At 63.6% G+C, this 57,539-nt stretch carries 52 protein-coding genes, 1 tRNA gene and 1 pseudogene (1 of these 54 running past the window's edge); 17 read left to right on the forward strand and 37 right to left on the reverse strand.

Features of this window, described 5'->3' with window-relative positions:
* From G3N95_RS36175 to aceE, 3 genes are all read right to left on the reverse strand, one after another.
* The coding region (locus G3N95_RS36175; RefSeq protein ID WP_346778437.1) for a biotin/lipoyl-containing protein at positions 1-550 on the reverse strand (550 nt) is incomplete at its 3' end.
* A 273-nt stretch (positions 551-823) separates the two neighbouring features.
* A complete protein-coding gene (gene aceF / locus G3N95_RS36180; RefSeq protein ID WP_205974883.1) occupies positions 824-2,470 on the reverse strand; it encodes a dihydrolipoyllysine-residue acetyltransferase in 1,647 nt (548 codons plus the stop codon).
* 83 nt (positions 2,471-2,553) lie between these two features.
* Positions 2,554-5,253 carry a pyruvate dehydrogenase (acetyl-transferring), homodimeric type gene (aceE, locus tag G3N95_RS36185; protein ID WP_205974884.1) on the reverse strand — a complete coding sequence of 900 codons (2,700 nt, stop codon included), beginning with the start codon at positions 5,251-5,253 and terminating at the stop codon, positions 2,554-2,556.
* Positions 5,254-5,528: 275 nt separating this feature from the next.
* On the opposite strand from aceE, the gene fixL reads away from it, so the two are divergent.
* The 6 genes from fixL to G3N95_RS36215 all read left to right on the forward strand — a co-directional run bounded on the left by fixL (position 5,529) and on the right by G3N95_RS36215 (position 15,138).
* Entirely contained in the window at positions 5,529-8,045 is a 2,517-nt protein-coding gene (gene fixL, locus G3N95_RS36190) for an oxygen sensor histidine kinase FixL (RefSeq protein WP_041763425.1), read from the forward strand.
* Positions 8,042-8,686 (forward strand): oxygen response regulator transcription factor FixJ, encoded by a 645-nt coding sequence (gene fixJ / locus G3N95_RS36195; RefSeq protein WP_012400866.1) that lies wholly within the window; start codon positions 8,042-8,044, stop codon positions 8,684-8,686. The genes fixL and fixJ overlap by 4 nt, the downstream gene beginning before the upstream one ends.
* Before the next feature lie 390 nt (positions 8,687-9,076).
* Complete coding sequence (locus G3N95_RS36200; protein ID WP_346778438.1) at positions 9,077-10,399, forward strand: DUF3300 domain-containing protein; 1,323 nt, start codon at positions 9,077-9,079, stop codon at positions 10,397-10,399.
* Between the two features lie 90 nt (positions 10,400-10,489).
* On the forward strand, positions 10,490-11,404 hold the full coding sequence (locus G3N95_RS36205) for a DUF2950 domain-containing protein (protein ID WP_205974886.1): 915 nt from the start codon (positions 10,490-10,492) through the stop codon (positions 11,402-11,404).
* 351 nt (positions 11,405-11,755) lie between these two features.
* Positions 11,756-12,613, forward strand: a complete 858-nt coding sequence (gene folD / locus G3N95_RS36210) for a bifunctional methylenetetrahydrofolate dehydrogenase/methenyltetrahydrofolate cyclohydrolase FolD (protein ID WP_205974887.1) — start codon at positions 11,756-11,758, stop codon at positions 12,611-12,613.
* Between the two features lie 410 nt (positions 12,614-13,023).
* Entirely contained in the window at positions 13,024-15,138 is a 2,115-nt protein-coding gene (locus G3N95_RS36215) for a M3 family metallopeptidase (RefSeq protein ID WP_205974888.1), read from the forward strand.
* 115 nt (positions 15,139-15,253) lie between these two features.
* Here G3N95_RS36215 and G3N95_RS36220 read toward each other — a convergent pair whose 3' ends face one another.
* On the reverse strand, positions 15,254-16,543 hold the full coding sequence (locus G3N95_RS36220; protein WP_205974889.1) for an amidohydrolase family protein: 1,290 nt from the start codon (positions 16,541-16,543) through the stop codon (positions 15,254-15,256).
* Positions 16,544-16,729: 186 nt separating this feature from the next.
* Between G3N95_RS36220 and G3N95_RS36225 the strand changes: the two genes are divergently transcribed.
* Positions 16,730-16,806 (forward strand) — tRNA-Met (locus G3N95_RS36225).
* Positions 16,807-17,077: 271 nt separating this feature from the next.
* Complete coding sequence (locus G3N95_RS36230; protein WP_205974890.1) at positions 17,078-17,635, forward strand: hypothetical protein; 558 nt, start codon at positions 17,078-17,080, stop codon at positions 17,633-17,635.
* Positions 17,636-17,658: 23 nt separating this feature from the next.
* On the opposite strand, the gene G3N95_RS36235 is transcribed toward G3N95_RS36230, so the two are convergent.
* The 3 genes from G3N95_RS36235 to G3N95_RS36245 all read right to left on the reverse strand — a co-directional run bounded on the left by G3N95_RS36235 (position 17,659) and on the right by G3N95_RS36245 (position 19,357).
* Entirely contained in the window at positions 17,659-18,234 is a 576-nt protein-coding gene (locus G3N95_RS36235; protein ID WP_205974891.1) for a hypothetical protein, read from the reverse strand.
* Positions 18,235-18,240: 6 nt separating this feature from the next.
* Positions 18,241-18,729: a hypothetical protein gene (locus tag G3N95_RS36240; RefSeq protein WP_205974892.1), complete on the reverse strand. Its 489-nt coding sequence runs from the start codon at positions 18,727-18,729 to the stop codon at positions 18,241-18,243.
* 208 nt (positions 18,730-18,937) lie between these two features.
* On the reverse strand, positions 18,938-19,357 hold the full coding sequence (locus G3N95_RS36245) for a hypothetical protein (protein ID WP_205974893.1): 420 nt from the start codon (positions 19,355-19,357) through the stop codon (positions 18,938-18,940).
* Between the two features lie 65 nt (positions 19,358-19,422).
* Here G3N95_RS36245 and G3N95_RS36250 point away from each other — a divergent pair, with 65 nt between their 5' ends.
* On the forward strand, positions 19,423-19,815 hold the full coding sequence (locus tag G3N95_RS36250) for a hypothetical protein (protein ID WP_205974894.1): 393 nt from the start codon (positions 19,423-19,425) through the stop codon (positions 19,813-19,815).
* A 307-nt stretch (positions 19,816-20,122) separates the two neighbouring features.
* Here the strand turns inward: G3N95_RS36250 and G3N95_RS36255 are convergent, their stop codons facing one another.
* From G3N95_RS36255 to G3N95_RS36305, 11 genes are all read right to left on the reverse strand, one after another.
* Entirely contained in the window at positions 20,123-20,356 is a 234-nt protein-coding gene (locus tag G3N95_RS36255; protein WP_205974895.1) for a hypothetical protein, read from the reverse strand.
* 12 nt (positions 20,357-20,368) lie between these two features.
* A complete protein-coding gene (locus tag G3N95_RS36260; protein ID WP_205974896.1) occupies positions 20,369-20,674 on the reverse strand; it encodes a hypothetical protein in 306 nt (101 codons plus the stop codon).
* Between the two features lie 12 nt (positions 20,675-20,686).
* A complete protein-coding gene (locus G3N95_RS36265; RefSeq protein ID WP_205974897.1) occupies positions 20,687-21,022 on the reverse strand; it encodes a hypothetical protein in 336 nt (111 codons plus the stop codon).
* Positions 21,019-22,011, reverse strand: coding sequence for a phage major capsid protein (locus G3N95_RS36270; RefSeq protein WP_205974898.1), 993 nt, complete (start codon positions 22,009-22,011; stop codon positions 21,019-21,021). The genes G3N95_RS36265 and G3N95_RS36270 overlap by 4 nt, the downstream gene beginning before the upstream one ends.
* Positions 22,012-22,065: 54 nt before the next feature.
* Positions 22,066-22,374, reverse strand: a complete 309-nt coding sequence (locus G3N95_RS36275; RefSeq protein ID WP_205974899.1) for a hypothetical protein — start codon at positions 22,372-22,374, stop codon at positions 22,066-22,068.
* A complete protein-coding gene (locus G3N95_RS36280) occupies positions 22,371-23,741 on the reverse strand; it encodes a hypothetical protein (RefSeq protein ID WP_205974900.1) in 1,371 nt (456 codons plus the stop codon). Before G3N95_RS36280 ends, G3N95_RS36275 begins: the two co-directional genes overlap by 4 nt.
* A complete protein-coding gene (locus tag G3N95_RS36285; protein WP_205974901.1) occupies positions 23,738-24,124 on the reverse strand; it encodes a hypothetical protein in 387 nt (128 codons plus the stop codon). Before G3N95_RS36285 ends, G3N95_RS36280 begins: the two co-directional genes overlap by 4 nt.
* 289 nt (positions 24,125-24,413) lie before the next feature.
* Positions 24,414-24,929, reverse strand: a complete 516-nt coding sequence (locus G3N95_RS36290; RefSeq protein ID WP_205974902.1) for a hypothetical protein — start codon at positions 24,927-24,929, stop codon at positions 24,414-24,416.
* Positions 24,930-25,020: 91 nt separating this feature from the next.
* A complete protein-coding gene (locus G3N95_RS36295) occupies positions 25,021-25,254 on the reverse strand; it encodes a helix-turn-helix domain-containing protein (protein ID WP_205974903.1) in 234 nt (77 codons plus the stop codon).
* 90 nt (positions 25,255-25,344) lie between these two features.
* Complete coding sequence (locus tag G3N95_RS36300) at positions 25,345-25,791, reverse strand: hypothetical protein (protein ID WP_205974904.1); 447 nt, start codon at positions 25,789-25,791, stop codon at positions 25,345-25,347.
* The gene (locus G3N95_RS36305) at positions 25,788-27,146 is read right to left on the reverse strand and encodes a tyrosine-type recombinase/integrase (RefSeq protein WP_346778440.1); all 1,359 of its coding nucleotides are present in this window, start codon (positions 27,144-27,146) and stop codon (positions 25,788-25,790) included. Before G3N95_RS36305 ends, G3N95_RS36300 begins: the two co-directional genes overlap by 4 nt.
* A 345-nt stretch (positions 27,147-27,491) precedes the next feature.
* Here G3N95_RS36305 and xth point away from each other — a divergent pair, with 345 nt between their 5' ends.
* Positions 27,492-28,268: an exodeoxyribonuclease III gene (gene xth / locus G3N95_RS36310; RefSeq protein WP_205974906.1), complete on the forward strand. Its 777-nt coding sequence runs from the start codon at positions 27,492-27,494 to the stop codon at positions 28,266-28,268.
* Positions 28,269-28,368: 100 nt separating this feature from the next.
* On the opposite strand, the gene ntrC is transcribed toward xth, so the two are convergent.
* From ntrC to G3N95_RS36330, 4 genes are all read right to left on the reverse strand, one after another.
* Entirely contained in the window at positions 28,369-29,883 is a 1,515-nt protein-coding gene (ntrC, locus tag G3N95_RS36315; RefSeq protein WP_205974907.1) for a nitrogen regulation protein NR(I), read from the reverse strand.
* A gap of 46 nt (positions 29,884-29,929) precedes the next feature.
* Entirely contained in the window at positions 29,930-31,072 is a 1,143-nt protein-coding gene (gene glnL / locus G3N95_RS36320; RefSeq protein ID WP_205974908.1) for a nitrogen regulation protein NR(II), read from the reverse strand.
* Between the two features lie 149 nt (positions 31,073-31,221).
* Positions 31,222-32,637, reverse strand: coding sequence for a type I glutamate--ammonia ligase (glnA, locus tag G3N95_RS36325; protein WP_028365844.1), 1,416 nt, complete (start codon positions 32,635-32,637; stop codon positions 31,222-31,224).
* Positions 32,630-33,094: a hypothetical protein gene (locus tag G3N95_RS36330; protein ID WP_205974909.1), complete on the reverse strand. Its 465-nt coding sequence runs from the start codon at positions 33,092-33,094 to the stop codon at positions 32,630-32,632. The genes glnA and G3N95_RS36330 overlap by 8 nt, the downstream gene beginning before the upstream one ends.
* Here G3N95_RS36330 and G3N95_RS36335 point away from each other — a divergent pair.
* Positions 33,093-33,557, forward strand: a complete 465-nt coding sequence (locus tag G3N95_RS36335) for a rhodanese-like domain-containing protein (protein ID WP_205974910.1) — start codon at positions 33,093-33,095, stop codon at positions 33,555-33,557. The genes G3N95_RS36330 and G3N95_RS36335 overlap by 2 nt on opposite strands.
* 148 nt (positions 33,558-33,705) lie before the next feature.
* On the opposite strand, the gene G3N95_RS36340 is transcribed toward G3N95_RS36335, so the two are convergent.
* The 4 genes from G3N95_RS36340 to G3N95_RS36355 form a co-directional block, all read right to left on the reverse strand.
* Positions 33,706-34,542: a molybdopterin-binding protein gene (locus G3N95_RS36340; RefSeq protein ID WP_205974911.1), complete on the reverse strand. Its 837-nt coding sequence runs from the start codon at positions 34,540-34,542 to the stop codon at positions 33,706-33,708.
* Between the two features lie 12 nt (positions 34,543-34,554).
* Positions 34,555-35,424 carry an EI24 domain-containing protein gene (locus G3N95_RS36345; protein ID WP_205974912.1) on the reverse strand — a complete coding sequence of 290 codons (870 nt, stop codon included), beginning with the start codon at positions 35,422-35,424 and terminating at the stop codon, positions 34,555-34,557.
* A gap of 220 nt (positions 35,425-35,644) precedes the next feature.
* Complete coding sequence (locus tag G3N95_RS36350; RefSeq protein ID WP_205974913.1) at positions 35,645-36,628, reverse strand: sterol desaturase family protein; 984 nt, start codon at positions 36,626-36,628, stop codon at positions 35,645-35,647.
* 74 nt (positions 36,629-36,702) lie between these two features.
* Complete coding sequence (locus G3N95_RS36355; RefSeq protein WP_205974914.1) at positions 36,703-37,716, reverse strand: beta-propeller fold lactonase family protein; 1,014 nt, start codon at positions 37,714-37,716, stop codon at positions 36,703-36,705.
* A gap of 630 nt (positions 37,717-38,346) precedes the next feature.
* On the opposite strand from G3N95_RS36355, the gene G3N95_RS36360 reads away from it, so the two are divergent.
* Positions 38,347-39,666, forward strand: coding sequence for a YadA-like family protein (locus G3N95_RS36360; RefSeq protein WP_346778439.1), 1,320 nt, complete (start codon positions 38,347-38,349; stop codon positions 39,664-39,666).
* Positions 39,667-39,763: 97 nt separating this feature from the next.
* On the opposite strand, the gene hrpA is transcribed toward G3N95_RS36360, so the two are convergent.
* Positions 39,764-44,131, reverse strand: coding sequence for an ATP-dependent RNA helicase HrpA (gene hrpA, locus G3N95_RS36365; protein ID WP_205974916.1), 4,368 nt, complete (start codon positions 44,129-44,131; stop codon positions 39,764-39,766).
* A gap of 23 nt (positions 44,132-44,154) precedes the next feature.
* On the opposite strand from hrpA, the gene argA reads away from it, so the two are divergent.
* The 3 genes from argA (at position 44,155) to proP (ending at position 48,094) form a co-directional block, all read left to right on the forward strand.
* Entirely contained in the window at positions 44,155-45,534 is a 1,380-nt protein-coding gene (argA, locus tag G3N95_RS36370; protein ID WP_205974917.1) for an amino-acid N-acetyltransferase, read from the forward strand.
* 71 nt (positions 45,535-45,605) lie between these two features.
* Positions 45,606-45,881, forward strand: a complete 276-nt coding sequence (locus G3N95_RS36375) for an oxidative damage protection protein (protein ID WP_054924826.1) — start codon at positions 45,606-45,608, stop codon at positions 45,879-45,881.
* 743 nt (positions 45,882-46,624) lie between these two features.
* Positions 46,625-48,094, forward strand: coding sequence for a glycine betaine/L-proline transporter ProP (gene proP / locus G3N95_RS36380; protein ID WP_205974918.1), 1,470 nt, complete (start codon positions 46,625-46,627; stop codon positions 48,092-48,094).
* A gap of 56 nt (positions 48,095-48,150) precedes the next feature.
* Here the strand turns inward: proP and G3N95_RS36385 are convergent, their stop codons facing one another.
* From G3N95_RS36385 to G3N95_RS36415, 7 genes are all read right to left on the reverse strand, one after another.
* Positions 48,151-48,633, reverse strand: a complete 483-nt coding sequence (locus G3N95_RS36385) for a metallophosphoesterase family protein (RefSeq protein ID WP_205974919.1) — start codon at positions 48,631-48,633, stop codon at positions 48,151-48,153.
* Positions 48,634-48,652: 19 nt separating this feature from the next.
* Positions 48,653-49,441: a hypothetical protein gene (locus G3N95_RS36390; protein ID WP_205974920.1), complete on the reverse strand. Its 789-nt coding sequence runs from the start codon at positions 49,439-49,441 to the stop codon at positions 48,653-48,655.
* A 3-nt stretch (positions 49,442-49,444) separates the two neighbouring features.
* Positions 49,445-50,020 (reverse strand): TMEM175 family protein, encoded by a 576-nt coding sequence (locus G3N95_RS36395; RefSeq protein WP_205974921.1) that lies wholly within the window; start codon positions 50,018-50,020, stop codon positions 49,445-49,447.
* Between the two features lie 114 nt (positions 50,021-50,134).
* Positions 50,135-50,467 carry a cupin domain-containing protein gene (locus G3N95_RS36400; protein WP_205974922.1) on the reverse strand — a complete coding sequence of 111 codons (333 nt, stop codon included), beginning with the start codon at positions 50,465-50,467 and terminating at the stop codon, positions 50,135-50,137.
* Positions 50,468-50,488: 21 nt separating this feature from the next.
* Positions 50,489-51,892: an FAD-containing oxidoreductase gene (locus G3N95_RS36405; RefSeq protein ID WP_205974923.1), complete on the reverse strand. Its 1,404-nt coding sequence runs from the start codon at positions 51,890-51,892 to the stop codon at positions 50,489-50,491.
* A 127-nt stretch (positions 51,893-52,019) separates the two neighbouring features.
* On the reverse strand, positions 52,020-52,211 hold the full coding sequence (locus tag G3N95_RS36410; RefSeq protein ID WP_007585578.1) for a hypothetical protein: 192 nt from the start codon (positions 52,209-52,211) through the stop codon (positions 52,020-52,022).
* 271 nt (positions 52,212-52,482) lie between these two features.
* Positions 52,483-53,103 (reverse strand): glutathione S-transferase, encoded by a 621-nt coding sequence (locus G3N95_RS36415; protein ID WP_205974924.1) that lies wholly within the window; start codon positions 53,101-53,103, stop codon positions 52,483-52,485.
* A 472-nt stretch (positions 53,104-53,575) separates the two neighbouring features.
* Between G3N95_RS36415 and G3N95_RS36420 the strand changes: the two genes are divergently transcribed.
* Complete coding sequence (locus G3N95_RS36420; protein ID WP_205974925.1) at positions 53,576-54,466, forward strand: methyltransferase domain-containing protein; 891 nt, start codon at positions 53,576-53,578, stop codon at positions 54,464-54,466.
* A 357-nt stretch (positions 54,467-54,823) separates the two neighbouring features.
* On the opposite strand, the gene G3N95_RS36425 is transcribed toward G3N95_RS36420, so the two are convergent.
* The 3 genes and pseudogenes from G3N95_RS36425 to G3N95_RS36435 all read right to left on the reverse strand — a co-directional run.
* Positions 54,824-55,198, reverse strand: coding sequence for a hypothetical protein (locus G3N95_RS36425; protein ID WP_205974926.1), 375 nt, complete (start codon positions 55,196-55,198; stop codon positions 54,824-54,826).
* Positions 55,199-55,206: 8 nt separating this feature from the next.
* Positions 55,207-56,187 (reverse strand): hypothetical protein, encoded by a 981-nt coding sequence (locus G3N95_RS36430; RefSeq protein WP_205974927.1) that lies wholly within the window; start codon positions 56,185-56,187, stop codon positions 55,207-55,209.
* A 91-nt stretch (positions 56,188-56,278) separates the two neighbouring features.
* Positions 56,279-56,509: pseudogene (locus tag G3N95_RS36435) on the reverse strand (integrase arm-type DNA-binding domain-containing protein); the annotation flags it as partial.
* Between the two features lie 644 nt (positions 56,510-57,153).
* Here G3N95_RS36435 and G3N95_RS36440 point away from each other — a divergent pair.
* Positions 57,154-57,539, forward strand: the beginning of a protein-coding gene (locus G3N95_RS36440) for a LacI family DNA-binding transcriptional regulator (protein WP_205974928.1). 697 nt of this gene lie beyond the right edge of the window; only the first 386 of its 1,083 coding nucleotides appear in the window; the start codon lies at positions 57,154-57,156; its stop codon lies off the right edge, out of view.

Consider the following 57,539-nt stretch of genomic DNA (forward strand, 5'->3'; position numbering starts at 1 on the left):
GGTCTGCGCCTTCGAGCAGCAGCAGCACGCTGCCTTCCGACACGTTGTCGCCGACCTTGACCTTCAGTTCCTTGACGACGCCGGCGGCCGGGCTCGGCACGTCCATCGTCGCCTTGTCGGATTCGAGCGTGACGAGCGACTGCTCTTTCTCGACACGGTCGCCGACCTTCACCGCGACTTCGATCACGGGCACATCTTTATAGTCGCCGATATCCGGCACTTTGATTTCCTGCACGCCACCGCCGCTTGCAGCCGGGGCCGCAGCGGGAGCAGGCGCAGCTTTCTCAGGTTCTTTCGCAGCCTTGGCTTCGCCCGACGTTTCCACGACGGCGATCACGGTGCCCTGCGAGACTTTTTCGCCTGCCTTGATGCGGACTTCCTTGACTGTGCCGGCCGTATCGCTCGGCACTTCCATCGACGCCTTGTCCGATTCGAGCGTCAGCAGCGACTGCTCTTTCTCGATCGTGTCGCCGGGTTTGATATTGACTTCGATGACATCGACGTCCTTGAAATCGCCGATGTCCGGCACCTTCACTTCGACGAGACTCATAGTGTCCCCTTCTCTTATTGACCGTGTTGAAAGATGAGTCGCGAAACGTTGAACAGAAGACCAGTCAGTCCCAGACGACAAAACCGGAGGCTCAATGCCGTCCGCTAAGGACGCGGCTTTCTTTTGCCTACTTTTCTTTGCAAGACAAAGAAAAGTAGGTGCCGCCCCGCACAGGGGCGACGCGTGAAGCGAGACGACAAAGCAGGTTCAACGAAAGCGCCTGATGGTCGAATCAAACATGATCACCAGGCGCCAGCGGCACAACATCAACCATCAAAGAATCACACGCCGGAAATCGGCAAGAATCGCCCCGAGATACGCATTGAAACGCGCCGCCTCGGCGCCATCGATCACGCGATGGTCATACGACAGCGACAGCGGCAGCGTCAGGCGCGGCACGAATTGCTTGCCGTCCCACACCGGCTTCATCGCGCTGCGCGACAGGCCGAGAATCGCGACTTCAGGCGCGTTGATGATCGGCGTGAAAGTCGTGCCGCCGATGCCGCCCAGCGACGAGATCGAGAAGCAGCCGCCTTGCATCTGGTCCGGCTTCAGCTTGCCGTCGCGCGCGAGCTTCGACAGCTCGGTCATTTCCTTCGCGATATCGACGAGACCCTTCTTGTCCGCATCGCGGATCACGGGCACCACGAGACCATTCGGCGTGTCGGCGGCAAAACCAACGTGGTAGTACTGCTTGAACACCAGGTTGTCGCCGTCGAGGCTCGCATTGAACGTCGGGAACTTCTTCAGCGCCGCGACCACCGCCTTGATCACGAAAGCGAGCATCGTGAACTTCACGCCCGACTTCTCGTTTTCCTTGTTCAGTTGCACGCGCAACGCTTCGAGGTCGGTGATGTCCGCTTCGTCGTTGTTCGTGACGTGCGGGATCATGACCCAGTTGCGATGCAGGTTCGCGCCGGAAATCTTCTTGATGCGCGACAGCGGCTTCGGATCGATCGGACCGAACTTCGTGAAGTCGATCTTCGGCCACGGCAGCAGACCCAGCTCGCCACCGCCTGCGGCAGCAGGTGCAGCAGCAACCGGTGCGCCGCGCTGACCCGTCATCACGCCCTTGACGAACGCGGTGACGTCGTCCTGCGTAATGCGGCCCTTCGGACCCGTGCCTTGCACGCGCGACACGTCGACGCCCAGTTCGCGCGCGAACTTGCGCACCGACGGCGACGCGTGGCTTGCGCGATGCGCGCCGCCTTCGCCTGCCTGGATCACGGGCGCCTGCGCGAGCGCGGACGGCTGTGCGGGAGCCGGCGACGGCGCAGCGGGCGCGTCCGACGGCTTTTCTTCGTGCTTCGCGGCAGCCGGTGCCGGTGCGGGCGCAGCGGCACCGCCGCCCTCGCCTTCGAGCAGCACGATCAGCGTGCCTTCCGACACGTTGTCACCGACCTTGACCTTCACTTCCTTGACGATGCCGGCCGCGGGGCTCGGCACATCCATCGTCGCCTTGTCCGATTCGAGCGTGACGAGCGACTGCTCCTTCTCGACGCGGTCGCCGACCTTCACGGCCACTTCGATGACGGGCACATCCTTATAGTCGCCGATGTCCGGCACCTTCACTTCCTGCACGCCGCCCGACTTCGCAGCGGGTGCGGGCGCCGGCGCAGCAGCCGGTGCGGGAGCCGGAGCTGCCGCGCCATTGCCTTGCGCGGGCTTCGCAGCGCCGCCTTCGCCGTCGAGCAGCACGATCAGCGTGCCTTCCGACACCGTGTCGCCAAGCTTGACCTTCACTTCCTTGACCGTGCCCGACGCGGGGCTCGGCACATCCATCGTCGCCTTGTCGGATTCCAGCGTGACGAGCGACTGCTCTTTCGTGACGGTATCACCCGCCTTCACCAGCACCTCGATTACAGGAATGTCCTTGTAATCGCCGATGTCCGGCACCTTGACTTCGATCGCTTGGCTCATTGTTTTCTGTCTCCAGGGCCGCGCGCGCCTCGCCCGCCCGCTTCGGGCGGCGAGGTGCGCATTGGGGCTCGCGGGTCGATGCCTTAGACGGTCATCGGGTTGGGTTTGGACGCATCGAGGTTGTACTTCTTCAGCGCGTCGGCCACGACCTTGCGCTCGATCGTACCCTCATCGGCCAGCGCATTCAGCGCAGCAACCGTGGTCCAGTAGCGGTCGACTTCGAAGAAGTGACGCAGCTTTTCGCGCGTGTCCGAGCGGCCGAAGCCGTCGGTGCCCAGCACGACGAAGCGTTGCGGCACGAACGCACGGATCTGGTCGACCAGCGCGCGGACGTAGTCGGTCGACGCGATCACGGGGCCCTTCGCGTCCTTCAGCAGCGTCTCGACGTGCGAGAGCTTCTTCTCGGCGAGCGGGTTCAGCAGGTTCTGACGCTGCACTTCGTGACCTTCGCGGGCCAGTTCCGTGAAGCTCGGCACGCTCCACAGATCGGCTTCGACGCCCCAGTCGTTCTTCAGCAGGTCGGCGGCAGCGATCACTTCGTTGAAGATCGTGCCCGCGCCCATCAGCTGCACGCGCGGCGCCTTCGCGTTGTCGGCGCCCTTGCGGAACGCGTACATGCCCTTGATGATGTCCTTCGCCACGTGCTCGCCCTGCGGGATCGCCGGGTGCTCGTAGTTCTCGTTCATCACCGTGATGTAATAGAACACGTCTTCCTGGTCCTGCACCATGCGGCGCAGACCGTCCTGCATGATGACGGCGAGTTCGTAGCCGAACGTCGGGTCATAGCTCAGGCAGTTCGGCACCGATGCCGCCCACAGCAGCGAGTGGCCGTCTTCGTGCTGCAGACCTTCGCCGTTGAGCGTCGTACGGCCAGCCGTGCCGCCCAGCAGGAAGCCGCGCGAACGCATGTCGCCCGCGGCCCACACCAGATCGCCGATGCGCTGCATGCCGAACATCGAGTAGAAGATGTAGAACGGGATCATGGTCTCGCCGTGCGTCGAGTACGACGTCGCCGCTGCGATCCAGTCCGACATGCCGCCTGCTTCGTTGATGCCTTCCTGCAGGATCTGCCCGGTTTCCGATTCACGGTAGAACATCAGCTGGTCGGAATCTTCCGGCACGTACTTCTGGCCGTCCTGATTCCAGATGCCGATCTGACGGAACAGGCCTTCCATGCCGAAGGTGCGCGACTCGTCCGGCACGATGGGCACGACACGCTTGCCGATCGCCTTGTCCTTCAACACGATGTTGAGGATCCGCACGAACGCCATCGTCGTCGAAATCTCGCGCCCTTCGCCCGTGCCCTTCAGCAGCGGTTCGAATGCGTCGATTCCCGGGACGGGCAGCGATTCCGCCTTCTGGCGGCGCGCCGGCAGATAGCCGCCCAGTTCCTGACGGCGGGCGCGCATGTATTCGAGTTCCTTCGAGCCTTCCTCGAACTTCAGATACGGCACGTGCGCGATCTCGTCGTCCGAGATGGGCAGGCGGAACTGGTCGCGGAAATGCTTGAGCGCTTCCACCTGCATCTTCTTCTGCTGGTGGGTGATGTTCATCGCCTGGCCGGCTTCGCCCATGCCGTAGCCCTTGATCGTCTTCGCGAGGATCACGGTCGGCTGGCCCTTCGCCTGCGTCGCCTGCTTGAACGCCGCGTAGATCTTGTGCGGGTCGTGGCCGCCGCGATTCAGGTTCCACACGTCGTCATCGGACCAGTCGGCGACCAGCGCCTTCAGTTCCGGCGTGTTGAAGAAGTGCTCGCGGACGAATGCGCCCGACTCCGACTTGTACGTCTGGTATTCGCCGTCGACGACTTCCATCATCCGGCGCATCAGCGCGCCCGACTTGTCGCGTGCGAACAGGGCATCCCAGCGGCTGCCCCAGACCACCTTGATGACGTTCCAGCCGGCGCCGCGGAACTCGCTTTCGAGTTCCTGGATGATCTTGCCGTTGCCGCGCACCGGGCCGTCGAGGCGCTGCAGATTGCAGTTGATGACGAACACGAGGTTGTCGAGACGCTCGCGGCCGGCCATGCCGATCGCGCCGAGCGATTCCGGCTCGTCCGTTTCGCCGTCGCCGAGGAAGGCCCACACCTTGCGGCCGTCCGTCTTCGCGATGCCACGCGCCTGCATGTACTTCATGAAGCGCGCCTGATAGATCGCCATGATCGGGCCGAGACCCATCGACACCGTCGGGAACTGCCAGAAGTCCGGCATCAGCCACGGGTGCGGATACGACGAGATGCCCTCGCCGCCGACTTCCTGACGGAAGTTGTCGAGCTGGTTCTCGGACAGACGGCCGAGCAGGAACGCGCGCGAGTAGACGCCCGGCGACGAGTGGCCCTGCACGAACACGAGGTCGCCGCCGTGATCTTTCGACGGCGCGTGCCAGAAGTGGTTGTAGCCGACGTCGTACAGCGTCGCGGCCGATGCGAACGACGCGATGTGGCCGCCGACGTTGGTGTCCTTACCGGCACGCAGCACCATCGCCATTGCGTTCCAGCGCGTGTACGAGCGGATGCGGTGTTCGATGTCCTGGTCGCCGGGAATCTTCGCCTGATTCGCGACGGGGATCGTGTTGATGTACGGGGTGTTGGCAGAGAAAGGCAGGTGCTCGCCATGCACGCGTGCAAATTCGATCTGCTTTTCGATGAGGTAGTGAGCGCGGTCGGGTCCGATAGCAGAAATCACGCCATCAAGCGCTTCGAGCCATTCGGCCGTTTCTTGCGGGTCGCTATCGTCTTTGGCGTTGGCGACGTATTTCAGGACTTCGTCAGGTACAGCGGACATGCTCGTCTCCTGGATATGGGGAACGCTCTGTGAACAGGCGACGCGGACGAACGACGACCGCGGCAGCTTCCGGGCGATTGTAATAAGGCCCACAACGCCTGCGCAAGGAAATTTTCAGATTACGAGAGTCTTTCTCATAATGCGAAAAATTGCTGCAACGCACCCTGGTTTGACTGGCCATCAGCAAGTACGTCGGCTAGTTTGCGCCGAATTGCGTGACTTTCATCGCTTTTTTGCGGCAATTGCGTGTCAGCCGCTGCGCTACAATGCGAGCCATGTTGACCGATCGACTTTTCGCACGCTCGGCACGCTCTGCCGGACCGTCGGCGGATTCGTCGCCTTCCCGCTGGCACCACGGACCGTGGTGGTCGAACTCCTATTTGCTGACGCCGCTCCTGTCGATCCTGGTCTTCCTGGTCGTCATGAGCCTGATTCTGTGGAGCCTGAACCGGCGCGAACAGCAGCAGCAGGAAGACACGCTGTACCGCAACGTCGCGTGGGCGCAGCAGCAGATCCGCCTGTCGATGACGGGCGCGCAGGAACAGCTCCAGGCGCTCGCGCGCGATCTCGTTTCCGGCCGCGCGGACCCGCATTCCTTCCAGGTGTCAACGGCCGACATCATGCAGGGGCATCCCGAGATCCTCTACATGAACTGGTACACCAGCGCGCAGCAGCCGCGCTGGCCGAACAACGCGCTGCCCGTGCTGGGCCAGCGCCTCGCCAAGCCGAACGACCAGCAGATGGACGAGGCCGTCAAGGCCGCCTTCGCCGAAGCGAAAAACACGCGCCGGCAGGTCTACTCGCCGCTGATGTATGACGACGTCGGCAATGGCTATATCACTTTGCAGACGCCCGTTTACCGCGACCGCGACTTTCTCGGCACCGTCGCGGCCGTGTTCTCGATCGAAGGGATCCTGAAGCGCGACATCCCGCCCGAACTGTCCGCGAAGTACAAGATCTCGATCATCGACATCAACAACCGCGAACTCGCCACCACGTCGACGCGCCCGCGCCTGCCGCGCGACGCGTACTACGACCTGCCCCTCGATCCGCCCGGCCAGGGCGTGTCGGTGCGCGTCTACGCGTATCCGCAGATGACCAACTTCACGAACAACACGCTCGTGTGGCTGGTCGCGGGTCTGTCGTGTTTCGTGCTGTGGAGCCTGTGGAGTCTGTGGAAACACACGCGCCAGCGTTTCGAGGCGCAGCAGGCGCTGTACGCGGAAGCGTTCTTTCGCCGCGCGATGGAAAACTCCGTGCTGATCGGCATGCGCGTGCTCGACATGCACGGCCGCATCACGCACGTGAACCCCGCGTTCTGCCGTATGACGGGCTGGGACGAAAGCGATCTGGTCGGCAAGAACGCGCCGTTTCCGTACTGGCCGCGCGATTCGTATCCCGAGATGCAGCGCCAGCTCGACATGACCTTGCGCGGCAAGGCGCCGTCGTCCGGCTTCGAACTGCGCGTGCGCCGCAAGGACGGCTCGCTGTTCCACGCACGCCTGTATGTGTCGCCGCTGATCGACAGTTCGGGCCGCCAGACGGGCTGGATGTCGTCGATGACGGACATCACCGAGCCGAAGCGCGCGCGCGAAGAACTCGCCGCCGCGCACGAACGCTTCACGACGGTGCTGGAAAGCCTCGATGCCGCCGTGTCCGTGCTCGCCGCCGACGAAGCCGAACTGCTGTTCGCGAACCGTTATTATCGCCACCTGTTCGGCATCCGCCCCGACGGCCATCTCGAACTGGCGGGCGGCGGCGGCTTCGACAGCTCGGCGGCCTCGTCGGATTCGATCGACATGGTCGACGCGTTCGCCGGCCTGCCCGCCACCGCGCTTACGGAAAGCACGGCCGACGCGCAGGAAGTCTATGTGCAGGGCATCCAGAAGTGGTTCGAAGTGCGCCGCCAGTACATTCAGTGGGTAGACGGCCACCTCGCGCAGATGCAGATCGCGACCGACATCACCACGCGCAAGCAGGCGCAGGAACTCGCGCGCCAGCAAGACGAGAAGCTGCAGTTCACGAGCCGCCTGATGACGATGGGCGAAATGGCGTCGTCGCTCGCGCACGAGCTAAACCAGCCTCTCGCAGCCATCAATAACTATTGCTCTGGAACCGTCGCACTGGTTAAATCTGGTCGGACAACTCCCGACAACCTGCTACCTGTGCTCGAAAAGACGGCGCAACAAGCCGTACGGGCCGGCATGATCATCAAGCGCATCCGCGAATTCGTGAAACGCAGCGAACCGAAACGCCAGGCCACCCGGGTCTCCGACATCGTCGCGGACGCCGTGGGCCTTGCCGAGATCGAAGCGCGCAAGCGCCGCATCCGCATCGTGACGGACATGCGCTCGCGTCTGCCCGTGATCTATGTCGACCCGGTGCTGATCGAACAGGTGCTCGTCAACCTGCTGAAGAACGCGGCGGAAGCCATGCACGACGCGCGTCCCGACGCCGTCGATCCCGTCATCCGCGTCGTCGTGAAGCTCGATTCCGGCTTCGTGTGCATCAGCGTCGTCGACCAGGGTCCGGGCGTCGACGAAGCCACGGCCGAACGTCTCTTCGAACCGTTTTACAGCACCAAGTCCGATGGCATGGGCATGGGGCTGAACATTTGCCGTTCGATCATCGAATCGCATCGCGGACGCCTGTGGGTGGTCAACAACGTCGAGTCCGACGGCCACATCACGGGTGCCACTTTCCATTGCAGTCTGCCTATTGGAGAGCCTGACGGCCCGAGCAACGGCGGGTCCGAGGCGCCGACACCACAAACCGTTACGGGAGAGCTATGAACACCCCAGTTACCACACAGGAAACCGTGTTTGTCGTCGATGACGATGAAGCGGTGCGAGATTCGCTGCGCTGGCTGCTGGAGGCGAACGGCTACCGCGTGCAGTGTTTCTCCAGCGCCGAGCAGTTCATCGACGCATGGCAGCCGCATCAGCATCCCGGCCAGATCGCGTGCCTGATTCTCGACGTGCGCATGTCGGGCATGAGCGGCCTCGAACTGCAGGAGCGCCTGATCGCCGACAACACGCTGCTCCCGATCATCTTCGTGACGGGTCACGGCGACGTACCGATGGCCGTGTCGACGATGAAGAAAGGCGCGATGGATTTCATCGAAAAGCCGTTCGACGAAGCCGAACTGCGCAAGCTCGTCGAGCGCATGCTCGACAAGGCACGCAGCGAAAGCAGCAGCGTGCAGCAGCAGCGCGCCGCCGCCGAGCGTCTCGGCAAGCTCACCGCACGCGAGCATCAGGTGCTCGAGCGCATCATCGCGGGCCGCCTGAACAAGCAGATCGCCGACGACCTCGGCATCAGCATCAAGACGGTCGAAGCGCACCGCGCGAACATCATGGAAAAGCTCAACGTGAACACGGTGGCCGACCTGCTGCGTCTCGCGTTGTCCAACAAGCCGCAGCCCGCGCAATAAGACGCGTCGCTGCCGTCATCGCGTGATGGCCGCGACCCTCCGCCCGCGCTTCAACGCGCGCGGGCGCATGAGGCTATTGGCGCCGTCCTGACGCCATCACGCGGCGCTGCGCTCGCAGCGCCCGCATCGCTCCTCCTCGCCCGCCCCCGCCTGCCCGGCTATCCGTCCGCGCGTCGCGAGCATTTCATTAGCGCTCCAAACTGACTTGCATTGTGCAGCGAACTGCAACGATGCATCGAGCATTCCTGCCCACCATGCGACGCAGATGACTCTTGCGCGTCCCGCCCACTTCCATTATCAGTCGCGATACACGGACGCCCGATCGGCGCTTCATCGCACAACACTGCGCCGCAGCCGCTGCGCGCGCAACGCAGCATGGAGGTTTTCATTGTGAAACGTTACGGCCCCTACAGACCGCGCACCTGGCTCATCTGCGCGGCGCTTGCAGGCTTTCCGCTCGCTGCGGAATTCGTCGTGCCGGCTGACGCCGTCGCGCAAACGCCCGCGAAAGTCTCGAACCAGCAGCTCGATGCACTGACTGCGCCCATTGCGCTCTACCCGGATGCGCTGCTCGCCCAGGTGCTGATGGCATCGACGTTCCCGCAGGATGTCGAAGCGGCCGCCGCGTGGTCGAAAGCGAATTCGCAATACAAGGGCGACGACGCGGTGAAGGCCGTGGCCTCGGAGCCGTGGGACCCGAGCGTGCAGTCGCTCGTCGCGTTCCCGCAGGCGCTCGCAACGATGGCATCCAAACCCGACTGGGTCCAGCAACTCGGCAACGCGTTTCTCGCGCAACCCAACGACGTGATGGACTCGGTGCAGCGGCTGCGCAAGCAGGCGCAGTCGGCGGGCAATCTGAAATCGAGCGAGCAGCAGAAAGTGATCGTCGAGCAGAGCACGATCCAGATCCAGCCCGCGAATCCGCAGGTGGTCTACGTGCCGACGTACAACCCGACTGTCGTCTACGGTACGTGGCCCTATCCCGCCTATCCGCCCGTCTACGTGCCGCCGCCTCCCGGCTACGCGATTGCGTCCGGCTTCATGACAGGCCTCGCGTTCGGCGCGGGCGTGGCCGTCGCCAATTCGCTGTGGGGCGGCTTCAACTGGAACACGCATGACGTCAACATCAACGTCAATCGCTACAACAACGTCAACGTCAATAACCGGATCAGTTCGAACACGGCTACGGCGAACTGGAACCGGAACGCGAACGTCAACCGCAACAACGCCAACATCAATCGCAACAACGCGAACCTGAACAACAGCAATCTTGCTGCGCAACGCGACCAGTATCGCGGGCGCGACGCGTCGCGGGCGCAGGCGCAGCAGACGCTGCAGAACCGCACCGGTCAGAACCTGAGCGGCAATGCTAGCCAGCGCGTGCAGAACATCCATCAGGGCGGCGCCAACGCCGGCGAGGTCCGCAACAGCGCGCAAAACCTGAACCGCGACAACGCGTTGCGGGGTTCCGGCGACGCCGCGGGCTCGCGTCAGGAACTGCAGCGCGGTCAATCGAGCCGGCAGTCGCTCGCGGAAAGCGGCGGCGCGAACAACCGGCTCGGCGCGGGTGGCGGCGGACAGCAGTTCGAGGGCCGCCAGGCAGGCGGCGGCGCGGGCCATGCTGGCGGATTCCAGGGCGGTGGTGGCGGTGGCAACTTCGGCGGCGGTGGCGGATTCCACGGCGGCGGTGGCGGCGGATTCCATCGCCGCTAGACGACTGCTCGACACCTTCATCATGCATGTGGCTGGCGCGACATGGGACAGCCTCGCTGTAGCCCGGATGCCAGCCGACAGGAGATCCACATGAACCGCAACCCGACTCGACCCGCAACGCGCGCCCGGCTCGCCTTGAGCGCCGTGGCTGCCGCGACGCTGCTCGCCATCGCACAACACGCTGCCGCGCAAACCGTCTACCCGACGCCCGATGCCGCCGCCGAGGCACTCGTCAACGCGCTCGCGACCAGCGACCATCCGGCGATGGAAAAGGTGCTCGGCAAGAATTACGGCCGCTACATCCCGACCACGAACATCGGCGAGGACGACATCTATGCGTTCCTCGGACAATGGGCAAAAGGCCATCGGATCGTCGACGATCCGGCGCCGCGCAAGGGCCGTAAAAGCGTGCACCTCGCCGTCGGCGACGGTGGCTGGACGCTGCCCATTCCGATCGTGCAATCGGCGCGCGGCTGGCAGTTCGATACGCCCGCCGCCACCGACGAGATGCTGACGCGCCGCATCGGCCGCAACGAACGCGCAGCGATACTGACCTCGCTTGCGTATGTCGATGCGCAGAACGACTATCGCGGCCAGATGCAGCATTACGCGCAGAAGCTCATCAGCTCGCCCGGCCAGCACGACGGACTGTACTGGCCGACAGCCGAAGGCGAGCCCGAAAGCCCGCTCGGGCCGCTCGCCGCGACGATGCCGCATCAGATCGCGCCCGGCGAAGCGTACTACGGCTATCACTACCGGATCCTCACATCGCAGGGATCCCATGCCGATGGCGGTGCGCAGAGCTACCTGCAGGACGGCACGTTGTCGAAGGGCTTCGGCCTCGTGGCGTGGCCCGCCGAATACGGAAAGACGGGCGTGATGAGCTTCATCGTCAACCAGAGCGGACAAGTCTACGAGAAGAATCTCGGGCCGCAGACGCCGCGCGCCGCGGCCGCGATCACGTCGTTCAATCCCGACTCTTCCTGGCAGGCGACGCAGCCCTGAACGTGAACTGAGCGCCCACGCGCCGTGTTGCGGCGGCTGTGTGTCGCCGGCCGTGCGCCGGGCGGCCCACGTCGCGCGTCATGGGTTCTTATCGCCGGTCGCCATCCCTTGGGTCCCCTCGACGGTATAATGTCGACCTTCGCTGCGGCGCGGTTTTCGCGCCGTGCGCTTTCCGGCATGCGACCCGTTCCAGCCTTCGAGCGCCATCCGTGCGATTCGCGGCGTCCGCCTACGGCGCGCGCCGCGAACGCATGCGCAGCACGCACAACGCGCGGCATGCGCGGCAACGTGATCACACGCCCTGCGCCTGCCTGCCCCGCCGCATTCCGAAACGCCCATTCTCGACCGACCATGACAGCCAAACTGATCGACGGCACCGCCCTTTCCAAGACCCTGCGCGCCGACGTCGCCACACGCGCCGCCGCACTCACCGCCCGCGGACATCGGCCCGGTCTTGCCGTCGTGCTCGTCGGCGACAATCCGGCGAGCGAGGTCTACGTCCGCAACAAGATCAAGGCTTGCGAGGACAACGGACTCTTCTCGTCGTATGACCGCTACGCCGCAACGATGACGGAAGCCGATCTGCTCGCGCGGATCGACGAACTCAACCGCGATCCGAAGATCCACGGCATTCTCGTGCAACTGCCGCTGCCTGCGCACATCGACAGCCACAAGGTGATCGAGGCGATCGCACCCGAGAAGGACGTCGACGGCTTTCACATTGCGAACGCCGGCGCGCTGATGACGGGCAAGCCGCTGTTCCGCCCGTGCACGCCCTATGGCGTGATGAAGATGTTCGAGGCTTACGGCATCACGCTGAAGGGCGCGAACGCCGTGGTGATCGGCCGTTCGAACATTGTCGGCAAGCCGATGGCGATGCTGTTGCTCCAGGCGGACGCGACCGTTACCGTCTGCCACAGCAAGACGCGAGACATCGCCGCGTTCACGCGTGACGCGGACGTCGTCGTGGTCGCCACGGGTCTGCGCAACACCCTGACGGCCGACATGGTAAAGCCGGGCGCGACCGTGATCGACGTCGGCATGAACCGCGACGACAACGGCAAGCTGTGCGGCGACGTCGATTTCGCGAACGTCAAGGAAGTGGCCGGCCATATCACGCCCGTGCCGGGCGGCGTCGGCCCGATGACGATCACCATGCTTCTGGTCAACACGATCGAAGCGGCCGAGCGCGCCGCCGGTCACGCCTGAGCGAGGCACTGAGCGCGCGTCACGCGCGTTCTCGCCTGAATTCGTAACGCCCCCTCCCGCCGCCCGGACCGTACCGACGATCCGGGCGCGTCATCCGCACCTTCGCGGACACCATCCCTTCACCTTCACGCCGTCCGCTGCCCCGCCCTCTGCTTCTGGTACAAATAGGGCTGGCCCCGCTACGACTGCGCGCGAGCGGCAGTTCTGATAAGTTGTTGCGCAACCGGTGGCCATTAGCTGAGTATCGGCTGACTATTGCCTCGATCAAGCGGCCCGCGACTGGAAATGGCGAACTGCGCCCCAATATGCGACGTGCAGGGCGCCGGCATGATCTACGCGCGCCGCTCCCGTTTCAGACCCGGACGGACGTTTCGCCGGGCCTCCATTTACCGCGTCAGACAGGAAGCATCATGTCCACATCTCAATCGACATCCGACAATCCGCTCCTCGATTTCTCCGATCTGCCGCGCTTTGGCGAGATCCGCCCCGAACATGTGACGCCTGCCCTCGATGTGCTGCTCGCCAACGCGACGGCGGCCGTCGAACGCGCAGCCGAGCCTTCGACGCCCGCATCGTGGGCCGACGTCGTCGAGCCCGTCGAACGCGCGACGGAACCGCTGTCGCGCGCGTGGGGCGTGATCGGCCATCTGAATGCCGTCGCCGACACGCCGGAGCTGCGTGCCGTATATGGCGAGAACCTGCCGCGCGTGACGGAGTTCTGGTCGAGCGTCGGGCAGAATCTCGCGCTCTACGAAAAGTACAAGACGATCGCCGCGAGCGACGATTTCGAATCGCTGACTGGCGAGCGCAAGAAGATCCTGAACAACTCGCTGCGCGACTTCAGGCTGTCGGGCGCTGAGCTGCCCGAAGATCAGAAGCCGCGTTTCGCCGAACTGCAGGAACGTCAGGCCGCGCTATCGAAGGCGTTCTCGGATCACGTACTCGATGCGACGAACGCGTATGCGTATATCGCCGAAAACAAGGACGAACTGGCGGGCCTGCCCGAAGACGTGATCGAAGCCGCACGCGAAGCGGCCGAGCGCGAAAGCAAGAGTGGCTGGAAGTTCACGCTGCATTTCCCGTCGTACTTCCCGGTGATGCAGTACTCGGAAAACCGCGCGATGCGCGAGACGATGTACCGCGCCTATGTCACACGCGCTTCGGAACTCGGGCCGCAATACGGCAAGGGTAACGCCGACTGGGACAACACGGCGAACATCGCGGAGAACCTGAAGCTGCGCGACGAAGAAGCGCACATGCTCGGGTACAGGAATTTCGCCGAGGTGTCGCTGGCGCCGAAGATGGCGGAGTCGCCCGAGCAGGTCATGGCGTTCCTCGAAGACCTCGCGACGCGCGCGCGTCCGCACGCCGAGCACGACTGGACCGAGCTGCGCGAGTTCGCCGCAAAAGAGCTTGGCCTGAGCGAACTGCAACCGTGGGACATGGCGTTTGCCGCCGAGCGTCTGCGCCAGAAGCGCTACTCGTTCTCCGAAAACGAAGTGAAGCAGTACTTCCCGGAAGACATCGTGCTCAAAGGCCTGTTCAAGGTCACGGAGACGCTGTTCGGCGTGAAGATCCGCCACGACGAAGCGGCGACATGGCACCCCGACGTGCGCTTCTTCCGCGTCGAGAATCAGGACGGCGGCCTGGTCGCGCAGTTCTATCTCGACCTGTATGCGCGCGAAGGCAAGCGCGGTGGCGCATGGATGGACGACGCGCGCTCGCGCCGCAAGCCCGTGACCGGCGCGGTGCAAACGCCCGTCGCGTATCTGACCTGCAACTTCTCTGCGCCCGTCGGCGGCAAGCCCGCCTGCTTCACGCACGATGAAGTGATCACGCTGTTCCACGAATTCGGCCACGGCCTGCATCACATGCTGACGCGCGTCGACGAACTGGGCGTGTCGGGCATCAACGGCGTCGAATGGGATGCCGTCGAACTGCCTTCACAGTTCATGGAGAACTTCTGCTGGGAGTGGGACGTGCTGAGCGACATGACGCAGCATGTCGACACGGCGAAGCCGCTGCCTCGCGATCTGTTCGACAAGATGCTCGCCGCGAAGAATTTCCAGAGCGGTCTGGGCACGCTGCGCCAGATCGTGTTCTCGATGTTCGACATGAAGCTGCACGTGGACTTCGACACGTCCGGTGCGAAGAGCGCGAACGATCTCGCACGCGAGATCAACGAGCGCTTCCACGTGATTCCGCAAGTAGCGTTCTCGCGCTGGCCGAACACGTTCAGCCACATCTTCGCGGGCGGCTACGCTGCGGGTTACTACAGCTACAAATGGGCCGAAGTGCTGTCCGCCGATGCGTATGCCGCGTTCGAAGAAGCGGCGCAAGCGGGCAAAGGCAGCGTGCTCGATGCGGCAACGGGCACGCGTTATCGCAAGGAGATTCTCGAAGTGGGCGGCAGCCGTCCCGCGATGGAATCCTTCAAGGCGTTCCGCGGACGCGAGCCGAACATCGATGCACTGCTGCGTCACAACGGCATGACGCCGGGTTCGGCGCCGGACGCAGCGCATTGATGCAGCGCTGATTCTGCGACCTGCGTGCCGAAGCGCCAGCCTCTACTGGCGCTTCGAATCAGGTTGTCGCTTGAGCACATGCGAAGCGGGTTCGGTCTTACCGAGCCCGCTTTTTTCATTCGCGATGCAGCTTGAAGTCCACTTCCGTTGGCCGCCCTTCCAGCGATAGCGACGCGCGTGCCGCCGGCGCCCGGCTCACGACTTTCCCTCGGCTCACCACCGCCAGTCTCGCCGCGCGTAGGCGTATCGCTTCCACGGCATCGCGTGCGTCGAGCAAGACGAGATTCGCATCGCATCCCGGCTCGATTCCGTAACGCTCCAGCCCGAGAATGCGCGCCGCATTCACCGTCACGGCATCGAAGCATGCGTGCATCGCGTCGATGCCCGTCATCTGCGCGACGTGCAAGCCCATATGCGCGACTTCGAGCATGTCGCCGGAGCCGAGGCTGTACCACGGGTCCATCACGCAATCGTGGCCGAATGCGACATTGATCCCCGCCGCCAGCATCTCGGGCACACGCGTCATGCCGCGCCGCTTCGGATACGTGTCCGAGCGCCCTTGCAACGTGATGTTGATGAGCGGGTTCGCGATGGCGGCCACGCCCGATTCGCGCATCAACGGCAGCAGTTTGCTGACGTAGTAGTTGTCCATCGAATGCATCGACGTCAGATGCGAGCCCGTCACGCGTCCATGCATCCCAAGCCGATGCGTTTGCGCGGCAAGTGTTTCGATGTGACGCGACATCGGATCGTCCGATTCGTCGCAATGCATGTCGACGCGCAAGCCCTTCTGTGCGGCGAACTCGCAGAGCAGCCGCACCGACTCCGCGCCATCCGCCATCGTTCGTTCGAAATGCGGAATGCCACCGACCACGTCGACGCCCATCGCGATCGCGCGCTTGAGATTGTCGAATGCGCCCGCGCTGCGCAGCACGCCGTCTTGCGGAAACGCAACCAGTTGCAGATCCATATAAGGCGCGACGCGGCGCTTCACTTCGAGCAGAGCTTCGACGGCAAGCAGACGCTCATCGCACACGTCGACATGCGTACGGATGGCCAGCAAGCCGCGCGCGACGGCCCAATCGCAATACTGCAGCGCACGCTCGACGAGCGCCTCCTGCGTCAGACGCGGTTTCAGCTCTCCCCAAAGCGCGATGCCTTCGAGCAAGGTGCCCGATGCGTTCACGCGCGGCAAGCCATACGACAGCGTGGCGTCCATGTGGAAATGCGCATCGACGAAAGGCGGCGTGACAAGTGCACCGCCCGCATCGATTTCCTCACGCGCAGTCGCGGCAAGCTTCGGCTCGACCGCAACGATACGGCCGGACTCGATACCGATGTCGACGAGACCACGCTGTTGCGCGACGCTGCGTGGCAATGCGGCACGACGGATGATCAGATCCATGAAGGGCTCCCTTTGCATGACATCGATTCTATCGGCGGAAGAAATGCTTGTGGATCGACGCGATGGCATAGGACGAAACGCATGTCCTCGTTGATGTCCTCGCGCTACCTGGCAAACGAATATGAAAAAAGTTCGCTCAAGTGTTTGACGCCTGCCGAATGTGCCCGTACAATTCGGTTCCTCTGACGCGGGGTGGAGCAGTCTGGCAGCTCGTCGGGCTCATAACCCGAAGGTCGTAGGTTCAAATCCTACCCCCGCAACCAAAGCCCAGTAAGGCTTACCGCGATTTAGCCCATTTTCAGGAACAAGATTTTTCTTCGAATTTGGGCGCTATGTGGGCGCTGGCCGCGCAAAACGGCCAAAAGCAGCGCCCAAGCAAAGCTAACCAAGGCCCGCCATCGAGCGGGCTTTGTGCTTTCCGGGCCACTGAAGGCCCCGGCCCGCCTCGGACGTCGGCATATACTTGCCGGTCAGCGCGAACGGCACCACGGGCCGAATTCGCGGCCCGCTGCCCGTTTTCCCACGGAGGCAACCATGCCGCTGCCTGAACCCCTCGAACTACACATCCAGACCGTTTGGTCATCCGTGCGCCTTGTTCTGCTCCAGCGGGTGATCTGCGAGGTGCTGCCCGATACGCGTGTGGACTTCTGGCGAGTCACGCAAGGCGCGTCGGTCGACTATGGCCTGATCGAGTGGTGCAAGATTTTCGGCAGCCGAGCCGATGACACGCACTGGACGAACCTCGTGCCGAAGGACCGGCACGACGCGTTCAGGGATGGCCTGCACAAGGCAGTCGGCATGACCGCCGACGAGTGGGACGCCTACCACACGAAGATGAAGGAGTACCGCGATACGCTGGCGGCGCACATCGACTTCAATGGCAAGACGACGCACTACCCGGACTTCGGACCTGCGCTCGCCGCCGCGTTCTACTACTACGCCACCTTCCTCTATCCCGAGTGGTCAGCGAAGCATCCCGACACGGGCTATCCCGCCGACATGCAAGCCTTCGCGGCGGACTATCGCCAGCAGTTGTTCGACGTGGCCAGCGCCGCCGCGCAGGCCACCAGCCAGTTCGAGCCGGGGAAGTAGCCGCCGCGCCTGTTTGCGTGACGTCAGAGGCTTGGCTCGGTCTTCGGGTCAGCCGACAGATCGGCGTCTTGGCGCGCGGCCTCTAGTACCTGCCGCCCCATCGCAATCTGGCCGGACCCGCTCAGCGTCGCGATGCCGGGAAAAGCGAGCTTGGCGATGTCGAGTTTCGATTGCGCGACCGGATCGTCTTCGCTGACCTTGTCTGGGAACACGGCAATGAACCACGCCTGAAAGACCTGCGCCTCGACAGGCCCGCCCTGCCGGAGCCGTATGTAGTCCTCCACCGCCAGAAACAGGATGGCGGAAACGTTGGCCTCGCGCAGTTCGACCGAGCTATCAGGGTTCGGGTCTTGGTCGGCGTGCTTGAAGAAGTTCCGGCACGGCTGGTTGACGTAGTGCTTGAGCTTATGTCCGGCTGGCAGATTCTCGCGCGCCTGCTTGGAGAAGCTGTCGATGCCCGCGCTGGTGGCGAGCACGTCGATCACTTCCCATGCGTTCGATGCGAGCGAGTAGACCGAGACCGGGTCGCCGCCGTCGAAGAACAGCCGGATCGCGGTGATCAGTTGCCGCCGCGCGGCGTCGATTTTTGTCACGATCATGGCCGTCTACTCCTGCACGTGAACACGATGGAACAGCTCGGTGACAGCTCTCTTGACCGCCTCGGGGTCTTTCTCGTGCTGCTCGGGGTGAGCGTACTTCAGCATGTAGCCCGCCATCATGTACGTGATCGCATCTGCCTCGGTACGGACCCACTGCGCGAGGCGGATGACCTCGGCATAGCTCGCGGGGTCGTTGTCGTCGTTCGCGGGCCAGCCGTTGCGAAGAAACCAGCGGTGCATGAGTTCGTGGCGGCGGTCGATCAGGGTGTTGAGCCGGTCCTCGAGATCCGCCGCGATCTGTCCGCGTTGCGAGAGAACCTTCACGACGTTTGACGTTGCGGTCTTGTACTTGCCTTCCTCGATCATTCCGCCCGTCGCCTGAAGGTACGCAGGGTCGGTGATCATCTTGAAGCCTTCGTGGATCGACACGAACGCCGCCTCGAACATCTGCATCGCGATGACCGCGCGTCCAATCGCCGCGTAAGCCTGCTCCATGCGTTTCTCCCGGTAGTGAGCCAGCGCGGGAATTCTACAGGCGCGGCGGTTCACGTCTCGGCAAACGCGTCAGGTCCGTCCGCCGCGTGCGCGACTATTACGCGCAGTGCCTGCAGTCGCTGATCGCCGTCACGAAGGCCGAGAACACCGAGCGCACGCGAGAACAAAGTAGAAGTGCAAATTTGCACTTCTACCTCCGATGAACCGATCACGCTTGAACAGGCAGCGAGCGCGATGAAGGTTTCGCGCCGCCGAGCGCCAGCGCGGCGAGGTCGGCGTCGATCCTTGCGCACGCACGCCGGTATCGCGCCTCCGCTTCCCTGCGACTCGTCCAGCGTGCGGTGCCGTCCGTGACCTCGCGCACGATGCGCGCGAACACCCTCGCGGCGCGAGCGTGCGACGCGGGCAGCGGATCGACGGGCGGCAGCACATCACGCTCGCTGTTCAGCCTGACCGGGATCGGCTTGGCGCGCCTCGCGTAGCGCGGGTCGACGCGATAGATTCCGCGTGCGCCGTGGGCGACACGCGGGGCGAGCGGCACGCCCGAGAGCATCGCCTGCGTGATGCCGCCGTTGAAGCGCGGCAGCGTGGCGGCGTCCCGTTCGCGGGTGCGCTGGTGCTTCCACATGACGTTGCCCTCCGCGTAAGCGTGATAATCGCAGACGTTTGCCGACACACTCTCCCGAGGCCGTCATGGACACGATCGATCGCGCGCTGCTCGCTTGGCACGAATGGAACTCGGGATGGCAACCGTGCGCAAGCTATCCGCGCGACGCCTCTTTCGCCGGTCAATACCACAGCAGCAGCCAGTGGGCGACGCCGGAAGATACCGATGACGTCATTGACCGGCATCTCGTCGAACAGACCGCGCGCCTGCTCGATCCGCTCGTCGCGGCGCTCGACGTGCGGCTGCGCATAGCGATCAACATGGCGATGCGCAACTTCGAGGCGGGCGCGAGCGTGTGGCGCAATCCGAGGTCGCCCGCGACGCAGGAGGCCGACTACGCACGTGCGAAGCGGCTGCTGGCACCGAAACTGATGGCGCTCGGACTGATCGGGCGGGAGCAGGTTCACGTCAGCGCATAGGGGAAGGAAAGCCGTGCGGGCACGCCCGCCACGCACGGCCAATGTCACATCGGGAGTGTTGCGCACGGATATTTCGGTCCGCCGTGCGCACCGGACGCCGCGTGTACGACCCGGCTTCGCGGACCCCTGCGGGAGGGGGCTGGCGGGGGACGACCCCCGGTCGTAGTTCTGGCGTTTTGAAAATAAATGAGGCCACGGGGTGACGCAAAATGTTGCTGGAAAGTCACAGACGTCCCCCGCCTGCCTTGGCCCGAGCCATCAACGGCTGGACGGCGATGGAAGTGCAAATTTGCACTTCCTTCTCCGGTCAGCGGATGCACCGCCAGTCACCTGCGCTGCCCGCAACACGCGCGACGAGCGTTTCCTTTCGTCCGTCATCGAGCACGGCGACGTAGACGTCCTGTCCGTGCCTGCGTGCCTCGTTGAGCAGCTTCTCCAGCGCATCGGCGTGCTCGTCGCCAAAGATCAACGCGTAGTCGGCGCGCGTGCGCAGGACGCGTTGCAGGCCACAGTCGATGAGGATCGGTTGAACGTCGTGCATGATGCCTCCGTGTCAGGCGTTGCCGCCGATCTTGCGCGGCGGGTGAACGATCCAGAAGCCCTTCGAGGTGACCGTGACGAGCCGCACCGTTCCCGGCTCGGCATCGGAGACCAGCGCGCCGAAGGACACAATGCGCGCATCGGTGGCGTGCGCCGTGTCGAACCGCTTCGCGATGCGGTTATAGGCGTGCTGTTCAAGTTCGTCCTCGGTGAGGCTCTGCACGGCTTCGGATGCGGCGGGGTCAGCCTTGATGAGGTTGCCGCACTCTTCCGCAGTTACGCGACCGTTCATACGCAGGATGAATGTCTGGTCGGCCATGTCCGGTCTCCCTCAGTCGATCATCGTGGCGACGGCGCGCAGCACGTATCGATGCCGCTCGCCGCTGGTGAGCCGGATCGATAGCAGGCCCTTCGCATCGCTGTGCGGATGCACGGCCAGTTCGACCGACTGCAGGGGCGCGAGGGTCTGCCGCTGCGCGGCGATCGTCTCGTTGACGCGCTGCTGCGTGAGCCTGAACAGGCCCGCGCGTTCCTCGCGCGTCGAGCCGTAGCCGCGCTGCGAGTCGAGGTCGAGGTTCAGGCGCTGGAGGCTGCCGACGACGTTGTGCGCGAGTTCATCGGCAAACCGCTGGATCAGTTCGGCCTGCGTATCGACGGTCCGGCTCATTGCGCGCTCCCGGCAGCGGGTGTCCATGCAACGCCCGACAGGTATGCGACGGCACCGGATGCGGCCTGCCACGCGACGGAGCGCTCGGCCAGAAAGCCGACGAGGTTCTCCTGCCACAGGTTGTGCATCACGCCATCGATCGTCACCGTCGCCTGCGTTGCCGTGTCGAGCCGCGCGCCATCGTCGCCGTAGGTGATCTGACCGGCATCGACGAGCGCCACGATGCCGTCCGGCACGTCCGCCGAGGCCACGGTCGGCAGGCCGCAGAACACGCCACCCTTCACGCCGAGCGTGCCCGCGCCGCCGACCATCGCGACCTGGAGCGCGAGCGACATGGCCGTGTTCGACGACATGACGAGCACGGCGCGCTCGATATCGCCAGTGAAGGCCGCGACTAGCGCGGTCATGTCGGCCTGCACGTCGCCCGTTACCGCGACCTCGGTGGCACCGTCGAGCAGCGACGCGGGCGCACCGGCCACGGACGGCGAGGCGAACGCTGCCCCCGAGGTGATCTTCGCGACCGCGCGCTGCAGCGAGCGCGTGAGCGACTTTTCGGCGGCGTCGGTTGTCAGGTGAATGACTTCCTTCGTCACCACGATCAGGCCCGCCGCCTTCTGCGGCTCGATGGTCAGCTGCTCGAACGATGCACCACTCGCGGCCTTGACCTCGCCTTCACCGATCCACTGCGCGACCGGCTCCTCGTCCTCGACCAGCACGCGCGTGCGCACCGGGATCGTGTGCAGCGGCGAGAGGGCGTTGATGCGCGCCATCACGTCATAGGTCTGCACGCCGAGAACGAAGTCGCTGACCGCCGCACGGTACGCGGCGTCGCCGCCGAGGTTTCCGCTGGTGATGATGGCCTTCTGGATCAAACCGAGCGCAGGACCGTCGCCATAGTCCTTGCGGTGGATCTCCGCAGCGGCAAGCGGGTCGCCGCCAGCCTTGGCGAGGCATCTGATGAACTTGACGTAGGTGTTGCCGACGATCATGGTCCGCTCCCTGTGAAGTCGTTCGCACTGCCTTGCATGATGGCCGGTGTCCGGTCAGAAAGCGATGCATGAATTTTCGCGATTTTCGCCGCCTCTGTAGCTGCGCTCGATATGGGTCGCGAGATCGACCACGCGATACTTGCGCGCGTTTCCGAGCAGGCGGTACGGCAGGTCGATCGTGCCGTTCCTGATGGCGCTCCCGAGTCCAGCGCCGGTTGTGTAGCCGAGCACCTTTGCCGCCGCTTCCTCGCAGATCGCACCATCGGCGGCAATCGCAAAGTCATTGCGCGCGCAATAGCGGCGGATGGCGCGCACGGTCGCGCGGATGCGCCGTTCGAGTTCGTCGAGGTCGGTCATGGTCAATGCCGCGTCTCGTTTCCCGGCAGAACGCAGGTGCCCGCCGCAGAGGCGGGCCGGTCAAAAAAAGACTGGCCTCCTGCGGCCTGCTGCACGCCGCCTGCGCGTGCCCTGATCCGGGCATCAAGCGCATCCCGCACGGCCCTCCATGTGGGCGTCTTGCCGTTGGCTTTCTTCTTCGCATCCCGGCACGCGGCCTCGAACATCGCCTCGTCGACGTTGTGCCATGCGATGGCCCGCAGTAGCCACTCGCCCATGTCCCATCGATCGCGGTTCGCGTTCCATCCGGGCTTGTCAAACTCGTCCGCATAGATCGCTTCGAGTCGGCGCGCGGCGCGAACCGTCTCCTCGCTGAACGCGTGCGCGGGAGCGCTGACGACCGACTCGCGCGTCCTGAGCACGCCGTCGAGCGTGTTGCGTACTGCCGCGAGCCTCGGCCTGCGACCGTCCTTCTGCTTGCGCTGCGCCGCGCCGATCGCCTCGCGCATGTCGTCCACGCTCGCGCCGTTGCTCGCGAGGCGAAGGCAGGCGTCCTCGACTGCGCTGCGGTCTTTCGACTCGCAGTGCTCGAAGAACGCCTCGACCATCGCCTGCACCACCGGATTTTGTGCAGCACGACTTGCCCCGTTCGCGGGGGGCACATCGGTCGAGCTTCGCGCAGCGAAGTCGACAAGCGTGCCCGGCGACTGAGGGCCGCTCAAAGGCCGCTCTGGTAAACCGCTCTGTAAACGCTCTAAAACGCTCGTACCGCATGGTGAGGTAAATGACGGGGTCTCATGAGGTAAATGACGCTCCTCAATGCGGTAATTGACAGCGCCATTTGCGGTAAATGAATCCGCGTCATGAGGTAAATGAACGCGTGCCTCACGCGTGCCCGACGCGTGGGAATTACCGCATGGCGCGGTAATTGAGGCGTCCGGTGAATTACCGCATGGTGCGGTAATTGACCTCTTGCGGTCGCATTTTTGCTGCTTTGCACGATTGGTGTCCCGAAACTCATTCCAGCCGACGTTCTCGGGATAGAGTTCGTGCAGACGGTGCATGTCCACGCGGCGCGCGACGCGACGCCTATGCTTTTTTGCTTCGTCGTCGTCGGGATCATCTGCGGGAAACTCGAAGTCGGGCAGGCGCACGGTGAGGCCGGTGCGATCGAAGTCAGCGAGCGCACGCTGCGCGGTGACCTCGCTTACGCCAGCACGGAACGCAAGTTTCAGCGCGGACGGCCACACGACGCATGCGTCGTTCTTGATGAACGCCACAAGCTCCCGCGCCACGCTCTGCCTGCCGTCGGGGAACGGGTAACGATGGAGTTCGAGTTCAGCCTTACGGCGCGCACTCGGGTTCTCCGCGCTCACCCGTCGACCGGCGCTCATGACGCACCTCCATTGCGGCGTCCGCCGTGCTGCGTGCAGCAATGGCCGAGCCGTTCGAATGCAGCCCATTTCGCGGGGTTGTGCGCCGGGTCATAGATGAGGAAGTACGTGCCCGGGATCACGCGGCGGCAGCGCTTGCCCTGATGCGTGATCGCGTGGCACAGGTACGTGCCATTCGTTTCGCGCCATGTGTTCAATTCCCCAATGCTTATGCCGAGATGGCGCGCGACCACACCATCGGGATCAGTCATGTAGTCGATTGCCTCCTGCGGCGTCAGGGTAAGGTGCCAGTCGAACGGGCCAGCGGGCATCACCGTGAGGTCGACACCCACTTCGCACAGGTACGTGAGGGCTTCGACAAGGTCGTCGCGGTTGGGGATCATGACGCCCTCCGCATCGCTTGCGCGGGCAATTGATACGGACTACGATCGGCGTGCATTGCAGATGCACACGCCTCCTCGCCCGCGCACTCGACGGCGCGGGCTTTCTTTTTTCTGCAGTTCATGTTTCAGGCTCCGGTTCGTTGTACGCGCAACATCGCGCGCAGTGGTGTCCTCTTTGCCGGGATGCCCTCGACTCTTTTTGCTACAGGCACTTTGCCGCTGTTTTCACGAGGTCCGACTGACGCGGGCCTTCCATGAAGCTGGTGAGCTGTGCCGATGCTGTCCCTCATCAGGCATCGCACTCGTTGACGCTTTCGGCGGAAAGCATCAGCGCGGCAGGATTGCCGGAAAGCAAACCGGCAATGTCGCGCCTGTCCATCGGCGGCAACAGTTGCTCGGGCGTCGGAATTTTCACCAGCGCGGCCCTTGCCTCGTCGCTCGTTAGCGAGCCAGCGAGCAATTCCGTATGCCGCGCGGCCAGTGCGCGTTCCAGTTGCGTCTTTGCCTTTTTCACGCGCCCGTCAATTTCGGCGTTGCCTGCGCGGCGCACCTCGTCGCGGCGCTCCTTGAGGCCATACCGGCCACGATTGACAAACGTGCAGTGGAAGCCCGGTGCGTTTTCCATCGGCACACCGGACGCTTTCGCAATGGCCTTGAGCCGTTCATCCGCTTCGTGGCCAACCTGCTTCGCGTGCTCTACCAGTTCGGCCCACCGCTCATCGTCCTCGTGAAATATCTGCGAGAGGCTTTCTTCCATGCGGGCGCGCAGGATAGCGGCATACTCGTCAATCGCGGCTTTCGCCACGCGGCCATTCAGCCGCAGCACTTCGCGCAGTGCGTCACGTTCCTTCGCGCTCATCGGCGCGGAATTCACCCTGTCCATTGTCGGTCTCCTCTTACGCGATCTCGCGTTCGCCGGTCGCCTGCGACTTCGCTTCCATCGCGCGCGCCCACTGCTCGGCGGCGCGGTATGTGATCAGCACCTTGCGGCCCACGAACAGGATCTCGGGAGCCTCGCCGCGCTGGCGCAGCTTCCACAAGGTGGAGCGGTCGATCTGCATCGCCTCGCAGAACTCCTTGACGGTCATCGCACCGAAGGGCGCGGCCTGCTGGCTTTCCTCGTTGCCCATGTTTGCCTCTCGCGGTTGGGTGGGTAACGACAGGATGGCAGATGAAAAAATGGCACACCAAGCGTGTGCCATTAAATAATTTGTCGGGGTTTACACCGAGACTTTTCTCGGGCGTCCTCGCGGTTCCTGCGGTGTGATCTTGCGAACGGTGTCGGCGCGAATCCTGAATCGCTTCGCCAGCCGCTCGTTGCGTTCGCCCTTGGACGTGACGCCCGCGCGTTTCAGGTCATGGTCGGCGCGAATGATTGCGTCGCGCGTGGCCTGTGTGATGCGTGCAGTTTTGGGCAGGCTGCTTACATGACGGCGGACCGCTTCGAGGTGGGCAGCTTCGCCCGACAGGGCGCGGGCCAGTAACGCGGCCAGCCCCTCGCGTGCCTCGTCGGGGTCGCCATCGAGCAGGTCGCTGACTAGCGCGAATGCCTCATCGAAGGTCACGGCGCGCGGCGGATAACGCGGCGAGAGCGCTTCTGCATCGTCCCCGACCTCACTCAGGACGCGGCGATATTGCGCCCTGAGCGTCGAGCGTTTTGCGCTCATGCTGCGGCCTTGCGCGGGGCGCGCTTCTTCGCGGGCGCGTTGAACGCGGTGGCGATCGCGGCGTGAAGATGATCGGGGTCAATGTGCGCGTATCGCTCAACCATCGCGAAGCTGCTATGCCCGAGCAGCGTCTTGACCTTGTACAGGTCGGTTCCTTTCGCCACAAGCTGCGTGGCGAAATCGTGGCGCGTGTCGTGAAAGCGGAAACCCTTGATCCCGGCAGCGTCGAGCAGTGAGTCCCACGCGTTGCCGAAATCCGTCAGCGGCGCATCGGTTTCAGGGTTGCCGAACACGTACACACGATGGGCGAGCGGCTTCCACGCGGTGAGACAGGCGAGCAGTTCATCGCTGATCGGAATGTCGCGCCGCCTGTCGCTTTTCGCCACGGCGCGGCGCACATGGATGGTGCGCAACTCGAAGTCGACGTCCTCCCATTCGAGCGCGAGCAGTTCGCCCTTTCTCATGCCGGTATGCAACGCAGTGATCACGAGCGGTTGCAGGTAGTCCGTATAGCGCACGTTGCGCAGCGAGGGCGGTGCGGCCTGCTTGCGCATCCGGCGATGGGCAATGGTTCGGTGGCGCGCGTCGCGGTTCGCTTCCTCGCGTGCCTCCATTGCCGCGTACAGACGCTCACGCTCAAGCGGATCGTTTTTCCCGAGGTAGCGCACCACCACTTCGGCCCGACCGTTGCGCTCCACGTCCTTCGCCGGGTTGTCCGTGATGTGACCCGCTTTCACCGCGACCCGCAGCAGACCCTGCAGCGCGTGCAGCTTGTTCGCGATGGTCTTCTGCGTGATGCCGGTCTTCACCGCCTTCGATTTCCATTGTTCGAGCATCCACCCGTTGAACTCGTCGAGGCCCCGGTCAAGCAGGTCGGGAAACGACGAGCGGATCAGGCTCGCGTTCGCGGTGGCGATGCCGTTGGCTTCGAGGTAGGCGGTGTAGTCGCCGTCGAGGAAGGTGCGCAGGCTCGGCACGCCATGCGCGCGGCGCACGCTCTCGGCACGGCGGCGCTTCTTTTCTTCGACCACGGCAGGCGTGTCCTGCTTGGTCGGCGTCTGCTCCAGTTCGCGGCGCGCTGCCTCGCGGGCGTCGCTTGCGCTCATGGCGGGATACTTGCCGATGGCCCTGCGGCCTTCGCTGCCGTCCGGTTTGTAGTAGCGCACCGTGAAGGTGATGCTGCCGCTTGGCAGCACGCGCACCTTGAAGCCGGTCAGGTCGGCGTCGGCGTACTCCTGAAACTTGCCGGTGGCTTCGAGGCCGCGCAGGAACTCTCGGGTGATGTTGACCTTGTTTTTGGACATAGAGACTCCGGTTTGGGCGGTTCTTGGGCGCTGGCGGCAGAAAACAACCACCAACGAGAAACCACCACCATAGCTCTAAGTCTTTGATTTAAAAACGTCCAGCGCCATCCGGCAATACCCGCAAACGGGTAGATTCGGGCTCATAACCCGAAGGTCGTAGGTTCAAATCCTACCCCCGCAACCAGGTTTCACAGGCATCGTGTCTGCTCCACACGGCCTCAAGCAGCATCGGCATCAAGCCGGCAGCTTCAAGCATCCGAAGCCCGCATCGCCTCAAGCGTTGCGGGCTTTTGCTTTTTTGGCCTATGCATGTTGCCGTACTGAGCCGCCCTGCCCGATCGCGGTAAGATTCCATCCAGCACCCGACGCAACGAAAACGAGCAACGAGAACGAGCGATGAAATTAGCCACGTGGAACGTGAACTCCCTGAAGGTTCGCCAGCAGCATGTGATCGACTGGCTCGAACTCAGCCAGACCGACGTGCTGTGCCTGCAGGAACTGAAACTGCCCGACGAAAAATTTCCGCGCGCCGAACTCGAAGAAAAGGGTTATCGCAGCTGGTTCGCCGGTCAGAAGACGTACAACGGCGTCGGCATTCTCGTGCGCGACGGCATGAGCGTCGATGAAGGCAGTATCGTACGCAACATCCCCGGCTTCGAAGATCCGCAGCAGCGCGTGATCGCGGCCACCATCGAAGGCGTGCGCGTGATCTCCGCGTACTTCCCGAACGGCCAGGCACCGGGCACTGACAAGTTCGCCTATAAGCTGCGCTGGCTCGACGCCATGCATGACTGGATCTCGAACGAACTCGCGCAGCATCCGAAGCTCGCGCTGCTCGGCGATTACAACATCGCGCCCGAAGACCGCGACGTGCATGATCCGAAGGCGTGGGAAGGACAGAACCTCGTGTCGCCGGAAGAGCGCGCGCAGTTCAACCGGCTGATCGAACTCGGACTCGTCGATTCGTTCCGGCTCTTCGATCAGCCCGAGAAGACCTTCACGTGGTGGGATTACCGGATGCTCGCGTTCCGCCGCAACGCGGGCCTGCGCATCGACCATATCCTGCTGTCGAAGCCGCTCGCCGCGAGCTGTACGCACTGCGACGTCGACAAGACGCCGCGCAAGTGGGACCAGCCTTCGGACCACGCACCCGTCGTCGCGCTCACCGAATAAGCGAGGGTGCCAAAGACAAAGCGGCTCGATGGCGCATCACGCCATCGAGCCGCTTTCGTTTTGCCACATGTGAGCGCTCGACGCCTGCTGGCGTCAACACTTACGGCTCCAGATTCAACTCCTGAATCTTGCGCGTAATCGTATTGCGCCCGATGCCGAGTCGCTCCGCCGCTTCGACCTTGCGACCGCGCGTGAAATCGAGCGCTTCACGTATCACCGCCGCTTCGAAGCGGCGCGACAGTTCGTCCATCACGTCGGCGGCGTTCTCACGCAAGAGCTTCGCGACTTCCGTGCGCAAGCCGTTCTCCCATGCGGCGACGGGCGACGGAATCGCCGCGCCGCCAGCCGCCACGGGCATACCTGCAACGGGCGCAACACCGTTCGCCGCGCTGCCGTTACCCGATACCGCATCGCTCGACACCGTGACGGCAGACGTCGCATATTCCGCCCCGCTCTGCTGCGTCGACACGAGATCGGGCGGCAAGTCCTTGATCTCGATCGTCTGCGCGGGCGCCATCACGGTCAGCCAGTTCGCGAGATTTTCGAGCTGCCGCACGTTGCCCGGAAACGGCAACGACGTCATATAGGCGAGCGCCTCGTCCGACACGCGCTTCGGCTCGACACCGAGATCGCGCGCGCTCTTCTGCAGGAAATGGCGCGTGAGCAGCGGAATATCCTCGCTACGCTCACGTAACGCCGGCAGGCGCAGACGGATGACATTCAGCCGGTGATACAAGTCCTCGCGGAACAGCCCCTGACGCACGCGCGATTCGAGATTCTGATGTGTCGCGGCGATCACCCGCACATTCGCGCGCAACGGGTTGTGACCGCCGACGCGATAGAACTGACCATCCGACAGCACGCGCAATAGACGCGTCTGCAAATCGAACGGCATGTCGCCGATTTCATCGAGAAACAGCGTGCCGTTCTCCGCCTGTTCGAAGCGGCCCTGGCGCATTGCCTGGGCGCCCGTGAACGCGCCGCGCTCATGACCGAACAGTTCGGATTCCAGCAGATCTTTCGGAATCGCCGCCGTGTTCAGCGCGATGAACGGACCGTTCGCGCGTGGGCTATGTCGGTGCAAGGCGCGCGCGACAAGTTCCTTACCGGTGCCTGATTCGCCTGTAATGAGCACGGTCGCAGCCGAATGCGACAGACGGCCGATCGCGCGAAACATGTCCTGCATCGCGGGCGCCTGGCCGAGCATCTCGGGCGCTTCCGCGACGCGGTCGTCCCACGTCTGCTCGCCGCGCATGCTTTCGTCCACGGCACGGCGAATCAGCTCGACAGCCTTGTCGACGTCGAACGGCTTGGCGAGGTATTCGAATGCGCCGCCCTGAAACGCGGCCACGGCGCTATCGAGATCCGAGAACGCCGTCATGATGATGACGGGCAGCCCCGGCACGCGGTCGCGCACAGTCTGCAGCAGTTCGAGCCCGGAACCGCCCGGCATCCTGATGTCGGATACGAGCACCTGTGGGCTGTCGTGTTCCAGCGCGCCCGCGGCTTCGCGCACGTTCGCGAAACTGCGCGTCGCGAAGTTCTCGCGGGCGAGTGCTTTTTCGAGCACCCAACGGATCGATTGATCGTCGTCTACTATCCAGATCGGCTTCATATAGGTCCGTCAGAAGTCTTGTATTGCGTGTGTGTGCGGTCGTTTGTCAGGCGTCGAGCGGCAGCAGGATCTGAAACTCGGTATGACCCGGACGGCTCTCCACTTCGATCATCCCTTCGTGTTGTTGAACGAAGGTCTGCGCGAGCGTCAGGCCAAGACCGCTGCCGTCTTCACGGCCCGATACGAGCGGATAGAAGATGCGGTCGCGTATGTCCTCCGGAATGCCGGGTCCGTTATCGACGATATGCAAGTCCAGTGCCAGCTTGCAAAGACGTTTCGCGATCGTCACCTTGCGCGCGACGCGCGTGCGCAACTCGATGCGCGCATCGCCCTGCGAGATGCGTTCGCGCAATGCCTCGGCCGCATTGCGCACGATGTTCAGCAGCGCCTGGATCAACTGCTCCTTGTCGCCGCGCAGGTCGGGCACGCTCACGTCGTAGTCGCGCTCGATCGTGAGGCCGCGCGGAAACTCCGCGAGGATCACGGCGCGCACGCGCTCGCACACTTCGTGAATGTTCACGTCGCCGACGATATGCGGATGGCGATGCGGTTCCAGCAGCCGGTCGACGAGCGTCTGCAGCCGGTCCGATTCCTTGATGACGACCTGCGTGTACTCGCGCAATTCGTCGCGTTCGCGCTCGCCGAGTTCGAACTCGAGCAACTGCGCCGCGCCACGGATGCCGCCGAGCGGATTCTTGATCTCATGAGCAAGATTGCGGATCAACTGCTTGTTGACGGCGGTCAGATCGTGAATGCGCTCTTCGCGATCCGATCGCAGGTGCCGCTCGTTCTCGAACAGTTCGAGCAGCACGTAGTCCTGCGCGCTTTCCAGAAAGCCGACGACGGCATGCACGTGCAGCGGCTCGTGGCCGGGCCGCTCGAGCACGGCATCGAGATGCGTCGCATGAAAACGGTGAGCAGCGATCGCAGCGATAGTCGCCGTCAGTTCCTCGCCGTTCGCGAAGATGTCGGGCCATGCCATCTGCGTGAGTTGGCGGCGCGACATTTCGAGCATCGACTCGGCCGACGGATTCGCGAACGCGACCCGCAGCGTCCGTTTGTCGAGCACGAGCACAACGGTGGGCAGCGCCTCGAAGCCCGGCAGCAAACCGGAGTCGACGAGTTGCGCGTCATCCGACAGTGCGTCGGCATGCCCTTTTCTGGCCTTGATGAGGTTCTTCAATACCATCTTGCAGTCGGGTCTCGATAGCGGTTTGCAACAAAAACGTCACGGCTTTCGATCCAACGAAAAAGGGACGGCGCCGCCGTCCCTTCATGACCGATCGCAGCGTCGGGGCGTACGCTTCGCCGCTCATCGCGGACGAAGCGCAGCGCCTCTTACAGCGAGTAGTACAGTTCGAATTCGACCGGGTGCGTGGTCATACGCACGCGTTGCAGCTCGCTTTCCTTCAGTTCGAGGTACGCGTCGATCATGCCGTCGGTGAACACACCGCCGCGCGTCAGGAACTCGCGATCTGCGTCGAGTGCTTCGAGCGCCTGATCGAGGCCGGCACACACGGTCGGGATCTTTGCATCCTCTTCCGGCGGCAGGTCGTACAGGTTCTTGTCGGCAGCTTCGCCTGGATGGATCTTGTTCTGCACGCCGTCGAGACCTGCCATCATCAGTGCCGAGAAGCACAGGTACGGGTTCGCGAGCGGATCCGGGAAGCGCGTTTCGATACGGCGGCCCTTCGGATTCGGAACGTGCGGAATACGGATCGATGCCGAACGGTTACGTGCCGAGTAAGCCAGCTTCACGGGAGCTTCGAAGTGCGGCACGAGACGCTTGTACGAGTTCGTACCCGGGTTCGTGATCGCGTTCAGCGCGCGAGCGTGCTTGATGATGCCGCCGATGTAGAACAGCGCGAATTCCGACAGGCCGGCGTAGCCGTTGCCCGCGAACATGTTCTGGCCGTCCTTCCAGATCGACTGGTGAACGTGCATGCCCGAACCGTTGTCGCCGACGATGGGCTTCGGCATGAACGTCGCCGTCTTGCCATACGTGTGCGCGACGTTGTGGACGATGTACTTCAGTTGCTGCGTCCAGTCTGCGCGCTGCACCAGCGTCGAGAACTTCGTGCCGATTTCGTTCTGGCCTTGGCCTGCCACTTCGTGGTGGTGAACTTCAACCGGGATGCCGATCTGTTCGAGCAGCAGACACATTTCCGAGCGGATGTCCTGGAACGTGTCGACGGGCGCGACCGGGAAGTAGCCGCCCTTCGTGCCCGGACGGTGACCCGTGTTGCCGCCTTCGAACTCCTTGCCCGACGACCACGGTGCTTCTTCCGAACCGATCTTGACGAAGCAGCCCGACTGGTCCGTGTTCCACTGGACCGAGTCGAAAATGAAGAATTCCGGCTCCGGACCGAAGAAGGCCGTGTCGCCCAGGCCCGTGCTCTTCAGGTACGCTTCAGCGCGCTTTGCGAGCGAGCGCGGGTCGCGCTCGTAGCCCTTGCCGTCAGCCGGTTCGACGACGTCGCAGGTCAGCACGAGGGTCGATTCTTCGTAGAACGGGTCGATGAAGGCCGTGTTCGAGTCCGGCACGAGCAGCATGTCCGATGCCTCGATGCCCTTCCAGCCTGCAATCGAAGAACCGTCAAACGCATGGCCGCTTTCAAACTTGTCTTCGTCGAATGCCGACACCGGCACCGAAACGTGTTGCTCTTTGCCGCGCGTGTCGGTGAAACGGAAGTCGACAAACTTGACGTCCTCGTCCTTGACGAGTTGCATGACGTCGGCCACGGATTTACTCATAACCTATCTCCTGATTAACGAATTCGGCGGGTTGAACCGCCGCCCAATCTAGCTGACCAGCCTCGATGCGTCCACCCTTCCGTACTGCCTTGCAAGGAAAAGTGCTGCCGGCATCGCGCCAGTTCGATCGGGACCAATAAAGCAGCTTCTGTGCCATGTTCGGGTCCCGTGTGCGCCACTTTACGGCAAAGCCTTTCTCCACGCGCCTTTGCAGGGAATCGGCGCTCACCGTTTGCGGGAATCGCGGGATTCGGCGCTGTCCGCTTGCACCACAATCGCGCATCCCCCAAACCGGCGACTGCTTAATACTCCATACTGGTGCATTTCGATATTTTTGCACCGATTTAGAGCATAGTCCGTTGTCGTCGAAATGCACGCTGGCCGCGAGAGCGCCCGGCACGCGCCGACTCGTCGGCTTGCTAGAATGTTTTTTTGGCCCAAGGAGATTTGCTGTCATGAGTACGCTCGAACAGTTGTACAGCCAGGCCGACAAGCGCCGTGTCGACAATCAGCTCCCCTACGCGGGTGCGGTCACGCCTGCCGAGGCATTCGAGCTTCTGCAACTCGACCCGCGCGCCCGTCTCGTCGATGTGCGCACGCGCGCCGAACTGGATTGGGTCGGCCGCCCCGTCGTCGGCGACGGACAGTATGCGCACGTCGAATGGACGCGCTATCCGGGCGGCGTGCCGAACGCCGAGTTCATCGACCAGCTGCGCCAGGTCGCAACACCCGACACGCCCGTACTGCTGCTGTGCCGCAGCGCGGCGCGCTCGAAGCTGGCCGCCATCGCCGCGACGCAGGCAGGGTTCACGAAGGCGCTGGATCTGCTCGAAGGCTTCGAAGGCGACAAGGACGGCCAGGGGCATCGGAAGATGGTATCGGGCTGGTGTTTCCGCGGGTTGCCGTGGATCGGCGCTTGACGCGTTTGAAGCGTCTCGAGCGCGACCACCTCGGAATAACATCTGGAATCTGGACGGGCGGCGCACGGAGCCTTCCGCGTGCCGCGTCGTTATTGAATCGTCCCCGCACGATGTGACGCGTTGCGCGTCCCGCGCGATACGCCGTCGCTCAGCCGCGCTTCTGCGCCTGCGCCGCGGCCACTTCGGGCTCGACGATATCGCCGCCGAGCATGTGCACGCCTTCGCGCAGCTTCACGAACGCCGCCGCGACGGCCTCGGGTTCGCCCTTCACACCAAGATCGATGTGGCGGCGCGCATAGATGCCGCCCCGCTCTGCATCGCCGACGCTCGGCAGACTGAACACGCGCACACCCGGAAAGTCATGCTCGATCTTTTCCATCAGCGGCGTCAGCGTCGACTCGGGCAACTCGAACACGAGCAGAGACTTTTCTGCATGCGGCGTCGAATGATGCAGGTGCTCGTATTTCGTATCCAGCACCCACTCGATCATCGGCCAGGCCATCACCGGAAAGCCCGGGACGAAATGGTGGTCGCCGACTGAGAACCCAGGAATCTTGTTGTATCCGTTCGGAATGATCGACGCGCCACGCGGATACGTGCCCATGTTCAGCCGATGCAAATTCTCCGGCGAATTGAAATCGACGGGCGCCGGCGCATTGGCGGGATGCATGTCGCGAATGCGCTCCTGGATCAGCACCTTCGCCTCGGGATGCAGTTCGAGCGGCACGGCGAGCGCGGCAGCCGCGCATTGGCGCGTGTGATCGTCAGGCGTTGCACCGATGCCACCCGTCGAAAACACGATGTCGCCCGTCGCGAAGGTGCGGCGCAAGGTCGCCGTGATGCGCTCCGGGTCGTCGCCGACGTACTCGGCCCAGGAGAGCGACAGGCCGCGTGCGCTCAGAAGCTGGATGACCTTCGGCAGATGCTTGTCGACACGCCTGCCGGACAGGATTTCATCGCCGATGATGATGACGCCAAATGCCATTGCAGCCTCTTGTCAGTAGGAAACAGGCGCCGTGCCTCGCGCGCCGTGAGGTCCGTGCGGACCGTGATGATGGCCGTTGCCGCCATGCTCGTCGGCGCGCATCCGCTGCAAGGCGCGCAGGCAGTAGTAACCGAACCACAGCGCCGTGAACACGAGGATGAAAGCATAGATCCAGATGGTCACTGCGGTCATCACAGGGAACAGCACGATCAGCCAGACGGACGACGCCCAGATCAGCGTCGGCAGTGAGCCGAGCAGGCCGCTCGCCACGCCGATCAGCAAGAGCGGCAGCCGATGCTGGCGCACCAGCGCGCGCCGCTCCTCGTGGCTCGCGTGCAGCGACAGCGCGTCGTACGTCATCACGCGGTAGGTCAGCCAGCCCCACAGCAGCGGCGGAATCAGCGCGAAGAACGGCGGAATCAGCCAGAGCGGCAGTGTGATCACCAGCACCAGCAGACACACGAGCGTCGTCCAGATGGAATGCACGACACTGCCGTACCATGTGCCGCCGCGCCGCATCTCCAGACTGGCGAACTGCCGTTTCGACAGATGCTTGATCACGGCGGGCATCGACAGCGTCGCGATCAGCAGCAGCACGGTGACGACGATCAGCGGAATCGCCATCGCAATCACGATGAACGGCGCGACGGCCGCGTGCAGCGAGGAAAAACCGAGCCAGTCGAACAGCCCGTAGAGCGTCGTCGTCAGCGGCCAGCTTTCGAGCCAGCCCCGCGTTGCGCCGATCAGGGTCTGCCAGGAAAACCACAGCGTCACGCCCCAGACGATCGCGGCTGCCGCGAACGGCATGAACGTCAGCCACAGCATGCGCGGATGAAGCACGGAAGAAAGCGCGCGCCCAAACGAGCGCAAGAGGTCATTCATGCGTAGTCGATGACGAGATGAGGAAGCAGGAAAAGGTAGGAAACGTGGACAGGATAAACCACGTCGGGTGTCGGCGTCGAAAGCGCGAGAGATGCTTGAAGAGGGATGCGCGAGCGGCGCTACACGGCCTTGCGGGGTGAGTCACCGCACGGGCCTCAGGAATACGCGCATCGGCGCGCGAATGGCGTATCCGCAATCGACCAGGCGGCGAAAGGCGCGCTTACGCCGCGCCCCGCTGCTTCTTGCCGGCGATGCGCTGCGCGATGCGCACGAACGCGAGCCAATGCTGCGCCCAGAAGCCTTCGCCGTAGTGGCGGCCGCTCAACTGATCGCGAATGCCCGTCGGTTCCATTTCGCGGCTCCACGACGCGCTGCCGAACAGCATGTCCCACCACGGAAACAGCACGCCGAAATTGCAGCCGTACTTGAGCCCTTCATGACCATAGCCGATCGCATGATGGCGTCGATGGAACGTCGGGCTCACGAGCAGGCGCTCGCCGAGCCAGCCGAAATACAGCCGGATGTTCGCGTGCTGCACGCTTTGCGCGAGGTTCGTAATCGCGACGAGCACGACGAACTGCGACGGCGGCACGCCGATGAACAGCGCGATCACCGCGAAGAAGCACGCCTGCAGCAGATCGTCGAGCAGATGGTTGCGGTCGTCGGCCCACAGCGACATCTGCCGCTGGCTGTGATGCACCGCGTGCAATTCCCACCAGACGCCGATCTTGTGCTCGCCCCGGTGATACCAGTAGCCAGCGAAATCGAGCACGAGCAGGTACATGATGAAGGTGACGAACGGCTGCGTCGTCACGCCCGGCCAGAGGTTGTCGAGTTCGATGTTCGCGATGCCGTGCAAGCGGAACCAGGCCTGCACCGAGTCGAAAAACGGTTGCAGCGCGAAGAAGAAAAACAGGTTGAGAATGCCGAGTTTCGCGATCCACGTGTACAGCACGTCGACTCGCACGGCCTTGCGATCTTTCCACTGTTCGACGGGCCGCAGCGCCTCGAGCGGACGCAGCAGCGCGTACATCGCGAGCACCTCCAGCACGCCGACGATCACCCAGTAGAGACTGTCGTACGTGTCCTCGTCGTAGTCCATCAGGTCGAAGTGGAACAGTAGCGGCTGTACGACATCGACATACAGCAGCGTCTGGATCGACGAAATGAAGCTGTCGAGAGTGGAGGCGATCAGGTGGAACATGTGGCTCTATATGCGTCGATGTTCTGCGTCACTGCGCGGCGCGCCGGCAAGGCGCGCCGTCTGAGTATTACGCATTACGCCCCGTTCGGCGCGGTGACGGGAGCGCGGTTGAAGAAATAGATGCCGTGCGGCGAACGGCCGACAGCGATCGTCTGGATCAGCTTGCGCGTGGTCAGGTCGATGACGCCCACATGCTTCGCGAATCGGAACGTTACCCACAGATAGCGTTTGTCGGCGGAAAGTTCCATGTCGTCGGGTCCCGGCATCAGGCCCGTGATGTCGCCGACGTTGGTGAGCGTGTCTTCGTCGATGATGCTGATCGTGCTCGCCACCCGGTTCGACACGGCGACATGCTTGCCGTCCGCGAGCGAGCGGAAGTTGTGCGCGCCCTTGCCCGTCGTGATCGTCTTCACGACCTTCTGGGTGCGCCAGTCGACCACGGCGACGTAATCCGCACCCGTCATGCCGATGAGCAGGTATTTGTCGCCCGGCGTCATCCACAGGCCGGCCGGCACCTTGCCGACTTTCATCTTCCACTTGACCGTCTGCGTGGCGAGATCGATCGCGGCCAGTTCACCCGACACCTGCAGCGTGATGAACACGGTCTTGCTGTCGTTCGTGAACGCGATGTGGCTCGGCATCACGGCGAGCGGCAGACGGCCCGCGAGCGTCATGTTATGGCCGTCGTAGTGATAGATGTCGAGGCGGTCGAGGCGCAGCCCCGTCGTCACAAGCCACTTGTGGTCCGGCGAAAAACCGATCTGATACGGGTCTTCGATATTTTCGACCCAGCGCTGGGGCTTGCCCGTCTTCGGATCGACGAACATCAGGTTGTTCGACACCGAGTTCGCGACGATCAGCGAGGAATTGTCCGGCGTGGGCATCAGGTGATGCGGTTCCTTGCCCGTCGGCACGGTGTCGATCACCTGGTGCGTCGCCTCGTCGATCAGGCTCAGCGTCGCTTCACCGGAATTGAGCACGATCACGTTGTTGGCGTGGACGGCGGGAGAGAAAAAGCTTGCTGCCGCGACGAGCGCCGCGCCTGCTGCAAACGTGCCGGTCAAGCCGGAAAGGGAAAATTTGCGCATGAAAACTCACATCAGGGGGTAACCGCCATTGTAGAACGTTTGCGCGATTCAACGGTTGACCTCGGTCGAGGAAAAGCGTGCGCTTGCGGCGCGCCGCCGCAGGCACGCCCCGGCTCGATTTCGAGCGGTCGCCTCACCTTCCAGGCGCCCTCGCTTTCCCGACCGAATTTTTCCGAAAAACGGAATCGAGTCTGGAGCGCCGTTCAACGCCCGAATAATAAATCAGGAATATATCGCGATTATTCAAAACGCGAATTCGGCAATATCAGAGCGAATTTTCCGATCGTTATTAATTAAGAATTACCTCATATCGACGCCCAGGCGCTCGCCACAAAAATAGCGCGTGCAATTCCCGCTTCGAAGCTTTCCAGCAAGCCGGAGACACGCCAGCCAGCGCGGGCCGGACAGGTCCGCGCCGTCGAACATCCTTTTCATCACAACACGAGCGGGTTTTGCCATGCGTGGGTGTTTATTGCGTCTGGTGCTTCCGGATATTTGCTGCCTTGTTTCATCCGGAGTTTTTGAGGCATGAAAAACATGAATGGAATAATCACGAATCGAATCGCGCGTCGGCGTGCTGTGTCGAGCAGAAATGCGCGGCACTGCCCGACACCCCCACGGCATCCCGCTGTGTACCTGACGCTAGCAGGCGTGCTGATGACGGCGATGATGACGGGCGCGAACGCCTCCGTCATGGCAGGCAGCGGCGCAGTGTCGGTCGACAGGACAGGCGTGGCAGTCGGAGAAACCGCGTTTTCGGGCGGCGTCAACGCAGTCGCCCTCGGCGACACGGCGACGGCGACCGGCAACAACGCGACCGCGCTCGGCGCGCACGCGCGGGCGATGGCGGGCGCGTCGACAGCGATCGGCGACACCGCACAGGCCAACGCGTTCCAGTCGCTGGCGATCGGCGCGAACTCGATGGCGACGTTCAGCAACAGCGTCGCGCTCGGTTCCGGCGCCGTGACGCTGTTCGGCGCGCAAATCGGCTATACGGCGTTCGGACTCGGCGCGCCGCAAACGTCGTCGGGCGAAGTCAACGTCGGCAACCGCACGATCAGCAGCATGGCCCCCGGGAGGGCCGATCAGGACGCCGTCAACGTGGCGCAACTGAAGGCGGTCGCGGGCAAGCTCGACGGCGACGTGACGGCGCTGCAGAAGCGGCTCGACGGCGCGGTGATGTACGACCGCAACTCCGACGGCTCGCTCAACCGTGACAGCATTACGTTGCAGGGCGACCCCGCCGGCGGCGGCACGCAGATTCACAACGTCGCGAATGCCGTCGACAACCAGGATGCCGTGAATCTCGGTCAGGTTGGAGCGATCATCGGCAACGCGGTGAGCAACATCACCGTCAATACGGCGAATCCGATGTTCAGCGCCGAAGGTGCGCCTGCCAGCGAGCCAGCACTGGCAACCGGCCCGCACTCGATCGCGGCGGGCGCGAATGCACAGGCGAGCGGCACGAACGCCGTCGCGCTGGGCGCGGGTGCGAACGCGAGCGCGGACAACGCGGTGGCGCTCGGCCAGGGTGCAATCGCGGATCGCGCGAACACGGTCTCGGTCGGTGCGGCGGGACAGGAGCGGCAGATCGCGAACGTTGCGGCGGGCATTCAGGGCACGGATGCCGTCAACGTGAACCAGTTGAACCAGACCGTGGGCAACGCGGTCGGCGAGGCGAAAACCTATACCGACGACCAGGTCCGCTCAGCACGCAAGGACAGTTATGGCGGGGCTGCGGCAGCGATCGCAATGGCCGGCTTGCCGCAAGCGGTGCTACCGGGTCGCGGCATGGTCGCGCTCGCGGCCGGCACGTACGGCGGCCAGTCGGCGATGGCACTCGGCGTGTCGCAACTATCCGACTCGGGCAAATGGGCATTCAAGCTGCAAGGCACGGCGAGCACGCGCGGCGAGCTTGGCGCGTCGATCGGAGCCGGCATGCACTGGTGACGCCGCTGCGAGCAGGCCCGTTGGCAGCGGGCGGCGTTTCCGCAAGTGCCGCCCGCTGCATGACCTGACGCGCAAGTGAACGCGCGCCGCGCGCCGATCAACGCTGCATCGACTCCCACACCTTGTAAAGCCGCTTGACGGAGACGGGCATCGGCGTGCGCAGTTCCTGTGCGAACAACGACACGCGCAGTTCCTCCAGCAGCCAGCGGAACTCCGCGAGCCGCACGTCCGGCACGCCGCCGCGCTGCGCGAGCGCGCGCTGGTAGTGCTGCGCGAGCGGCTGCAATTCGGCGAACTGACGGGCATCGCGCGCCGGGTCCGCTTTCAGCTTGTCGATGCGCAGCGCAATGCCCTTCAGATAGCGCGGGAAATGCGACAACTGCGCATACGGCGTATCGACGACGAAGCGTTTGCCGACCAGCGCGTCGAGCTGGCCTTGCATGTCGGCGTAAGCGGCCGCGAACGGCTTGGCCTGCGCGAGCTTTTTGACGACGGCCGAATACTCGCCAAGAATCTGTCCGACGAGCCGGGCAATCTCTTGCGCCAGTAGGGTCAGCCGGCTGCGGCCTTCGTCCTTGCGCGCGTGGAAGCTGGCGTCGTCGGCGGGCAGCGGGTCCTGCAGGCACGCACGGTCGAGCGCCGTATCGATCAGCTGATCGCGCAGTTCTTCCTGCGTGCCACGCGGCATGAACTGCATCGCCATTTCGCGCAGGCCCGGCAGGTTCTTTTCGAGGTATTTGATCGGCTCGCGCAGTTGCAGGGCGAACAGCCGCCGCAGGCCCGCGCGATGAATCCGCGCCGCCTCGTCGGGCGAATCGAATACCTCCACGTCGCAATGCGTGCCGCGATCGACGAGCGCCGGATAACCGAACAGCGTCTGCCCGCCCCGCCGGATTTCCAGCAACTCGGGCAGCTTGCCGAAGTTCCACGTCGTCAAGTTTTCGTAGAGTGCCGTTGCGGGCGCCGCGGCGGCGTCGGCTGCCGTCGGCGTACGAGGTGCGGCGGACGCACCACGTCCAGCAGCGGACGCAGCACCGCGCACAGGCGCATCGCCGCCCGAACCCGAACCCGCATTCGCCAGCGCCGCACCGGCCGCGCTCGTCGCGATCTTCTGAAACTGCTGCTGCGCCTGGCCGCCCAGCTCCGCGCGCAGTTGCGCGAGGTTGCGGCCCATCGCGAGCTGCCGCCCGTGCTCGTCGATGACCTTGAAGTTCATGAACAGATGCGGCGCGAGCGTCTCGAGCTTGTAGTCCGATTGCTTCGTCGCAACCTGCGTCTGCTCGCGCACGTCGGCGATCACGGTATCGAGCAGACCGCCCGCGCCAAAGCGCGGTCCGCTGTGCCGCTCGACGAATCCCGCCGCGTATTCCGGCAGCGGCACGACGTGGCGGCGCAGCTTCTGCGGCAGCGACTTGAGCAGCAGTTGGGTCTTTTCCTTCAGCATCCCCGGCACGAGCCATTCGACGCGCCGCGCATCCACCTGATTCAGCGCATACAAGGGCACCGCGAGCGTCACACCGTCGCGCGGCGAGCCCGGCTCGAAGTGGTACGTCAGCGCCATATCGACGCCCGCCATCGTCATCCGCTTCGGAAACAGATCCGTCGTGACGCCGGCGGCCTCATGGCGCATCAGATCGTCGCGCGACAGATACAGCAGCCGCAGCTTGTCTTCCTGCTGCCCGCTCTTCTTCACTTCGTCGCGATACCAGCGTTCGAACGCGGCGCCCGTATGGATGCCGTTCGGAATCGCCTGGTCGTAGAACGCATAGATCAGCTCGTCGTCGACCAGCACGTCCTGACGCCGCGACTTGTGTTCGAGCTGTTCGATATCCGCGAGCAGCTTGCGGTTATGCGCGAAGAACGCGAGCTTCGTGTCGAACTCGCCTTCCACAAGCGCGCCGCGGATGAACAGTTCGCGCGCGCGCGCCGGATCCTGCTTGCCGAAGCTGACGCGCCGCCGGTGATACACGGGCAAGCCGTACAGCATCGCGCGCTCGAACGCGGTCACCTGCGCGGAACGCTTTTCCCAATGCGGCTCGGAGAGCGACTTCTTCAACAGATGCGCGCCGACGCGCTCGACCCACTCCGGCTCGATCTTCGCGATACAGCGCGCGTACAGGCGGCTCGTCTCGATGAGTTCGGCCGCCATCACCCACTTGCCCGCCTTCTTCACGAGCGCCGAGCCGGGCCACAGATAGAACTTGATGCCGCGTGCGCCGAGATAGTACGGCTCGTCGTCGGCTTTGAGGCCGATATTGCCGAGCAGGCCCGTCAGCAGCGCGAGATGGATCTGCTCGAAGGTCGCTTCACTCTCGTTCAGACGCCAGCCGTGCTCGCGCACCACCGTGAGCAGTTGCGAATGTACGTCGCGCCATTCGCGCAGACGCAGATGCGACAGGAAATTCTGACGGCAGGCGTCGGTCAACTGCTTGTTCGACTTTTTGTGCGCGACGGCCTCTTCGAACCACGTCCAGATTTTCAGCCATTGCAGGAACTCGGAGCGCTCGTCGGCGAACTTGCGGTGCGCCTGATCGGCCTGCTCCTGCGCGTCGATCGGGCGGTCGCGCGGATCTTGCACCGACAGTGCGCTCGCGATGATCAGCACTTCGCGCAGCGACAGCTGGTCGCGCGCGGCCAGAATCATCCGGCCGACGCGCGGATCGAGCGGCAGACGCGCCAGCTCACGGCCGAGCGGCGTGAGCGCGTTGTCGTCATCGACGGCACCGAGTTCATTCAGCAACTGATAGCCGTCGGCGATCGCGCGGCCTGGCGGAGGCTCGATGAACGGGAAGGTTTCGATCGCCGTCAGATGCAGCGACTTCATCCGCAAAATGACGGCTGCCAGCGACGATCGCAGAATTTCCGGGTCCGTGAAGCGCACTCGCCCCTGGAAATCGGCTTCCTCGTATAAACGGATGCAAATGCCGTCGGCGACCCGCCCGCAGCGCCCTGCTCGCTGGTTCGCGGCCGCCTGCGAAATCGACTCGACCTGCAACTGCTCGACCTTGTTGCGATACGAGTAGCGCTTCACGCGCGCGAGGCCCGTGTCGATCACATAGCGGATGCCCGGCACCGTCAGCGAGGTTTCCGCGACGTTGGTCGCGAGCACGATGCGCCGCGCGTTCGACGGCCGGAACACGCGTTCCTGCTCGGCCGCCGACAGCCGCGCGAACAGCGGCAGAATTTCCGTGTGCGGCGGATGGTGCTTGCGGAGCGCTTCCGCCGCGTCGCGAATCTCGCGCTCGCCGGGCAGAAACACGAGCACGTCGCCGGGACCTTCGCGGCACAGTTCGTCGGCGGCTTCGACGATCGCGTCCATCAGGTCGCGGTCGGTCTCGCGCTGCGTTTTCGGACGATCCGGCCGCTCGCGGCCCGACGTCCCCTCGGCCGCTTTCACGGCAGGCGAATCTTCGGCGACGGGCCGGTAGCGCACCTCGACGGGATACAGCCGCCCGCTCACCTCGATCACGGGCGCCGGCTTCTCTTCGCTGCCGAAATGACGCGCGAAGCGATCGGCGTCGATCGTCGCCGAGGTCACGATCAGCTTCAGATCGGGCCGCTTCGGCAGGATCTCTTTCAGATAGCCGAGCAGAAAATCGATGTTCAGGCTGCGTTCGTGCGCCTCGTCGATGATCAGCGTGTCGTACGCCTTCAGCAGCGGATCGGTCTGCGTTTCCGCGAGCAGAATGCCGTCCGTCATGAGCTTGACGGACGCGCCGGGCGAAAGATTATCGGTGAAGCGCACCTTGTAGCCGACCACTTCGCCGAACGGCGTGCCGAGTTCCTCGGCAATACGCCGCCCCGTCGCCGATGCCGCGATGCGGCGCGGCTGCGTGTGGCCGATCAACCCACTGCCGCCCGCGCCGAGTCCGCGTCCAAGCGCGAGGCAGATTTTCGGCAACTGTGTCGTCTTGCCCGAGCCCGTTTCGCCGCTGACAATCACGACCTGATGTCCTTCGATCGCGCGCGCAATTTCCTCGCGGCGGCCCGATACGGGCAGCGCTTCGGGGAACGTGATGGGCGGAATGGGGTTCGGCTCGACGACGCGTGCGGGCTTCCGCTGCTCGCGCGGCCCATTGCGCTGCTTGTCGGCGCCAGACTGATTGCCTGCGCGCGCACGGCCTTCCGAACCCGTCTGCGGGCGCGCCGCGCCGCTTGCCGGATTCGTTCCGCCGCGCTTGCCCTGCTGGTCCCGCCGCACGTTCTCCGCGCGATTCTGCGGTTCGCGCGGGCCGCTTTTGGCCGCGCCCGCGCTTTCGTGTCTCGTCGCGTCACCGTGCGTGGAAGCGCCCGTAAGCGGCGCATTCGCAACATTCACGGAATCGTCACGGCGAGGCGCGTCGCCGCGCGCCTCGTGCGTCGCGTGCCGATGGCCGCGCGGCGCAGGGTTCGCAGCGTCTTTCGCGGTATCGGACGAAGCGTTTTTCGTATCGGCTCCAGCGGAGCTTTTGGGTACATTCGACATGGGGGCGCATTATAATCCGGGGCATGAATTCCCAAACCGACCTCGTCCCCTCGCCCGCCTCAGCACCGGCACCGTCCGGCGACGCGGAAACCCTGTTGCAGCACGCGCAATTCGTCGACTGGATGCGATCGGTCGCGCCGTACATCCACGCGTTCCGAAACAAGACGTTTGTCGTCGGCTTCGGCGGCGAGGTCGTGCATCAGGGTCTGCTCAACGCGCTCGTGTCGGATATCGCGCTGTTGCAGGCGATGGGTATCCAGATCGTGCTCGTGCATGGCTCGCGTCCGCAAGTGGAAGAGCAGATGAGCCTGCACGGCGTCGAATCCGAGTTTTCGCACGGCATGCGCATCACCAATGCGCGCGCGCTCGAATCCGCGAAGGAAGCGGCGGGCGAAGTGCGTCTCGACATCGAGGCCGCGATCAGCCAGGGTCTGCCGAACACGCCGATGGCGCACGCGCACATCAGCGTCGTGTCGGGCAACTTCGTGACGGCGCGCCCGGTCGGCATTCTCGACGGGGTCGATTTCCAGCACACGGGTGTCGTGCGCAAGATCGATGCCGAGTCGATCCGCCAGTCGCTCGCGAGCGGCAAGATCGTGCTGCTCTCCCCGCTCGGCTTTTCGCCGACGGGAGAAGCGTTCAATCTGTCGATGGAAGACGTCGCGTCGGCCGCCGCGATCGCCCTGCGTGCCGACAAGATCGTGTTCCTCACCGAAACGGAAGGCCTGCTCGACGAAGAGAGCGCGCTGATCCGCGAACTCTCGCTCGACGACGCCTACCGTTTGCATGAAAGCGGCGCGGTAACGGGCGACGCAGGCTTCTATCTCAAGCACTCCATTCGCGCATGCCGCGGCGGCGTCGCGCGGGCGCACATCATTCCGTATGCACTCGACGGCAGCCTGCTGCTGGAACTGTTCTTGCACGACGGCGTCGGCACGATGATCTCGTACGAGAACCTCGAAAGTCTGCGCGAAGCCACGCCGGACGACGTCGGCGGCATCCTCACGCTGATCGAGCCGCTGGAAAGCGACGGCACGCTCGTGCGACGTGGACGCCACCAGATCGAACGAGACATCGACCATTTCTCGGTGATCGAGCACGATGGCGTGCTGTTCGGCTGCGCGGCGCTTTATCCGTACCCACAGGAGCGCATCGGCGAAATGGCCTGCCTGACGGTCGCGCCGGAAGCGCAAGGCTCGGGCGACGGCGAACGGCTCCTCAAGCGCGTCGAGCAGCGCGCGCGGGCGCGCGGACTCACGCGTATCTTCGTGCTGACGACACGTACCGAACACTGGTTCCTCAAGCGCGGCTTCGTGAAGGTCACGGTCGACGACCTCCCCGAAGACCGCCGCCGCCTTTACAACTGGCAGCGTAAGTCGCTCGTGCTGATGAAACAGCTCTGAGCGGAAACAGCTCTGAGCGCGCACAATAACGCCGCGACGCCGTTACATATCGATTACAGGAGAAGCACAGCATGACTCGCATGGTTCAATGCACGAAGCTCGGCAAGGAAGCCGAAGGTCTCGATTTCCCGCCGCTGCCGGGCGAACTCGGCAAACGGATCTACGAGAGCATTTCGAAGGAAGCATGGCAGCAATGGCTCAAGCAGCAGACCATGCTGATCAACGAAAACCGCCTGAACATGGCCGATCCGCGTGCGCGCCAGTACCTGATGAAGCAGACGGAGAAGTTCTTCTTCGGCGAAGGCGCCGATCAGGCTTCGGGCTACGTGCCGCCGGCACAAAGCTGACCCGCTGCTGCGGACATCTGTCCCGCCCCCGAAAAATCCGCGCTCGATGCGCGGATTTTTTTCGCCTGCGTTCCGGCGCGCCGCCCCGCCGCCCGCGTCCGGAAATTGAACGAAACTGTTAATCGGAAGCCCTCTTTTCGGCACCCGCCGAATTCCCGCAATCCCCCGCCAGGCAACGGATTGCGCGCGTTGAGCAAAAGCCCGCCGGACGGGCGGTTTGCACGATCCTCGCTTATCGTGCTATCATGTTCTTCGTTCTAACTGCATTAACCCTTCATTCGCGTTCAGTTCATTTCCCGGCATGGCGTTTTTCGCTGTATTGGTCCGGGTAGGAATTGGATTGTTTTTATACAAGAAGGCTTGTCGGTTGTTTCGTTGCAAGTCGCGCCAGGTTGATTGGCGCGATCCGGAGCGACGCCTCGCCGGCCTTTTTCGTTTCAAGCCTTTTCAAGCGGCGTCAGCGCATTCCGTGCGCGAGCGTCCTCCGGTATCTGCCCCCCTGCAAGGCCACGCGGATACCAACGTTTAGCAGCAACCGATGAGTGCATTTTCGCGACGACCTTCGCGATGCACGGGCGTTACTTTTTCTGCGCGAATGTTATGAACGTTGCGCAGTGCGCCTTTGCGCGGTCCGTGCCAGGCAGCCTCCTGCTGCCACGCCTTTGACCGCTCGCGAAACTGCACTTTCCAGCAATCCGTGGCGGAGCGCTTCGCGTTCGGCCGCAGTCATAGGAGCATTAACCTTGACCGCTTCCAGCAACGGCTTCTGGCGACAAAAGAACAACGACAACAGCCTGACTCTCGATGACATCACGGTCGTCGACAACTCCCTTCTCAAGCGTGCCGTCGGCGCCATGGCGCTCGGCAACGCGATGGAATGGTTCGACTTCGGCGTGTACAGCTACATCGCCGTCACCCTCGGCAAAGTGTTCTTCCCGTCGAGCAGCCCGTCGGCGCAGTTGATCGCGACCTTCGGCACGTTCGCGGCCGCGTTCCTCGTGCGCCCGATCGGCGGCATGGTGTTCGGGCCGCTCGGCGACCGGATCGGCCGCCAGCGCGTACTCGCGATGACGATGATCATGATGGCCGTCGGCACGTTCGCGATCGGTCTGATTCCGAGCTACGGCTCGATCGGCATTTTCGCGCCCGCGCTGCTGCTCGTCGCGCGTCTCGTGCAGGGCTTTTCGACAGGTGGTGAATACGGCGGTGCGGCGACCTTCATCGCCGAGTTCGCGACGGACCGCCGTCGCGGTTTCGCGGGCAGCTTCCTCGAGTTCGGCACGCTGGTCGGTTATATCCTCGGCGCGGGCACCGTGGCCGTGCTGACGGCTTCGCTGTCGCAGGAAGCCCTGCTGTCGTGGGGCTGGCGTGTGCCGTTCTTCATCGCGGGTCCACTGGGTCTGGTCGGCCTGTACATCCGGATGAAGCTCGAAGAAACGCCTGCGTTCAAGAAAGAAGCGGAAGCGCGTGAAGCCGACGAGAAGTCGCGTCCGAAGCAGAGCTTCATGGAGCTGCTCGCGCAGCAGTGGAAGCCGCTGCTGCAATGCGTCGGCCTCGTGCTGATCTTCAACGTGACCGACTACATGGCGCTGTCGTATCTGCCGAGCTATCTGTCGGCGACGCTGCACTTCAACGAATCGCACGGTCTGTTCCTCGTGCTGGCCGTGATGGTGCTGATGATGCCGATGACGCTCTACGCGGGCCATCTGTCGGACAAGATCGGCCGCAAGCCTGTGATGCTGCTCGGCTGCGTGGGTCTGTTCGTGCTGTCGATTCCGGCGCTGCTGCTGATCCGTACGGGCGCCGTGCTGCCCGTGTTCGGCGGCCTGCTGATTCTCGGTGCATTGCTGTCGACGTTCACGGGCGTGATGCCGTCGTCGCTGCCCGCCCTCTTCCCGACGAAGATCCGCTACGGCGCGCTGGCGATCGGCTTCAACGTGTCGGTATCGCTGTTCGGCGGCACGACGCCGCTGGTGACGGCATGGCTGGTGGACCGCACCGGCAACCTCATGATGCCTGCGTACTACCTGATGGGCGCGTCGATCATCGGCATCGTCTCCGTGCTCGCATTGCGCGAAACGGCTCGCAAGCCGCTGCTCGGCTCGGGCCCGTGTGTCGCGACGCGTGCGGAAGCGCATGCCGTGCTGCGTGGCGAACGCGAAGCTGCGGAAATCGAAGAAGCGTACGCAGCTGCCGCAACGGCGCGTGCATAAGCGAGCCGCAAGTCTCGCAGCGACTGAAACGGGTCAGCTTCGGCTGACCCGTTTTTTTATGCCGTCAGCGTTTGCAACGTGGCTTCGACGTTCGCGCCTTCGATCGTCAGCATGCCGGCGGAGATTGGCAGCTTGAAACGTCGCGGCCCCGCGCTGCCGGGATTGACGAACAGCACGCCGTCGCGCTCGACGATCAGCGGCTTGTGGGAATGCCCCGTCACGACGACGTGCACGCCTGCCTCATGCAGATTGCGTGGCACGTCGGCGATATCGTGAACGACGAAGATCTTCACCTGCTGCACGTCGAGCGTCGCGTGCAGCGGGATCGACGTGGCCCATTCGCCCACGTCGTTGTTGCCGCGCACGACCGTCAGCGGCGCGATCGATACGAGCGCATCGAGCACCGCCTGATTGCAGATGTCGCCCGCGTGGACGATCGCATCGCATCCCGCGAGCCACGCTAGCGCTTCGGGACGCACGAGATTGTGCGTGTCCGAAATCAGACCGATACGGGATGACTGTGCGCGCCGCTTGACCATCGTGCGTTCCTGACGAATTTCAATCGAGCGCGGCGAGTGGCGCGCGCGACTTGTGCGCCATCGCGACCAGCCGCTTCGTCGCGCCCTGCACGAGCACCGACACCATTGCGCCGCACGCGAAGGCGGGCAGCACGCCGAGCGTCGGCAGCGTCAACGCGACAATCGAGAAGAACGCCGCGAACGACGCGCGCCCGATCACCATACCGCGCATCAGCAACGCGACAAAAGGCGCACCGTGCGCGCGCTGCGCCGACACGGCGAGCACGATGCCGAGCAGTGGAAACACCGACAGCACACCGCTCCACGCCGCGCCCATCGACGCGGACAGCGTTGTCACCGCGAGCGTCAGCAACGCGCCCGCGAGCATGCGCAACGCGAGATCGGCGAAACCGGCACGCCCCGCAGGCACTGCGCCTTCGACACGCGGCAAGCCGGCCTGCGACACGGCAACGGCGGCACACGCCACCGCCAGCGACCATGCAAGCCCCAAGGGCAGATGCGTAAGCAGCACGGCGACCAAAGCCCACGCAAGCAAGCCCGCGAACAACGCCACCCACCAGCGGCTCACGCGGCACGTCCACGCATACGCGAAGTTGAATGCTTCCGATGCAGCAATGGCCGCAATCGACGCAGCCGATGCCTGCGCCGCGAATGCCGGTCCACGCTCCAGCGCGAGCAGCAGCACGATCGGCCCCGCGACGACCGGCAATCCCGCCAGCCAGCCCGCGACCGACGGCCCCCACACGCGCCCCGCCATCGTCAGCGCGGCGAGGAAACCCGGAACGAGCGCGAGCTTCAGCGCGAGCATCGGCTATTCCTTGACGAGCAGTTCGATGCGGCGGTCCGGCACGAGCCACATGAATGCGCACAACGTGTAAAGCACGGCCGACACCCACGGCGCGATGAACGCGAAAGCCGCGCCTGCCAGATAGATCACGACGGAAATCTTGCCCTTGAAGTCGCGGCCGAGCGCACGCGCGATCGTCGAGTCCGGGCCGTGATGACGGATCAGCACATGCGCGAGAATGAAGTACGCGATCGCGCACATGAACAGATCGAGGCCATACAGCGCGGTCGGCCACGCGGCCAGATGACTTTCGCCGATCCAGTGCGTGATGGCGGGCATCAGCGACAGCCAGAAGAGCAGATGCAGGTTCGCCCACAACACGCCGCCCGTCACCTTCTGCACCGCATGGAACATGTGATGATGGTTGTTCCAGTAGATGCCGACGTACAGGAAGCTCAGCACGTACGCGAGAAACACGGGGATCACGGGGCGCAGCGCTTCGAGGTCGAAGCCCTCGGGCACCTTGAGTTCGAGCACCATGATCGTGATGATGATCGCGATCACGCCATCGCTGAAGGCTTCTACCCGTCCTTTACCCATCTGCCCGTTTCCCGTTGCGGTTGTCGTTGTTCATCGACGCCGGCCAGGCCGTGCGTCGCCGCTGCCGATTATCCGCGATCGGAGGCAAGGCTGTCGATGATGGTCAAAACCGCTTCAAGGTTCGTAGTAGATCGCGAGCCAGACGGTCTGCTCCTCCTCATCCGTCCACGCGACGCGATGACGGCAATGCGGCTCGATCAGCACGTAGTCGCCGGGGCGCATCTCGTGCAGCGTCGCGTCTTCCTCGAACTCGAGCACCGCGGCGCCCGACAGCAGTACGACCCACTCCGCGCGCGAGTCGTCGTACCAGAAGCCGGGCGGACTCGTGTGCCCCATCGACACGATTCGCTCCACGTTCAGACGCTGTCCCGCGACGAGCATGTCGATCCGCTCTTCGCCGTCGCGCTTCGCTTCGCCGCTGAACAGATTGCCCGTTTTCAGTTGCATGTCGTCACCTCGGCTCTTCGTTCACTTCATGGGCGCAAGGCCGTCGAGCAGCGTCGGCACGAGTTCGCTGATCGTCGGATGGATATGCATCGCGTATTGCAGCGTCGTGTACGGCGCGCGCGCCGTCATGATGTCGATGAAGGTGTGAATCGCTTCGTCGCCGTCGACGCCGTAGATGGTCGCGCCGAGTATCTGCTTCGACGCCGGGTCGACCAGCACTTTCATGAAGCCGTCCGTTTCGCCCTTCTCGCGCGCGCGGCCCACGCGCGTCATCGGCATCGTCGCGATCAGCGCATCGCGGCCGCTCGTGCGCACGTCGTGCTCGGACAGGCCGACGCGCGCCAGCGGCGGATCGACGAACACCGCGTACGCCATGATCCGGTCATCGACGCTGCGCTTGCCGCCGTCGAAAAGATTCGTCGCGACGATCTGGAAATCGTCGTAGGACGTGTGTGTGAATGCACCGCGTCCGTTGACGTCGCCGATCGCCCACACGCCGGGCACATTGGTGCGCAACTGGCCGTCGACGGGAATCGTGCCGTGGCGGTCGACCTCGATCCCGGCCGCGTCGAGGCCGAGGTCGTCGGTGTTCGGGCTGCGGCCCGTGGCGAACAGCAGATGCGAGGCGTCGAGCGGCGCGGCATCGTTGCCGAACAAAATGCGCACGCCGTCGCCGTGCTCCTGCAACGGCTCGACGCGCGACGGCTCGCTGCCGAAGCGGAATTCGATGCCTTCGCGCGCGAGCACTTTCTGGACGTTGCGCGCGAAATCTTCGTCCTCGCGCGCGAGCACGCGATCGCCGCGCACGATCACCGTCACGCGGCTGCCGAAGCGGCGAAACACCTGCGCGAATTCGAGCGCGATATAGCTGCCGCCGACGATCGCCAGATGCGCCGGCAAATCGGTCAGTTCGAGCAGTGTCGAGTTGGTGTGATACCGAATGCGCTCGATGCCTTCGAGCTTCGGAATGACCGCGCGCGTGCCCGTGTTGATGAAGATGTCGTCGGCCTGCAGTTCGGCCAGCACGTTACCGCTTTCGGGATCCGTGACGCTCAGCGTATGTGCGCCCGTGAAGCGCGCGTGGCCTTTGAAGACAGTGACGTTCTCCGTATTGCGCAGCCACTTTTCGACGCCGTCGCGCGACTGGCCGATGATCTTGTCCTTGCGCGCCTTCACTTTCGCGAGGTCGACGCTCACGTCGCCGGCCACGTGCACGCCGTATTCGAGCGCACGGCGCGCGACATGCGCGGTGCGGGCGCTCGCCACATATGCCTTGGTCGGCGTGCAGCCGACATTCACGCAGGTGCCGCCGAACTTGTCGCGTTCGATCACCGCCGTTTTGCGGCCGTTCTCTGCGAGTCGCACGGCGAGCGGCGAGCCGCCCTGCCCGGTACCGATCACGATGGCGTCGAAATGCTGTGGCATGACCGATCTCCCGAAGCGCGTGTGCGAGTCGGTCATCTTACGCCAGCCCGATGTTTCCCGAAGTGATGAGCCTCAGCGGTGAGTGATGGAAGTTTCGGACGCCGTCCGGCCGTTCAGATCGTGCGAATTACGCGTCGCAATGATGCAGCGAGCAAATCAGTTCGCGCGAACGTTGGAGCGCGGCGCGCGCACCGTTCGTAGCGACGACGAATCCCGCCTGGCTCAGATTGAAATCCACCTGCACCATGATCTGGATGAGCGACACCATCGGCAGCACCACTGCCGGGTGATAAAGCTGTCTTTCGATGATCGCTCTCATGGCTGCCCCCAGTCACATGGCGCCGCGTATCGGGCACGGCGCCCATCCAGATACAAGTTTCGATGGAGGGATTGTAGGGAGCGGAGTGTTAGGGATAAATGAGCTAAACGCGAAGATAGTTGTCGACGGAGCGGAACAATCCGGGAACGCCTTGCGGCACGGGGTCGCGAGGTCGATCGACGGGGTTTGAGGGGGCGTATTTCGCGCGCTTTTTTCACGGCCGCCTCACGCCCACTCGGTCCGCGAGGTCATTCCCGCCGAAAGCGAACGATCATTCGAGCGGCGCGGCGATGAATTCGGGCAGCGCTTCGGCGCGCTCCGAGAATGCAGCGAGTGCCGGGTAGCGCGCCGGATCGACGAGCTCGGGCAGCATGAACTGCTGGAAACGCCATACGACGGCCAGCGTGATGTCCGGCTGCATCAGGCGGTCGCCGAACAGCCAGCCGTTTTCTTCACGGCCCGCGATCTCGCTCTCGAGATGATCGTACGCGGCGAACAGCTGCGTCTGGATACGCTCGATCCACGGCTGGTGCTGGCGCTCGGCAGGCCGCAGATTCACTTCGTAGACGTTCTGCATCGTCTTTTCGCAGGCGGCGAGCGCGAAGCCGATCAGACTCAGCGCCTTCATGCGCTCGCGGGTGTCGGCGGGCATCAGGCGCCTGTCCGGCGGACTCCGCTGATCCAGATAGTCGAGGATCAGCGACGAATCGATCAGCATCGTACCGTCGTCGGCGATGAAGGTCGGCGCTTTGACCACGGGATTGATCGCCGCGAATGCGTCGAAATGCCGGAATACCGACACGCTCTGATGGTCGAACGGCAGGCCGAGGACGCCGAGAGAAATGGCGACGCGCCGGACGTACGGTGAATCCATCATGCCGATCAGTTGCATTCCGCTTTCTCCCATCGAATGTGGTCAGTTCGGAATACTGTAGACGAATCCCCGGGCACTGGCGATAAACCGTTTCGTCGTCTCAAAGCGGCTCGTAGATCTTTCCGCGCACCATCATTGCGCCGCATACGCGGCAAACCCAGCGAATTTCGTTCTCGCGCGTGCGCCACAGAAACCTGTAGTGACACTTGTGCATGTCTCCGTCCCCTGTTGCCGGTCGTTATCTCTACGCAAGTCTAGGAATGCTTGTCTTATGGATGCCTTAAGGCTGTCGCAGAACGTCGGCCTCGGCATTTGGCGTCGCGCACTATGACACGGCGGCATGTGGCTGGCAACACGGTTCTGCGTCATATCGGGCTCAGTTTTGGGCGATGCCGATGCGCCGGACATGAAAATCAGGGCCCGCCCGACAGACCACGAAAGGATTAGTGAGACGTAGTAATATTTCCCACAAAAATCCGCTGGAGGAGAAATGGGCCTTTCAAATCCGCAGACCATCGCCGATCCGCGCCGGAGGAAAATTCTGGGCGGACTGGATCTCAAAGGCGGAACGGGAATCGAAATAGGCGCACTGTGCCGGCCGATCGTCACGCGCGACGACGGCGAGATCATCTATGTCGACCACACGTCGACGGATGTGCTGAAGGTGAAATACGCGCGGGATCCCAACGTCGACGTGAACAAGATCGTGAATGTCGACGCCGTGTGGGGCGCGAACACGCTTTCCGAAGCGGTATCGGGACGCAAGGTCGACTACATCGTCGCCTCTCATGTGATCGAGCATGTGCCCGACCTCGTGACCTGGCTGCAGGAACTGCACTCGGTGCTCAAACCCGCTGGCCAGGTCCGCCTCATCATTCCAGACAAGCGATTCACATTCGACTATCTGCGGGAAGAATCCCGCATGGCCGACATTCTGACCGCGTTCGTCCATCGCGCGCGGGTGCCGCAGCCCCACTCGATCATCGATTTCGCGCTGGGCGCATCGGAGGTCAGCGCCGCCGATGCATGGGACAGAGTGCTTCCGCCCGATCATCTCAAGCACCACTACAAGTTCACGGACGCGCTCGCCCTGTCGCGCGACGTGATCGCGAACGGCACCTATCACGATGTCCATTGCTGGACGTTCACACCGCGCTCCTTCTCACGAATCATGCGTTCGCTGGTTCATCACGAACTGGTCGGCTTTTCGTGCGAGTCGTTCCACGACACCGAGCGCAATACGCTCGAGTTCTTCGTCACGCTGAAGGCCACCGACGACCGCGAGGCGGCCGAGGTCAGCTGGAAGACGATGGAAGCGCGCGCGAGCGACGCCGTGCCGGGCAAACCGTTCTGGAGGTTGCGCCGGGCGCTGGGGTGGTAGCAGGAATAGCCCGCAGTCTCTTGAAGAAGCGGTCACGATTGTCGCGCGAAGAACGCTATCGTCGCCCTTCGCTGCGGCGACACGCCAGGCGTTGCCTGGTGCGGAAAGACGGACGCAAAAAAACCGACTCGCAAGGGTCGGCTTTTGCGTTTCAGTCGGCTGAATCCGGGTCGCCATCGCCGTATTCGCCGGAAAGCAGCGCGGACAGGTCATCAGGTCGCAGTCTCCGCATGGCGTCCTCTACCTTTCGGTCATAGCCGCGGTCATTGGGATCGTGCCCGGCGTGCGCCTTTCGCGCGTACTTCTGCACAAAGCAACTGAGCTCACCTTCAAGGCGCGCGTCCTTTCGCCTTGCAGTCATGAGTCCGCGCCCGCTTCGGTAGATGCGGAGGCCACATCGAGCGAGTCAAATTCGATGACAAGTTCCGCTCCGCATGTCGAGAAAATCTGCGCAACTCGCGAAGGCTTCTCATCGGTCCATCGCTCGGCCTTGGCTAGTATCCGCTGCGCTTTCTCATAACGGGGCGTGCCAGGCTCCAACACCTCAATTCCGTAGACGATGTTCTGAAGGCCAAGATTATCAAGCACGCAACGATTCATTCCGACGAAAGACACGGAGGCTCGCCGATCCTGAAGGAACAGACCAAGCGTCAACGTCTTGCGCTCCTTCGATACGTGGATCGTGTCCATGTACCAGTCGTGGAAGTGGTTGAAGGCTTTCAAGCTTTCCATTTTCAATCTCAGTAAGGGAGAATAGACACCGGGTTACCGAGATCGCGGTCCTGTCCATCCCAGTTGTGCGAATGTGGCGCACCGAATCCATGATCGTGATCGATATCGATATCGGCGGCAGCATTACCGTTGGCGTCGTACAAACGCAGTTGCCCACTGCCTGACGGATTCTCTACCCAAGTATTTGGCGGGCCTCCTTTGATCGGCATACCCGCTAGGGTTTCATCATCGCCATCCGGCATATCCTCGCTGTACTCGAACGCCTGCGCATTGCCGAACGGCGTTGAATCGTCGGCATCCGTCAAGCTATCGACCAGACCCGGCCCGCTGTCGCCGACATCACCCGAATCATCAACACCGCCGCCGAGCACGGCCCCGGCCGCAGTCTCGACCGCACCCAGCCAGTCAAACCCGCTGCCAGAAACGGCGGCATTGCTGGCGGTCGCAGCGACCGGCACGTAGGGCGTCCTGTCGATAAAGCACCCGTTTGCATCGAGCGGGACGAACTCGCCGTTGCGTACCCCATAGATGGTCGGCTTCGGGTCGGGTGCCCGCTTCGGCCAGCTTTGCGGCGCATAGGACCGACCAACCCGGCGGCTGCCCCGCCACGCCCGGTCAATCGCGGGTATGAGCGCGCCATCGCGTACCGCATCGCGCAGGATGCGCGTCACTCCTTCGCCATCGACCGGCGCAGACAGAGCCGAGATGCGCAGGTGTTGACTGATAAACGCTGCATAGGCGCTGAAGTCTCTACATGCGCGCGCCGCTCGTCGGCTGGTGCTAACCCGGAAGTATCGTTCGAAGTCCCGCTGGTCCTGTTCGATCTGCCTCTTCCGGTCCTTTCGCTTCTGCTGGCGCTCATCGTAGGACAAGCTCCACCACGAGGTGGGTTCATCCATGTCACAAGCTGGCACCAGCGAGCATTGCCAGTCGCCTGTCAACGGCACATGCAGGGCGTTGTACGACCGCCCCCATTCGGGAAACGACATGTTTCCTCCGCATCGGTTTGAGGCGGGTATACCTAGCACGGCGTCGAAGCCCATTTGCCAAACTTCGTCAAAGCGCATTGACCCGGAAATCGTACTGGTCGATTTCGACGAGCGCCTTCCGTTCATCCATCCATGCGAACGCAACGGCCTTGAATGAGTTCGACGCGGCGTGCAGGGCGGCGCGCTTGTCGGCCTTCTTCGCTTCGCAGGGGTCGATACCGTGCGCGAGTTTTTCGCGTGCGTCGTCGCGCTTCTTGCGCGCGGCAGCCAGAGACACATCGGGATAGACGCCGAGTGCGAGCCGCATTTCCTTGCCAGCGAATCCCTATCGCCTCGCGGACGGCGGCGCTATGTATCTCGAAGTCACGCCAGCGGGCGGAACGTACTGGCGGATGAAGTATGGAATTGGTGCCGGGGACCGGACTCGAACCGGCAAGCTGTTAAGCGGCGGATTTTCGTCACACTACGTCTTTCGACGCCGTCTGCCACGACACTCGAGGCAGCAGACGTTCGTGCGCTGGACTATGCCTTCGCCATCGCAATGCGCGCTTCGCACACATCGCCTTAGGCGCCCCCCGTCTAGTCTCTACACCTTCCACGCCTTCCGTCCCGCGTCAGCAGGAAAGAAAACGGGCTTGGCTCGGCGTCGCCTCGGCCGCACGACGTATAGCGTGCGTTCAGGGGTTTCGCCGAATTTGAAGGGTTCTGCACCGGCCGTTTCCGGCTGGGCACTCAATGCTTTAAGTCCGCTATGTTTACCAATTTCATCACCCCGGCAGGGCGGACGCGATTCTACCATCGCGCCGCAGCCTGACCAAACCGGCGCGAACCCCAGTTGGGCCGTCCCGCGACCCGCCGCGCATTCATCGACCCGTCACAAACGTTCCCGATAATCCGCCCCACGAAAACGTTTACAACACCGCGCGACGGCGACGGCGCGCGGCACAGGCTGACGGGAACCCAACGATGACGCCCACGATCAAGGATGTCGCCGCCCACGCGGGCTTTTCGATCGCGACCGTCTCGCGCGCGATCAACGCGCCGCACACGGTCAACCCCGTGACCCTCGAAAAAGTGCGTCAGTCGATCGACGCGCTCAACTTCCGCCCGAGCCCGCTCGGCCGCCAGTTGCGCGGCGAGCGCTCGCGCCTGATCGGCGTCATGCTGCCGACGCTCGCCAATCCCGTGTTCGCCGAATGCCTGCAGGGCATCGACGAACTCGCGTCGGCACAAGGCTATCGTCTGATGCTGATGACGACGCAGTACGACGCCGACCGCGAGCGCCGCGCGATCGAAACGCTGCGCGAGCAGCGCGTCGAAGGCCTGATCCTGACGGTCGCCGACGCCGACAC

The organism is Paraburkholderia sp. Tr-20389, assembly GCF_017104565.1.
Lineage (GTDB): Bacteria > Pseudomonadota > Gammaproteobacteria > Burkholderiales > Burkholderiaceae > Paraburkholderia.

Bases quoted from the DNA above. Each gene is read 5' to 3' on its own strand.
- aceF (WP_205974883.1), bottom strand. From the start codon at position 2,470: ATGAGCCAAGCGATCGAAGTCAAGGTGCCGGACATCGGCGATTACAAG.
- aceE (WP_205974884.1), bottom strand. From the start codon at position 5,253: ATGTCCGCTGTACCTGACGAAGTCCTGAAATACGTCGCCAACGCCAAA.
- fixL (WP_041763425.1), top strand. From the start codon at position 5,529: ATGTTGACCGATCGACTTTTCGCACGCTCGGCACGCTCTGCCGGACCG.
- fixJ (WP_012400866.1), top strand. From the start codon at position 8,042: ATGAACACCCCAGTTACCACACAGGAAACCGTGTTTGTCGTCGATGAC.
- G3N95_RS36205 (WP_205974886.1), top strand. From the start codon at position 10,490: ATGAACCGCAACCCGACTCGACCCGCAACGCGCGCCCGGCTCGCCTTG.
- folD (WP_205974887.1), top strand. From the start codon at position 11,756: ATGACAGCCAAACTGATCGACGGCACCGCCCTTTCCAAGACCCTGCGC.
- G3N95_RS36215 (WP_205974888.1), top strand. From the start codon at position 13,024: ATGTCCACATCTCAATCGACATCCGACAATCCGCTCCTCGATTTCTCC.
- G3N95_RS36220 (WP_205974889.1), bottom strand. From the start codon at position 16,543: ATGGATCTGATCATCCGTCGTGCCGCATTGCCACGCAGCGTCGCGCAA.
- G3N95_RS36230 (WP_205974890.1), top strand. From the start codon at position 17,078: ATGCCGCTGCCTGAACCCCTCGAACTACACATCCAGACCGTTTGGTCA.
- G3N95_RS36235 (WP_205974891.1), bottom strand. From the start codon at position 18,234: ATGATCGTGACAAAAATCGACGCCGCGCGGCGGCAACTGATCACCGCG.
- G3N95_RS36240 (WP_205974892.1), bottom strand. From the start codon at position 18,729: ATGGAGCAGGCTTACGCGGCGATTGGACGCGCGGTCATCGCGATGCAG.
- G3N95_RS36245 (WP_205974893.1), bottom strand. From the start codon at position 19,357: ATGTGGAAGCACCAGCGCACCCGCGAACGGGACGCCGCCACGCTGCCG.
- G3N95_RS36250 (WP_205974894.1), top strand. From the start codon at position 19,423: ATGGACACGATCGATCGCGCGCTGCTCGCTTGGCACGAATGGAACTCG.
- G3N95_RS36255 (WP_205974895.1), bottom strand. From the start codon at position 20,356: ATGCACGACGTTCAACCGATCCTCATCGACTGTGGCCTGCAACGCGTC.
- G3N95_RS36260 (WP_205974896.1), bottom strand. From the start codon at position 20,674: ATGGCCGACCAGACATTCATCCTGCGTATGAACGGTCGCGTAACTGCG.
- G3N95_RS36265 (WP_205974897.1), bottom strand. From the start codon at position 21,022: ATGAGCCGGACCGTCGATACGCAGGCCGAACTGATCCAGCGGTTTGCC.
- G3N95_RS36270 (WP_205974898.1), bottom strand. From the start codon at position 22,011: ATGATCGTCGGCAACACCTACGTCAAGTTCATCAGATGCCTCGCCAAG.
- G3N95_RS36280 (WP_205974900.1), bottom strand. From the start codon at position 23,741: ATGAGCGCCGGTCGACGGGTGAGCGCGGAGAACCCGAGTGCGCGCCGT.
- G3N95_RS36285 (WP_205974901.1), bottom strand. From the start codon at position 24,124: ATGATCCCCAACCGCGACGACCTTGTCGAAGCCCTCACGTACCTGTGC.
- G3N95_RS36295 (WP_205974903.1), bottom strand. From the start codon at position 25,254: ATGGGCAACGAGGAAAGCCAGCAGGCCGCGCCCTTCGGTGCGATGACC.
- G3N95_RS36300 (WP_205974904.1), bottom strand. From the start codon at position 25,791: ATGAGCGCAAAACGCTCGACGCTCAGGGCGCAATATCGCCGCGTCCTG.
- xth (WP_205974906.1), top strand. From the start codon at position 27,492: ATGAAATTAGCCACGTGGAACGTGAACTCCCTGAAGGTTCGCCAGCAG.
- ntrC (WP_205974907.1), bottom strand. From the start codon at position 29,883: ATGAAGCCGATCTGGATAGTAGACGACGATCAATCGATCCGTTGGGTG.
- glnL (WP_205974908.1), bottom strand. From the start codon at position 31,072: ATGGTATTGAAGAACCTCATCAAGGCCAGAAAAGGGCATGCCGACGCA.
- glnA (WP_028365844.1), bottom strand. From the start codon at position 32,637: ATGAGTAAATCCGTGGCCGACGTCATGCAACTCGTCAAGGACGAGGAC.
- G3N95_RS36335 (WP_205974910.1), top strand. From the start codon at position 33,093: ATGAGTACGCTCGAACAGTTGTACAGCCAGGCCGACAAGCGCCGTGTC.
- G3N95_RS36330 (WP_205974909.1), bottom strand. From the start codon at position 33,094: ATGACAGCAAATCTCCTTGGGCCAAAAAAACATTCTAGCAAGCCGACG.
- G3N95_RS36340 (WP_205974911.1), bottom strand. From the start codon at position 34,542: ATGGCATTTGGCGTCATCATCATCGGCGATGAAATCCTGTCCGGCAGG.
- G3N95_RS36345 (WP_205974912.1), bottom strand. From the start codon at position 35,424: ATGAATGACCTCTTGCGCTCGTTTGGGCGCGCGCTTTCTTCCGTGCTT.
- G3N95_RS36350 (WP_205974913.1), bottom strand. From the start codon at position 36,628: ATGTTCCACCTGATCGCCTCCACTCTCGACAGCTTCATTTCGTCGATC.
- G3N95_RS36355 (WP_205974914.1), bottom strand. From the start codon at position 37,716: ATGCGCAAATTTTCCCTTTCCGGCTTGACCGGCACGTTTGCAGCAGGC.
- hrpA (WP_205974916.1), bottom strand. From the start codon at position 44,131: ATGTCGAATGTACCCAAAAGCTCCGCTGGAGCCGATACGAAAAACGCT.
- argA (WP_205974917.1), top strand. From the start codon at position 44,155: ATGAATTCCCAAACCGACCTCGTCCCCTCGCCCGCCTCAGCACCGGCA.
- G3N95_RS36375 (WP_054924826.1), top strand. From the start codon at position 45,606: ATGACTCGCATGGTTCAATGCACGAAGCTCGGCAAGGAAGCCGAAGGT.
- G3N95_RS36385 (WP_205974919.1), bottom strand. From the start codon at position 48,633: ATGGTCAAGCGGCGCGCACAGTCATCCCGTATCGGTCTGATTTCGGAC.
- G3N95_RS36390 (WP_205974920.1), bottom strand. From the start codon at position 49,441: ATGCTCGCGCTGAAGCTCGCGCTCGTTCCGGGTTTCCTCGCCGCGCTG.
- G3N95_RS36395 (WP_205974921.1), bottom strand. From the start codon at position 50,020: ATGGGTAAAGGACGGGTAGAAGCCTTCAGCGATGGCGTGATCGCGATC.
- G3N95_RS36400 (WP_205974922.1), bottom strand. From the start codon at position 50,467: ATGCAACTGAAAACGGGCAATCTGTTCAGCGGCGAAGCGAAGCGCGAC.
- G3N95_RS36405 (WP_205974923.1), bottom strand. From the start codon at position 51,892: ATGCCACAGCATTTCGACGCCATCGTGATCGGTACCGGGCAGGGCGGC.
- G3N95_RS36410 (WP_007585578.1), bottom strand. From the start codon at position 52,211: ATGAGAGCGATCATCGAAAGACAGCTTTATCACCCGGCAGTGGTGCTG.
- G3N95_RS36415 (WP_205974924.1), bottom strand. From the start codon at position 53,103: ATGCAACTGATCGGCATGATGGATTCACCGTACGTCCGGCGCGTCGCC.
- G3N95_RS36420 (WP_205974925.1), top strand. From the start codon at position 53,576: ATGGGCCTTTCAAATCCGCAGACCATCGCCGATCCGCGCCGGAGGAAA.
- G3N95_RS36425 (WP_205974926.1), bottom strand. From the start codon at position 55,198: ATGGAAAGCTTGAAAGCCTTCAACCACTTCCACGACTGGTACATGGAC.
- G3N95_RS36430 (WP_205974927.1), bottom strand. From the start codon at position 56,187: ATGTCGTTTCCCGAATGGGGGCGGTCGTACAACGCCCTGCATGTGCCG.